Source organism: Sphingomonas sp. CFBP 13720 (assembly GCF_014842075.1).
Lineage (GTDB): Bacteria > Pseudomonadota > Alphaproteobacteria > Sphingomonadales > Sphingomonadaceae > Sphingomonas.
Map to the genome: position 1 here is coordinate 170992 of NZ_JACYVA010000006.1, position 57671 is coordinate 228662.

Annotated in this window: 51 protein-coding genes, 1 tRNA gene and 1 pseudogene (2 of these 53 only partly in view); 16 read left to right on the top strand and 37 right to left on the bottom strand. The window is 66.6% G+C overall.

The window, feature by feature from the left end:
* Positions 1–1304, top strand: partial view of a GGDEF domain-containing protein gene (locus IFT55_RS13350; RefSeq protein ID WP_192092835.1) — the 3' portion only. The gene continues 136 nt to the left of window position 1, outside the view; the window shows 1304 of its 1440 coding nt (coding positions 137–1440); the start codon falls outside the window, past its left edge; its stop codon occupies positions 1302–1304.
* Positions 1305–1308: 4 nt separating this feature from the next.
* Here IFT55_RS13350 and IFT55_RS13355 read toward each other — a convergent pair whose 3' ends face one another.
* The 4 genes from IFT55_RS13355 to IFT55_RS13370 form a co-directional block, all read right to left on the bottom strand.
* Positions 1309–2559, bottom strand: coding sequence for a D-amino acid dehydrogenase (locus IFT55_RS13355; protein WP_192092836.1), 1251 nt, complete (start codon positions 2557–2559; stop codon positions 1309–1311).
* Positions 2547–3659 (bottom strand): alanine racemase, encoded by a 1113-nt coding sequence (gene alr / locus IFT55_RS13360; RefSeq protein WP_192092837.1) that lies wholly within the window; start codon positions 3657–3659, stop codon positions 2547–2549. Before alr ends, IFT55_RS13355 begins: the two co-directional genes overlap by 13 nt.
* Before the next feature lie 643 nt (positions 3660–4302).
* Entirely contained in the window at positions 4303–4848 is a 546-nt protein-coding gene (locus IFT55_RS13365) for an alpha/beta hydrolase (RefSeq protein WP_192092838.1), read from the bottom strand.
* A gap of 97 nt (positions 4849–4945) precedes the next feature.
* Positions 4946–5398: an Lrp/AsnC ligand binding domain-containing protein gene (locus IFT55_RS13370; RefSeq protein ID WP_192092839.1), complete on the bottom strand. Its 453-nt coding sequence runs from the start codon at positions 5396–5398 to the stop codon at positions 4946–4948.
* Positions 5399–5568: 170 nt separating this feature from the next.
* Between IFT55_RS13370 and putA the strand changes: the two genes are divergently transcribed.
* Entirely contained in the window at positions 5569–8664 is a 3096-nt protein-coding gene (putA, locus tag IFT55_RS13375) for a bifunctional proline dehydrogenase/L-glutamate gamma-semialdehyde dehydrogenase PutA (RefSeq protein ID WP_192092840.1), read from the top strand.
* A gap of 615 nt (positions 8665–9279) precedes the next feature.
* Here the strand turns inward: putA and rplA are convergent.
* Complete coding sequence (gene rplA, locus IFT55_RS13380) at positions 9280–9978, bottom strand: 50S ribosomal protein L1 (protein ID WP_192092841.1); 699 nt, start codon at positions 9976–9978, stop codon at positions 9280–9282.
* 4 nt (positions 9979–9982) lie between these two features.
* Positions 9983–10420: a 50S ribosomal protein L11 gene (gene rplK / locus IFT55_RS13385; RefSeq protein WP_192092842.1), complete on the bottom strand. Its 438-nt coding sequence runs from the start codon at positions 10418–10420 to the stop codon at positions 9983–9985.
* Between the two features lie 184 nt (positions 10421–10604).
* On the opposite strand from rplK, the gene IFT55_RS13390 reads away from it, so the two are divergent.
* The gene (locus IFT55_RS13390; protein ID WP_192092843.1) at positions 10605–11477 is read left to right on the top strand and encodes a hypothetical protein; all 873 of its coding nucleotides are present in this window, start codon (positions 10605–10607) and stop codon (positions 11475–11477) included.
* A 386-nt stretch (positions 11478–11863) separates the two neighbouring features.
* Here IFT55_RS13390 and IFT55_RS13395 read toward each other — a convergent pair whose 3' ends face one another.
* The 7 genes from IFT55_RS13395 to IFT55_RS13425 all read right to left on the bottom strand — a co-directional run bounded on the left by IFT55_RS13395 (position 11864) and on the right by IFT55_RS13425 (position 17161).
* Positions 11864–12361 carry a hypothetical protein gene (locus IFT55_RS13395; protein WP_192092844.1) on the bottom strand — a complete coding sequence of 166 codons (498 nt, stop codon included), beginning with the start codon at positions 12359–12361 and terminating at the stop codon, positions 11864–11866.
* Positions 12362–12787: 426 nt separating this feature from the next.
* The gene (gene nusG, locus IFT55_RS13400) at positions 12788–13327 is read right to left on the bottom strand and encodes a transcription termination/antitermination protein NusG (RefSeq protein WP_192092845.1); all 540 of its coding nucleotides are present in this window, start codon (positions 13325–13327) and stop codon (positions 12788–12790) included.
* Between the two features lie 21 nt (positions 13328–13348).
* Complete coding sequence (secE, locus tag IFT55_RS13405; protein WP_192092846.1) at positions 13349–13546, bottom strand: preprotein translocase subunit SecE; 198 nt, start codon at positions 13544–13546, stop codon at positions 13349–13351.
* Positions 13547–13825: 279 nt separating this feature from the next.
* The gene (locus IFT55_RS13410) at positions 13826–14524 is read right to left on the bottom strand and encodes an outer membrane beta-barrel protein (protein ID WP_192092847.1); all 699 of its coding nucleotides are present in this window, start codon (positions 14522–14524) and stop codon (positions 13826–13828) included.
* A gap of 97 nt (positions 14525–14621) precedes the next feature.
* Entirely contained in the window at positions 14622–15200 is a 579-nt protein-coding gene (locus IFT55_RS13415) for a YqaA family protein (protein ID WP_192092848.1), read from the bottom strand.
* A 42-nt stretch (positions 15201–15242) separates the two neighbouring features.
* A tRNA-Trp gene (locus IFT55_RS13420) sits at positions 15243–15318 on the bottom strand.
* 88 nt (positions 15319–15406) lie between these two features.
* The gene (locus tag IFT55_RS13425; RefSeq protein ID WP_192092849.1) at positions 15407–17161 is read right to left on the bottom strand and encodes a fatty acyl-AMP ligase; all 1755 of its coding nucleotides are present in this window, start codon (positions 17159–17161) and stop codon (positions 15407–15409) included.
* Between the two features lie 123 nt (positions 17162–17284).
* On the opposite strand from IFT55_RS13425, the gene IFT55_RS13430 reads away from it, so the two are divergent.
* From IFT55_RS13430 to IFT55_RS17470, 5 genes and pseudogenes are all read left to right on the top strand, one after another.
* Complete coding sequence (locus tag IFT55_RS13430) at positions 17285–17818, top strand: regulatory protein RecX (protein WP_192092850.1); 534 nt, start codon at positions 17285–17287, stop codon at positions 17816–17818.
* 98 nt (positions 17819–17916) lie between these two features.
* Positions 17917–18462 (top strand): cold shock domain-containing protein, encoded by a 546-nt coding sequence (locus tag IFT55_RS13435; protein ID WP_249403817.1) that lies wholly within the window; start codon positions 17917–17919, stop codon positions 18460–18462.
* Between the two features lie 10 nt (positions 18463–18472).
* A complete protein-coding gene (locus IFT55_RS13440; RefSeq protein ID WP_192092892.1) occupies positions 18473–18952 on the top strand; it encodes a DUF192 domain-containing protein in 480 nt (159 codons plus the stop codon).
* Positions 18953–19029: 77 nt separating this feature from the next.
* Complete coding sequence (locus IFT55_RS13445; protein ID WP_192092852.1) at positions 19030–19422, top strand: NADH:ubiquinone oxidoreductase subunit NDUFA12; 393 nt, start codon at positions 19030–19032, stop codon at positions 19420–19422.
* Positions 19423–19640: 218 nt separating this feature from the next.
* Positions 19641–19874: pseudogene (locus tag IFT55_RS17470) on the top strand (DUF2155 domain-containing protein); the annotation flags it as partial.
* Between the two features lie 35 nt (positions 19875–19909).
* Here the strand turns inward: IFT55_RS17470 and aat are convergent.
* From aat to IFT55_RS13500, 10 genes are all read right to left on the bottom strand, one after another.
* The gene (gene aat / locus IFT55_RS13455) at positions 19910–20656 is read right to left on the bottom strand and encodes a leucyl/phenylalanyl-tRNA--protein transferase (RefSeq protein ID WP_192092853.1); all 747 of its coding nucleotides are present in this window, start codon (positions 20654–20656) and stop codon (positions 19910–19912) included.
* A 44-nt stretch (positions 20657–20700) separates the two neighbouring features.
* Complete coding sequence (locus IFT55_RS13460; RefSeq protein WP_192092854.1) at positions 20701–21750, bottom strand: c-type cytochrome; 1050 nt, start codon at positions 21748–21750, stop codon at positions 20701–20703.
* On the bottom strand, positions 21747–22331 hold the full coding sequence (locus IFT55_RS13465; RefSeq protein ID WP_192092855.1) for a cytochrome c oxidase assembly protein: 585 nt from the start codon (positions 22329–22331) through the stop codon (positions 21747–21749). The genes IFT55_RS13460 and IFT55_RS13465 overlap by 4 nt, the downstream gene beginning before the upstream one ends.
* Positions 22328–22708 carry a hypothetical protein gene (locus tag IFT55_RS13470; protein ID WP_192092856.1) on the bottom strand — a complete coding sequence of 127 codons (381 nt, stop codon included), beginning with the start codon at positions 22706–22708 and terminating at the stop codon, positions 22328–22330. Before IFT55_RS13470 ends, IFT55_RS13465 begins: the two co-directional genes overlap by 4 nt.
* Complete coding sequence (gene ctaD, locus IFT55_RS13475) at positions 22705–25230, bottom strand: cytochrome c oxidase subunit I (protein ID WP_192092857.1); 2526 nt, start codon at positions 25228–25230, stop codon at positions 22705–22707. Before ctaD ends, IFT55_RS13470 begins: the two co-directional genes overlap by 4 nt.
* Entirely contained in the window at positions 25227–26195 is a 969-nt protein-coding gene (gene coxB / locus IFT55_RS13480) for a cytochrome c oxidase subunit II (protein ID WP_192092858.1), read from the bottom strand. The genes ctaD and coxB overlap by 4 nt, the downstream gene beginning before the upstream one ends.
* Before the next feature lie 56 nt (positions 26196–26251).
* Positions 26252–29311: a galactose-binding domain-containing protein gene (locus IFT55_RS13485; protein ID WP_192092859.1), complete on the bottom strand. Its 3060-nt coding sequence runs from the start codon at positions 29309–29311 to the stop codon at positions 26252–26254.
* Positions 29308–30708, bottom strand: a complete 1401-nt coding sequence (locus tag IFT55_RS13490; RefSeq protein WP_446740729.1) for a glucoamylase family protein — start codon at positions 30706–30708, stop codon at positions 29308–29310. Before IFT55_RS13490 ends, IFT55_RS13485 begins: the two co-directional genes overlap by 4 nt.
* 62 nt (positions 30709–30770) lie before the next feature.
* Complete coding sequence (locus IFT55_RS13495) at positions 30771–33734, bottom strand: TonB-dependent receptor (protein WP_192092860.1); 2964 nt, start codon at positions 33732–33734, stop codon at positions 30771–30773.
* The gene (locus tag IFT55_RS13500) at positions 33731–34771 is read right to left on the bottom strand and encodes a LacI family DNA-binding transcriptional regulator (RefSeq protein WP_249403818.1); all 1041 of its coding nucleotides are present in this window, start codon (positions 34769–34771) and stop codon (positions 33731–33733) included. The genes IFT55_RS13495 and IFT55_RS13500 overlap by 4 nt, the downstream gene beginning before the upstream one ends.
* 154 nt (positions 34772–34925) lie before the next feature.
* Between IFT55_RS13500 and IFT55_RS13505 the strand changes: the two genes are divergently transcribed.
* Together IFT55_RS13505 and IFT55_RS13510 are read left to right on the top strand one after the other, a co-directional pair.
* A complete protein-coding gene (locus IFT55_RS13505; protein ID WP_192092861.1) occupies positions 34926–37211 on the top strand; it encodes a glycoside hydrolase family 3 N-terminal domain-containing protein in 2286 nt (761 codons plus the stop codon).
* Positions 37212–37270: 59 nt separating this feature from the next.
* Positions 37271–37513, top strand: a complete 243-nt coding sequence (locus IFT55_RS13510; RefSeq protein WP_192092900.1) for a hypothetical protein — start codon at positions 37271–37273, stop codon at positions 37511–37513.
* Between the two features lie 10 nt (positions 37514–37523).
* On the opposite strand, the gene IFT55_RS13515 is transcribed toward IFT55_RS13510, so the two are convergent.
* Complete coding sequence (locus IFT55_RS13515) at positions 37524–38324, bottom strand: IclR family transcriptional regulator (RefSeq protein WP_249403819.1); 801 nt, start codon at positions 38322–38324, stop codon at positions 37524–37526.
* On the bottom strand, positions 38321–39217 hold the full coding sequence (locus IFT55_RS13520) for an ROK family protein (RefSeq protein WP_192092862.1): 897 nt from the start codon (positions 39215–39217) through the stop codon (positions 38321–38323). Before IFT55_RS13520 ends, IFT55_RS13515 begins: the two co-directional genes overlap by 4 nt.
* A gap of 156 nt (positions 39218–39373) precedes the next feature.
* On the opposite strand from IFT55_RS13520, the gene IFT55_RS13525 reads away from it, so the two are divergent.
* Positions 39374–40402, top strand: coding sequence for a LacI family DNA-binding transcriptional regulator (locus IFT55_RS13525; protein ID WP_192092863.1), 1029 nt, complete (start codon positions 39374–39376; stop codon positions 40400–40402).
* Positions 40403–40415: 13 nt separating this feature from the next.
* Here the strand turns inward: IFT55_RS13525 and IFT55_RS13530 are convergent, their stop codons facing one another.
* Positions 40416–42212, bottom strand: a complete 1797-nt coding sequence (locus IFT55_RS13530; RefSeq protein WP_192092864.1) for an aminopeptidase P family protein — start codon at positions 42210–42212, stop codon at positions 40416–40418.
* Positions 42213–42539: 327 nt separating this feature from the next.
* Here IFT55_RS13530 and IFT55_RS13535 point away from each other — a divergent pair, with 327 nt between their 5' ends.
* A complete protein-coding gene (locus IFT55_RS13535; RefSeq protein WP_192092865.1) occupies positions 42540–44597 on the top strand; it encodes a S9 family peptidase in 2058 nt (685 codons plus the stop codon).
* A 9-nt stretch (positions 44598–44606) separates the two neighbouring features.
* On the opposite strand, the gene IFT55_RS13540 is transcribed toward IFT55_RS13535, so the two are convergent.
* From IFT55_RS13540 to IFT55_RS13565, 6 genes are all read right to left on the bottom strand, one after another.
* The gene (locus IFT55_RS13540; RefSeq protein WP_192092866.1) at positions 44607–45665 is read right to left on the bottom strand and encodes a 5-(carboxyamino)imidazole ribonucleotide synthase; all 1059 of its coding nucleotides are present in this window, start codon (positions 45663–45665) and stop codon (positions 44607–44609) included.
* Entirely contained in the window at positions 45662–46147 is a 486-nt protein-coding gene (gene purE, locus IFT55_RS13545) for a 5-(carboxyamino)imidazole ribonucleotide mutase (protein ID WP_192092867.1), read from the bottom strand. Before purE ends, IFT55_RS13540 begins: the two co-directional genes overlap by 4 nt.
* Positions 46148–46366: 219 nt before the next feature.
* Entirely contained in the window at positions 46367–47053 is a 687-nt protein-coding gene (gene gpmA, locus IFT55_RS13550) for a 2,3-diphosphoglycerate-dependent phosphoglycerate mutase (protein WP_192092868.1), read from the bottom strand.
* Between the two features lie 8 nt (positions 47054–47061).
* Positions 47062–47529 (bottom strand): GNAT family N-acetyltransferase, encoded by a 468-nt coding sequence (locus IFT55_RS13555; protein WP_342029315.1) that lies wholly within the window; start codon positions 47527–47529, stop codon positions 47062–47064.
* Positions 47526–48638: a M14 family metallopeptidase gene (locus IFT55_RS13560; protein WP_192092869.1), complete on the bottom strand. Its 1113-nt coding sequence runs from the start codon at positions 48636–48638 to the stop codon at positions 47526–47528. The genes IFT55_RS13555 and IFT55_RS13560 overlap by 4 nt, the downstream gene beginning before the upstream one ends.
* A complete protein-coding gene (locus tag IFT55_RS13565) occupies positions 48635–49240 on the bottom strand; it encodes a DUF4136 domain-containing protein (protein ID WP_192092870.1) in 606 nt (201 codons plus the stop codon). Before IFT55_RS13565 ends, IFT55_RS13560 begins: the two co-directional genes overlap by 4 nt.
* A gap of 185 nt (positions 49241–49425) precedes the next feature.
* Here IFT55_RS13565 and ykgO point away from each other — a divergent pair, with 185 nt between their 5' ends.
* The gene (gene ykgO, locus IFT55_RS13570) at positions 49426–49551 is read left to right on the top strand and encodes a type B 50S ribosomal protein L36 (protein WP_055755695.1); all 126 of its coding nucleotides are present in this window, start codon (positions 49426–49428) and stop codon (positions 49549–49551) included.
* A gap of 124 nt (positions 49552–49675) precedes the next feature.
* Here ykgO and IFT55_RS13575 read toward each other — a convergent pair whose 3' ends face one another.
* The 3 genes from IFT55_RS13575 to IFT55_RS13585 form a co-directional block, all read right to left on the bottom strand.
* Positions 49676–50104 carry a hypothetical protein gene (locus tag IFT55_RS13575; protein WP_192092871.1) on the bottom strand — a complete coding sequence of 143 codons (429 nt, stop codon included), beginning with the start codon at positions 50102–50104 and terminating at the stop codon, positions 49676–49678.
* Positions 50101–50862 carry an arginyltransferase gene (locus IFT55_RS13580; RefSeq protein ID WP_192092872.1) on the bottom strand — a complete coding sequence of 254 codons (762 nt, stop codon included), beginning with the start codon at positions 50860–50862 and terminating at the stop codon, positions 50101–50103. The genes IFT55_RS13575 and IFT55_RS13580 overlap by 4 nt, the downstream gene beginning before the upstream one ends.
* 167 nt (positions 50863–51029) lie before the next feature.
* Positions 51030–52271, bottom strand: coding sequence for a threonine ammonia-lyase (locus tag IFT55_RS13585; RefSeq protein ID WP_192092873.1), 1242 nt, complete (start codon positions 52269–52271; stop codon positions 51030–51032).
* Between the two features lie 210 nt (positions 52272–52481).
* Between IFT55_RS13585 and IFT55_RS13590 the strand changes: the two genes are divergently transcribed.
* From IFT55_RS13590 to IFT55_RS13600, 3 genes are all read left to right on the top strand, one after another.
* Entirely contained in the window at positions 52482–53348 is an 867-nt protein-coding gene (locus tag IFT55_RS13590) for an NAD(P)-dependent oxidoreductase (RefSeq protein ID WP_192092874.1), read from the top strand.
* Between the two features lie 29 nt (positions 53349–53377).
* Positions 53378–54994 (top strand): amidohydrolase, encoded by a 1617-nt coding sequence (locus IFT55_RS13595; protein ID WP_192092897.1) that lies wholly within the window; start codon positions 53378–53380, stop codon positions 54992–54994.
* 162 nt (positions 54995–55156) lie between these two features.
* Positions 55157–55807, top strand: coding sequence for a L,D-transpeptidase family protein (locus tag IFT55_RS13600; RefSeq protein WP_192092898.1), 651 nt, complete (start codon positions 55157–55159; stop codon positions 55805–55807).
* 205 nt (positions 55808–56012) lie between these two features.
* Here the strand turns inward: IFT55_RS13600 and ctrA are convergent, their stop codons facing one another.
* Entirely contained in the window at positions 56013–56714 is a 702-nt protein-coding gene (gene ctrA, locus IFT55_RS13605) for a response regulator transcription factor CtrA (RefSeq protein WP_192092875.1), read from the bottom strand.
* 96 nt (positions 56715–56810) lie between these two features.
* Positions 56811–57671, bottom strand: the 3' portion of a protein-coding gene (locus IFT55_RS13610; RefSeq protein WP_192092876.1) for a LysR family transcriptional regulator. It continues 66 nt past the right edge of the window; 861 of the gene's 927 nt are visible here — the last part of the coding sequence; its start codon lies off the right edge, out of view; it ends in the stop codon at positions 56811–56813.

Genomic DNA, 57671 nt, shown 5'->3' on the forward strand with positions numbered 1-57671 from the left:
CGTTTTCGGTGTCGTTCTGGCCCGCCAACGCGGTGCTGGCCGGACTGCTGGTGCGATGTCCGGCGCTGCATCGTCCGGCGGGCTGGACCGGTGCCGCGCTGGGCTTCGTGGCGGCCGACATCATGTTCGGGCGCACCGCGTCGCTCGCGTTCGCGTTCGCCGCCACCAACATGATCGGCGTGTTGCCGACGATGCTGTTGCTGCGCCGGCTCGATGCGATCGACCTGCTGTTGGGGCGCGTCCATTCGGTCGTGCGGATTCTCGCCTGCATCCTGCCCGGCTGCTTCACCGCCGCGCTGGCTGGTGCCGTGCTGGTGAAGTGGCAGTTCGACGGTTCGATGCTTCAGGCGCTGGCGACATGGCCTGCCAGCGAGCTGGTCAACTATCTGACGACGCTGCCCGCCGTTCTCGCATGGTCGTCGGCCGTATCGGCGGTGCCCACCGAACGCTCGATCCGGGTGACGGCATGGCCGGTGGTCGGGCTGGTCGCGTCCTGCGCCGCTGCGCTGTGGCTCGACGGGCCGGGCAGCATCATGTTCCCGATGCCCGCGCTGTTGCTATGTGCGCTGACCTATTCGGTGCGTACCACCAGCGTGTTGACGATGGCGATCGGGGCCGGGAGCCTGACCGCGATCGGCCTTGGCGCGGTACATATCGGACAGGATATGGCGATCCCGGCGCATGTCGTGTCGATCCGGGTCGCGGTCGCGTTCCTCGTGCTGGTGCCGCTGACGATCAGCAGCGCGATGGCGGTGCACGACTCGCTGTCGCACCGGTTGCGCGAGGCGGCGGACCATGACGGGCTGACCGGCCTGCTCAACCGGCGCGCGTTCGACCAAAGGATGCGCGCGATGCTCGCCGCGATGCCGCCATCGGGCGGGCTGGCGGTGCTGTGGCTGGATATCGACCATTTCAAATCGATCAACGACCGGTTCGGCCATCTGGCGGGCGACGCCGTGTTGCAGTCGTTCGGCGCGCTGGCCGCCGATGTCAGCGGTCCGACGGGTCTGGCGGGACGCATGGGGGGTGAGGAATTCGCGCTGGTACTGGCCATACCGGATCGGGCCGCCGCCATCGTCGCGACGAACCGGCTCCGTCGGGTGTTCGCGGCCACGTCAACCGGATGGTCGGGCGTGTCGGTGCGTGCCACCGTCAGCATCGGCGCCTGCTATCTCGACGCGCCACCCGCCGACGTGACGCATCTGGTCCACCGGCTCGACGAAATGCTTTATCGCGCGAAGCGGGCAGGGCGCGACCGCGTCGAATGGCTGGACGATCGCGAAGCCGCCCGCGACGTGGCCTGATCCGTCAGTAGCGCGAAATCGCCAGATCCGCCGTTTCGATCGCCGGGGTGACGCCCGACATCAGGTCGGCGATCACCTGCGCCGATCCGCACGCCATCGTCCACCCCAGCGTCCCGTGTCCGGTATTCAGGAACAGATTGCGATACCGCGTCGGCCCGATCACCGGCGTGCTGTCGGGCGTCATCGGCCGCAGCCCGCTCCAGAAACTCGCCTGCGCCACATCGCCCGCGCCGGGGAACAGGCTGCCCAGCGAATATTCCAGCGTCGCGCGCCGCGCATCGGGCAGGTCGTTGTTGAACCCCGATATCTCCGCCATCCCGCCGACACGGATGCGGTCGCCCAGCCGGGTGATCGCCACCTTGTAACTCTCGTCCAGCAACGTCGATACCGGCGCGCGGTTCGCGTCGACGATCGGCACCGTGATCGAATATCCCTTCACCGGATATACCGGCAGCCGGATGCCGAGCGGTGCCACGATCCGCGTCGAAAAACTGCCCAGCGCGACCAGATAGGCATCGCCGGTCACGATGCCGCGATCGGTCCGTACCCCGGTGATCCGGTCGCCGTCGCGCACCAGTCCGCGGATCGGTTCGCCCAGCCGGAACTCGACCCCCGCCGCCTGCGCCATCGCCGCCAGCGCGTTGGTGAACTTGAAGCAATCGCCCGTCTCGTCGCCCGGCAACCGCAATCCGCCCGCCAGCGGCTGGTTGCTGCCCGCCAGCCCCGGTTCGGCGGCAATGCACCCGGCGCGGTCGAGCACCTCGAACGCCACGCCGTCGGCGCGCAGCACTGCGATATCCTTCTCGATCCCCGCCAGCTGCTTTTCCTCGCGGAACAGCTGCAACGTCCCTTGCGACCGTTCGTCATAGGCGATGCCGGTCGCGCCGCGCAGCTCGACCAGCCGGTCGCGGCTATATTCCGCCAGCCGCACCATCCGCCCCTTGTTCACGGCATAGTCGCGCGCGTTGCAATTCCCCAGCATCGCGATCAGCCAGCGCAGCATCGCCATGTCGAACTGCGGGCGCAGGATCAGCGGCGCATGCTGCATGAACAGCCATTTGACCGCCTTCGCCGGAATCCCCGGTGCCGCCCATGGCGATGCGTAGCCCGGCGAAATCTCGCCCGCATTGGCGAAGCTCGTTTCCAGCGCCGGGCCGTCCTGTCGGTCGATCACGACCACCTCGTGCCCCGCCTGTGCCAGATACCATGCGGAGGTGACGCCGATCACCCCCGCGCCCGCGATCACGATACGCATGCGCCATTCCTTTCGCCGGTGACCGGCAGGATGCGCCGCGCATAGCGTCGCCCCAGCTGCGTCAATATCTCGTACGCGATCGTCCCCGCCTGTGCGGCGACAGTGTCGATCGTCTGGTGCGGGCCGATCAGCTCGGCATGTGTCGCCGTCGCCAACAATTCGGCGGGCACGTCGCTGACGTCGATGCACAGGCTGTCCATCGACACGCGCCCGGCAATGGGTGCGCGAACGCCGCCGATATAGGCCGCGCCGACATTGCTCAGCGCGCGCGGCCAGCCATCGGCATAGCCGATCGACAGCGTCGCGATCCGCCGGTCATGGTCCGCCACCGAGGTCAGGCCATATCCGACCCCGGTTCCCGCCGGCACCGTCCGCCACTGCACGATCCGCGCGTCCAGTGCGATCACCGGCCGCATCGGATTGTCGCGCCCTTCCTGCGGCGCGGCGCCGTACAGCGCAATCCCCGGCCGGACCAGATCGCCGTGAAAGTCCGGCCCTAGAAAGACCCCGCCCGAATTGCCCAGCGATCGCGGCGCGGGCGGCAACCGGTCGGCCAGTGCGGCAAAGCGCGCCCGCTGTGCCGAATTGGCCGGATCGTCAGGCGCATCGCCGCACGCCAGATGGCTCATCACCAATACGACCTCGATTCCCGCCAGCGCGTTCGGATCGTCCGCCAGCGCCGCGACCTCGCCGTCCGACAGGCCCAGCCGTGACATGCCGCTATCGACCTGCACCGCCGCCTTCAGCGTCCGGCCGACCTCCGCCGCCGCCGTCCGCCACCGCGCCACGTCGCCGGTCGAGTTGAGCACCGGTATCGCATCCGCCGCGATCAACGCATGCTCGTCGCCCGGCGCGACGCCGTTCAGCACGAACAGTCGCGCCTCCGCCGCGAGCAACGGCCGCAACGCCACCGCCTCACTGGTCACCGCCACGAAGAACGTGTCGCATCCCACCTGTGCCAGCGTCTGCGCGACGATCGCCGCGCCCAGCCCGTATCCGTCGGCCTTCACGACGCCCGCGACCGGCACCGGTGCCGCGCGCGCCGCCACGATCCGGTAATTCCCGGCCAGCGCGTCCAGATCGATCGTCAGCACCGTCATGCCCGTTCCCGTGGTCCGCCCCGGCCGGACGGCGCGTTGTAAGATTGTTGCGCATGGTCTGCCACACTTCCCGAAGAACGCAACGACTCCGTGCCGGGATGCACGGCGGGGAACGATGGCACGCGACGGACGACGCGGCACGATCGCGCTGGCCGGCATTCGCACGGTTCCGACCCGTTCGGAGGGGGCGCCGGTGCCCGGGCGATGCTGAACGCACCCCGCCGGACCTTGCAACAGGTCAGCGTCGACGGGCTACGACATGATGGCGGATCTACTTTCTCGCTGGTCGAAATTCAGCGAAAAACTGACCGTATATCGTCACCCCGGACCTGTTCCGGGGTCCACCTGACCGCGAGCAAAGCGGAAGGAGGCTCAACCACCAACGCGTGCCGCGCGGTGGACCCCGGAACAGGTCCGGGGTGACGGTCATGCAGGCGGCAAGGGCACCATCGCGGTAGATGTCGATCCTGCCCGGCACCCTGTTTGAACGTCGAAAATCGATCCGGCCTGCGAGTCCATCGTCAACCGCACCAGCGCCGTCGACCTGTCGCCACCAAGCTGGCAATCCCACCGAATTCGCAGCCGGTATCGCGTAGCGGCAACGCCAGCCCCGATCCACCAACCCCAAACATCAGCCGTTCGCTTAGCCCCGCCGCAACCGCGCCAGCTTTTCCGCCGTCAGCACGTCGTGCGCCACGACCATTCCGGTCAACCGGTCGATCAGTTTCAACAACCGCCCGCCACGCGCCGCTTCCTCTGCGCCGTCCGTCACCAACTCGCTCCCCCATTCGCGCGCCAGCGATGCGATGGCTGCGGGATGCGAATGGTCGACCGTCACCGACCGAAAGGGCAGTGCGACACCGGGCGATGCGAACCGGCCCGCTTCGGCCGACGGATCGACGAGGATCGCGCCCGCGACCCGCGCGACGTAATGCGTCGGTGACAGCCGCGCCCACCACGCCGCCGCGCGGCATCCGGCGCCGTGCGCCAGCAGGATCACCGACCGGTCGGCATCGCCGACGAACCGGTCGATCCGCGCCCCCAACAGATTACGATCCGCGTCGTTCGCCCGCCCCAGCGGCAACAAGGTCGCGCGCAGCCGGTCGATCATATCGGCCAGCGCGGGCGGCGGCGGTCCGTCGACCAGCGCCAGCACCGAATAGGCGTCTCCTGTGGCGATTGCGACCATCGAACCGACTCCAGCAATATAGCCGGGACAGGCTATCACAGCGCGTAGCAAGCGCAACGCCCGGCCACCGCATGCCCGGCACGCAGCGGCGCGATCGTTACAGCGGCAGCACCGTCGTCGCCTTCACCTCCTCCAGCACGGCATAGGTCCGCGTCTCGCGCACGCCCGGCACGGTGGTCAGCGTGCGGCCCAGAAAGGCGCGATACGCCGCCATGTCGGCCATCCGCACCTTCAACAAATAATCGAACCCGCCTGCGACCATATGGCATTCCAGCACTTCGGGCAGGTCGCGGACATGATAGCCGAACGCCGTGAACACATCGTCGGTGGTTCGGTCCAGCAGCACTTCGATGAACACCAGCAGCGACCGGTCCAGCTTGTCGGGATCGAGCAGCGCGGCATAGCCCCGGATCACCCCGCTTTCCCGCAACCGCCGCACCCGTTCGAAACACGCTGCGGGCGACAGCCCGCACTGCGCCGCCAGCGCCTGATTGGTGATCCGCCCGTCGGACTGCAACACGCGCAACAGCTTGCGATCGGTCTGGTCCATGACACTACTCCGTTGCCCCCGCCCGGCCGTCACCCCGGAACAAGCCCGGGGTGACGAAAATCGTGGGAAAACTCTTATCTGGCACGACATCGTCGGACAACCCGCCCAACATCCGAAGCACCTTCACCCCAAGCCGCGATATACCATCGATCCGACACGGAGAAAAACGAATGCGCACGATCGACTGGGACGCTCTCGACGCCGACAAGTTCACCGACGAATCGGTGCTGCTGCCCCAGTTGCTGGCACAGGTGCCGCTGACTACCGCCGATCGGACCGCCATCGTCGCACAGGCTGCCGCACTGGTCGACCGTACCCGCGCCGCATCGGCCAAACCCGGCGTGGTCGAAGGCTTTCTCCAGCAATTCTCGCTGGGTACGCAGGAAGGGCTGGCGCTGATGTGCCTTGCCGAAGCATTGCTGCGCACCCCCGATGCCGCGACGCGCGACCGGCTGATCGCCGAAAAGGTCGGGGCCGCCGACTGGGCGGCGCATCTGGGCGCGTCGTCCAGCCTGTTCGTCAATGCCTCGACCATCGGTCTGACGCTGACCGGGAAGCTGGTCGGCGAAGAGGGTACGGCTGGAATCGGCGAGACGATCCGCCGCCTTGCCGGGCGGCTGGGCGAACCGGTGATCCGGCGCGCGCTGTCCGCCGCCGTCGGCATCATGGGTGACCAGTTCGTGCTGGGTGCGACGATCGACGCCGCGCTGAAGCGCGCGGCGAAGGACGGTTATCTCTGTTCGTTCGACATGCTGGGCGAAGGCGCACGTACGCGTGCCGATGCCGACCGCTACGAATCGATCTATGCCGCCGCGATCGACGCGGTCGGCCGCGCCCGTGCGCCGGGCAGCACGCCCGAACAGGGGCATGGCGTGTCGGTCAAGCTCTCGGCGCTGTGCCCTCGCTACGAAGCCGTGCACGAAGCCGACGTCGTGACCGATCTCTATCCCCGCATCCACCGCCTTGCCGGGATCGCCGCCGGCCACAACCTCAACCTCGCGATCGATGCGGAGGAAGCCGACCGGCTGGCGCTCTCGCTCAAGCTGGTCGACCGGTTGGCCCGCGAAGCCGATCTGGGCGACTGGACCGGCCTCGGCGTCGTCGTACAGGCGTATAGCAAGCGCGCGCGCGGCGTGATCGACGGCCTTGAAACGCTGGCCCGCGACACTGGCCGCCGGATCATGGTCCGGCTGGTCAAGGGCGCCTATTGGGACAGCGAGGTCAAGCGCGCACAGGTCGCCGGGCACCCCGGCTATCCGGTGTTCACCGCCAAGCCCGCCACCGATCTCAGCTACCTCGTCTGCGCGGGCAAGCTGATCGCCGCCGCGCCCGCACTTTATCCTCAATTCGCCACGCACAACGCCCATACCCTTGTCGCAGTGCGTCACATGGCGGCGGCGCGGGGCGTCGCGATCGAACATCAGCGCCTGCACGGCATGGGCGAGGCGCTGTACCGCGCGGCCGGTGCGGGCAGCGACAACAGCCTGACGCTGCGCGCCTATGCCCCCGTCGGCGGGCATGAGGAATTGCTGCCCTATCTGGTCCGGCGGCTGCTGGAAAACGGTGCCAATTCCAGCTTCGTCAACGCGTTGCTCGACGAAGCCGTGCCGTCGGTCGATCTGGTCGCCGATCCGGTCGCGGCGGTCGCCGCTGCCCCGCACCAGCATCCCCGGCTGCCGTCGCCTGCCGCCATCTATGCCTCGCGCGCCAATCCGGCGGGACGCGACTATTCGATCCGCAGCGTCCGCGACACCGCCGCCCGCGCCGCCGCCGCCTACGCGCCGATCACCGCCGGCCCGATCGTCGGCGGGCGCATGCTGGCCGGGGCAGGGGAGGTGCCGCTTTCCAGTCCCGCCGACCACGCCCGCGCGATCGGCAGCGTCACCGCCGCCGACCCGGCGGATATCGACCGGGCCGCTTCCCTCGCCGCCGCCGCGCAGCCGGCATGGGACGCGCGCGGCGGCATCGCCCGTGGCCGCGTCCTGCGCGCGATGGGCGACGCGCTGGCGGCACAGACCGACCGCTTCGTCGCGATCCTGTCCGCCGAAGCGGGCAAGACGCTGAACGACGCCGTCGCCGAAGTGCGCGAGGCGGTCGACTTCTGCCGCTATTACGCCGTCCTCGCCGAAACGCAGTTCGCCGCGCCGACCATCCTGCAAGGCCCGGTCGGCGAAGTGAACCAGATCGAGCTGCACGGGCGCGGCGTGTTCGTCTGCATCTCGCCATGGAATTTCCCGCTGGCGATCTTTACCGGCCAGGTCGCGGCCGCGCTTGCCGCCGGTAACGCGGTGCTGGCCAAGCCCGCCGAACAGACGCCGCTGGTCGCCGCCGAAGCCGTCCGCCTGTTCCACGCCGCCGGGCTGAACCCCGATCTGCTTGCCCTGCTCCCCGGCGACGGTGCCAGCGTCGGCGCGGCGCTCGTCGGGCATCCCGCCATCGCCGGGGTCGCCTTCACCGGCGGCACCGAGACCGCGTGGACGATCAACCGCCAGTTGGCCGCACGCAACGGCCCGATCCTGCCGTTCATCGCAGAAACCGGCGGCCTGAACGGCCTGTTCGTCGATACCAGCGCGCTGCGCGAACAGGTGGTCGACGACGTGCTGCTGTCCGCCTTCGGCTCGGCCGGACAGCGTTGCTCGGCATTGCGGCTGCTCTACCTCCCGCGCGACACCGCCGATGCGGTAATCGAAACGCTGGTCGGCGCGGCGAAGTGTCTCGTGTTCGGCGACCCCGCCGATCCGGCGACCGATATCGGTCCGGTGATCGATGTCGATGCCCGCGCGGCGCTGGACGCGCATGTCGACCGGCTGGCGCGCGAAGCGACGATCCTGTTCCGCGCCGATCTGAACGGCACCGCCGATCGCGGCCACTTCTTCGCCCCGGTCATCGCCGAAGTCCCCACGCCCGACTTTCTGGAACGCGAGGTGTTCGGCCCGGTCCTGCACGTCTATCGCTATGACCCCGCCGATCTGCCCACCGTCGCTCGCCGCCTCGCCGCACGGGGATACGGCCTGACGCTGGGCGTCCACAGCCGCATCGACCGCTTCGCCGACGAAGTCGCCGCGCTGGTCCCCGCCGGCAACGTCTACGTCAATCGCTCGATCATCGGCGCGGTCGTCGGCGTCCAGCCGTTCGGCGGCGAAGGCCTGTCGGGCACCGGACCCAAGGCCGGCGGCCCGAACGCCCTGCTGCGCTATGCCAGCGAACGGACGACGTCGATCAACATCATGGCAAAGGGCGGCGATCCGGCGTTGTTGAACCTGTAGCCGTACGGGCCGGCGGTACTCCGGGTATCGGTCGCAGCGTTACCACGGACGGGAATAGCCCCGTCTGCCTGCGGCCGGTCGTGCGGCGTCGTCCGGGCATACCTGTCACCCCGGCGAAGGCCGGGGTCTCGTCCGGCTCTAGAGGTGCGGCTGCCACGGGGAGATGCCAGCCTGCGCTGGCATGACGCGTAAGGGGAGGCGTCGATCCCCGCTCCGGGCGATCGCCCCGCCTGCCGTGGCGGCCTGTCGATCGGAGGCAGTCGTACCGATCGCCGCCCTCGTCATACCAGCGAAGGTCATCGTGGGCCGGTGGAGCTTGCCCGGCATCACCGGCGACCCCCTTCGTTATTCCGGCAAAGGCGGGAATCCATCGTGTCGCGACATCGCGGACGGAACGCGGCCGCGCAACGCCACAGGATACGCACAATCGTCCGGCGACTTGCCGTAGGTTCGGGGCCGAACGCCGTCGCGAACAAAAACGGGGCCGGAAGCGTGATGCTTCCGGCCCCGAATGTCGTTCCGGTCGGCCGACGCGGGAGTTAATCCCGCGTCGTCGGTCGGGGCCTGCGCCCCGCCGGCCGGCCTCGGGCCGTGCCCTGCGGCACGGCGCAGCGCTTACGCGCCTGCAACCTCGGCGGTATCCACCTTGATGCCCGGGCCCATCGACGAGCTGACCGCGACCTTGCGGACATACTTGCCCTTGGCGCCGGTCGGCTTGGCCTTGACCACCGCGTCGACCAGCGCGTCGAAGTTCGCGCGCAGGTCTTCGGCGGGGAACGATGCCTTGCCGATGCCCGAATGGATGATACCGGCCTTTTCGACGCGATATTCCACCTGACCGCCCTTGGCGGCTTCGACGGCGGCGGCGACGTTCATCGTCACGGTGCCCAGCTTCGGGTTCGGCATCAGGCCCTTCGGACCCAGGATCTTGCCCAGACGTCCGACCAGACCCATCATGTCCGGCGTCGCGATGCAGCGATCGAAATCGATCTTGCCGCCCTGGATCGCGTCCATCAGGTCTTCGGCACCGACCACGTCGGCACCCGCCGCCGTGGCTTCGTCGGCCTTGGCGCCGCGGGCGAACACGCCGACGCGCACGGTCTTGCCGGTGCCCTTGGGCAGCGTCACCACGCCGCGGACCATCTGGTCGGCGTGACGCGGATCGACGCCGAGGTTCAGCGCGACCTCGATCGTCTCGTCGAACTTCGACGTGGCGTGGGTCTTGGCCAGCGCGATCGCTTCATCGATGCCGTGCAGCTTGAGCACGTCGACGGCGGTGGCGAGGGTCTTCGCCTTCTTGGTCAGCTTTGCCATGATATCAGCCCTCCGTCACTTCGAGGCCCATCGCGCGGGCCGAACCTTCGATGATCTTCGTCGCCGCGTCGATGTCGTTCGCGTTCAGATCCTTCATCTTGATCGTCGCGATTTCGGACAGCTGCGAACGGCTGATCTTGCCCGCGACCGTCTTGCCCGGCTCCTTCGAACCCGACTTCAGGTTGATCGCCTGCTTGATCAGGTACGTCGCCGGCGGCGTCTTCGTTTCGAAGCTGAACGAACGGTCGGCATAGACGGTGATGATCGTCGGCAGGGGCGTGCCCTTGGCGATGTCGCCGCTGGACGTCTGCGCGTTGAACGTCTTGCAGAATTCCATGATGTTCACGCCGCGCTGACCCAGCGCGGGCCCGATCGGCGGCGACGGCTTGGCTTCGCCCGCCGGCACCTGCAGCTTGATATAGCCGGTAATCTTCTTGGCCATGTGTCACTCTCTTTCAAGTTTAGCGGTACGCACGGCAGCCTTCCCGAAAGAACGCCGCCTCCCGCCATGGTTTCGCAAACTGTCGTCTGGAAGCGCGGGCGCATAGCGCAACCGGGCCGCACAGGCAAGCGCGCCGCCATCGCCCGGCTTGCAATGTAGGATTTCGCCTGCTTCGACCATGGCCATGCCGCGACCCTATTCCCGCAAACAAGCGCTACAGAACGCCGCCTTCCTGCGCGTCCTTGCGCAGACCGGTAACGCCCGCGACGCCGCGCGCTCGCTCGGGCTCAACCGGTCGATGCTGACCAAGCGGCGCAACGCCGATCCCGACTTCGCCCAGCGCTGGGAAGCGGCGCAGGTCGTCGCCGCCAATCGCATCGCCGACCCCGATCTGCCGCCGGGCGAAGCGCGCGTCGTCCGCAGCGCCGGTCGCCTGCAACTGCGCATGCCGGGCAAGGGTCGCCATATCGACCTTGCCGCCGAACAGATATTCCTGTCTGCATTGTCCGCGACCGCCAATGTCCGCCTCGCCGCGAAGGCCGCCGGGTTCGCGCACAGCAGCTTCTATGCCCGCGCCCGCACGCATCCCGGCTTCGCCCGCGAAATGCGCCTCGCGCTTGCGCAAGGGTGTGAACGGCTCGAAATGGCATTGCTGGAAGACAGCACGCCCGAAGCCAACACGCACGACCATTGGCGGCACAACGATCCGCCGCCGATTCCCCGCATGACCGCCGCCGAAGCGTTGCAGGCAATGGCGATGCACCGCCGTCCGCAGCATTCGTCCGTCGATCCCGACATCTGGCGCAAACGCGGCGAAAGCAGCGACGCATGGTCCGAACGCCGACGCAGGGAACATGCCATCGAACGCGCAAGGGAGGCGGAAGACGCCCGCCTGATCGATTACGCCCGGTCGCAGGCCGGTGCGAAACGTTCCGAATTCGAGCCGCCGGCGCCGTTGGTCCCGCCGCTGGAGCAGGTAGCGTGGCGGGACAAGGAACGGACGGTGACGGAGGAAGGGAAGGGGCTGTTCGGTGGAAAGGGGTTCGGCTCCGGGTAGGTCCACCGCTCGCCGACGCGCGTCGTCAAACGACCGATGACGGCTTGCCGACCAACAATGCATCAGGCGGGCAGGTAAAGGGCCGCGCCTTTCCCTGTTTCCGCTGGACCCGGCCATATTCACTACGATGGCAGTTCTGCACCCTGCACGACCGTCGTTCCTGACCTGTTTCAGAGTCCATCTAGCCACCAGCGTTGCGCAAAAGGTTTGGCCACCGACGATGGGCGCACGGTGAACCGGGGAAAGGCCGGGGTGAGGATCGTCGGATCGATATGCCGACGAATATCGTTCCGCCCATCCCCGCTTCCGCACAAATTGCGCAACAAGTGTCTGCCGGGGATGATCGGATCACCCACTGTTCGTACAGTTGCGAACCTCATTGAGCGTCAGCGACTCCGCTTGCCCGCGTTTCCGAACGTTTCCGTAATCAACGTCGCCCTGCAGTCGTTCTCGCCTGCGGTGCCGACCCAGATGTCATAGAGACCTTCGGCAGCGTTCTCGAAATCGATCTTCGCGTTCAGACCCTGACTGCCATCGTCGTCGAAGGTCCACTCCCCGGACGGAGCGTTGATGAGCAGCACCGTGTCGCAGCCCGCTTCGGTACGGAACACCAGCTTTCGGCGTTGCGCGGCATTGCCGGTCAGGCGGAACGTATAGTCGGGTTCCCGCGTCACCCACCCCGAACCCGGCTCGTCGCATCGCGCCAGATTATAGTCGCCACCGGCGGTAAGTGTGTGACGGACAGCACTGTACAGTTCGTTGCTGCTGTACGTGGCCTGCTCGCCGGTAAGGGTATAGTCGGGACAGGCGAGCGCACTCTGCGCAAGACTTGATCCGACGGTTACGACGGCAGCCGACAACATCATCCGTACGATCTGGCGCATTTGAACTACCCTTTCCCAACCGGTTCCCAGCACGGAGTCAGGCGCTCCCACGTCCCGATGAACCGCATCCGCATTGGCGTTGCGTCTCCTCGGCACCGGCACCACTTGCCGCGCTAAAATCCTAAGATAGTTGAGATTTTTGCGCATACCCCATTTGGGGTAGATGCCTGCGATACGCAGGATTTACGCTGGACGTTTTACAGAAATTTCGTCCCATGCCGACGAATGCGCCGGACGATGTTGGGGGGGGCGTCCCATGAGCCGGCCCGTGGGACGGCCACCGATGCAACGGCATGCAACCAAAAACGGCGCAGGGCCTTCGCCCTACGCCGCTAACGTCGGTCGGGTTGTACCCGCCGGCCGGTGTCCGCCGTCTCGGCGATAGCTCGCGCTATCGCCGTGCGGACAGCAAGTTTCGGCTTTGCCTTACTTGCTTCGTTCCACCTGCTCGAAATCGAGTTCCACCGGCGTCGCGCGCCCGAAGATCGACACCGACACCTTCACCTTCGACTTGTCGAAGTCGAGTTCCTCGACCAGCCCGTTGAAGCTGGCGAACGGGCCGTCCAGCACCTTGACCGAATCGCCGATCTCGAAATCGACCTTGATCTTTTGCTTGACGGGAGAGGCGGCGGCCTCTTCCTTGCTGTTCAGCATCCGCGTGGCTTCCGCCTCGCTGATCGCCTGCGGCTTGCCCGACGAACCGAGGAAACCGGTCACCTTCGGCGTGTTCTTGACGAGGTGATACACCTGATCGCTCAGGTCCAGCTTCGCCAGCACATATCCGGGCATGAACTTGCGCTCGGACTGGATCTTCTTGCCGCGGCGGACCTCGGTGATGTTCTCGGTCGGCACCTCGATCGCCTCGACCGCATGGTCGAGGCCGAGGCGCGTCGCCTCCGTCATGATCGAATCGCGGACCTTGCCCTCGAAACCCGAATAGGCGTGAATGATGTACCAGCGCGACATGTAAGACCCTTGTATTCGCAGTTACTGGGCGAGCTTGAGCAGCGCCTTGACGATCGCGTCGAACGCCGAATCCACGCCGAGGAAAAAGATCGCCAGCAACGTCGTCATGATGACGACCATCACCGCGGTCATCACCGTTTCCTTGCGGGTCGGCCATGTCACCTTGGCGGTTTCGGCCCGGACCTGCCGCATGAATTCGACTGGAGTAACCTTGGCCACGCGCGCACCTTCGCCCTTGCTATGGACCGACTTCGGGGCAAGGGGCCTCGTCCGGGCCCCCAAGGGAACCGGCGCTGCCCATCCACGCTGTCGGATTGGGCATGGTATCTAGCGACGATCCGCGCGCGTGGCAAGCGCGCGGGGCCGGGGCGGCGACCGTGTGCCGCCGCCCCTCATGGATCGATGCCGATCCGCGTCGTATCGCGGCCCCGCCACCCCGCCGTGAAGCGGTCGCCCCCCCCGGGCGGTAACCGCGGCGTAATCCGCCGGGAACCGCCTTTAGAAGCGGAAGCCGACGCCGAACGTTGCCTGCGTCCGCTGGAACGTCAGGTCTTCGTACAGGCTGTCGCTGGTGTCGTACCCGGTAACCGACACGTCGCCCTTCAGATACGCGCCGTCGTGCAGCGTGTGCTCGAAGCCTACGCCGGCGTGGAAGCCGTTATATTTCTCGGTGAGCGTGAAATTGTTCAAACCACCGTCTTCATAGGCCAGTTCGAGCTTCAGGTTCGAATATCCGCCGCGCAGATACAGTTGCGAAGCCTGGCCGATCCGGAAACCAACCCGGACGCCGCCCGAGAATTCGACGCCGGGCTTCTGACACAGCGAATCGCCGCCGAAGACTTCGTCGCACCGGTCGACCGACGTTCCGGTCACGCCGGCGTAGGCACCCAGCAGCGTGCTGCCGCTCACCGGCAGGTCATAGCCGATCTCACCGCCATAGCGGACGCCGTTGGCGCCGGCATAATATTTGGTGTCGTCTTCGATATAGCTGAGTTCCAGCCGGTCGAATCCCGCGCCGATTTCGACCCGCAGACCGCTCAGCGATACCTCGGCAGGCGCTTCCGGCTCGGCCTCGGGCGCGGTCTCTTGTCCGTAATAGGGCTGGGGCGGATAGGCGGGCAACGTCGTCTGGGCAAAGGCCGGCAGCGCGACGAACAGAGACGACGCCAGCGCGGCGGCCGCAACATATTTCTTCATAAGGATCCCCCGATGCCGAACGAAATCGTACGGCGGCAGAGCCTGTACAGGAAGATTGTGACTGTGGCGTAAAATTGAATCCGTTACGGACGCAGTTTCACAGCAGGCTGACCGCCGCGAACCCGCCAACCACCGCGACCACTACCGCGATGCCGATGATCGTCAGCCGCTTTTCGATGAAGTCCTGCACCGGCTGGCCATAGCGCTTGAGCAGGAATGCGATCAGGAAGAAGCGGAACGCGCGTGTGATCGTGGCGGTGATGACGAACAGCGCGAAGTTGAACTTGGCGAGGCCCGATGCGATCGTCACCAGCTTGAACGGGATCGGGGTCAGACCCTTCAGCAGGATGATGACCGCGCCGTACTCGGCAAATTTTTTCTGAAAATCGGCAGCGCTCTTTTGCAACCCGTACAGGTCGATCACCCATTTGCCGACCGTGTCGAACAGGAAATACCCGATGGCATAGCCCAGCATGCCGCCCAGCACCGATGCGATCGTACAGATCGCGGCGATGCGATAGGCGCGGGTGCGGTGTTGTAGGATGACCGGCACCAGCACCACGTCGGGCGGAACCGGAAAGAACGAACTTTCGCAGAATGACACGATCGCCAGGCTGCGCACCGCATGACGATGATTGGCGAGGCGGAGCGTCCAGTCGTACAGCGCACGGAACATCGTCGTCGGCGTCCTGATTGGCGGGCGGCGCGCGGGGTGCGCTGGCACGAGTGGAGGGATTCGAACCCCCGGCCCTCGGTTTTGGAGACCGATGCTCTACCAGCTGAGCTACACTCGTGTGCGGTCGTGGCCACTACCCTCCCGATTTCGGAAGGGCAAGGGCTATGATGAAACTAGGGCGCGGATCGCGTGTAGGAAAGCAGAAATCACGCTGCGATGGCGTAGGGTTTGATCTCGCCGTCGAGGTACAGCTTGCGCGCCTTGGCCCGGCTCAGCTTGCCCGACGACGTGCGCGGCAGGGTGCGTGGCGGGACCAGTTCAATGACGCAGTTCATGCCGGTAACCGCCCGCACGCGCTCGCGAATTTCCTCGCGCAGCCGCTGCCGCTCGCCCTCGTCCGATGCGCGGCACTGCACCAGCACCGCCGGGGTTTCCTCGCCGCCGGGGGTCGTGATCGCGAAGGCGGCGATATCGCCCGATTTGAAGCCGGGCAGCTGCTCGACCGCCCATTCGATGTCCTGCGGCCAGTGATTCTTGCCGTTGACGATGATCATGTCCTTGGCCCGACCGACGATATAGACATATCCGTCAGACAGATAGCCCATGTCGCCGGTGTCCAGCCAGCCATCGGACATGCAGGCTGCGGTCGCTTCGGGATCGCGGAAATATCCGGTCATCAGCGACGGTCCCTTGCACCACAGCTTGCCGATCGCACGCTCGGGCAGGGGGGTGCCGTCCTCCTCGCGGATCTCGACCGCCATGTCGCGCACCGGCTTGCCGCAATTGACGATCGCGCGATATCGCTGCGGCCGGTCGCTGCGACCGGCATGGCCGGACAGCTCGGTCTCCTCGACCAGTTCGACCGTAATCCCTTCGTTCGGCGGCATAATCGACACCGCCAGCGTCGCCTCGGCAAGGCCGTAGGACGGCAGGAACGCCGATGCGCGGAACCCGGCATCGGCAAAGGCGTCGACGAACGACTGCATCACGTCGGGCCGGATCATGTCCGCACCATTGCCCGCCAGCCGCCACCGCGACAGGTCGAACCGGTCCGCCGCCTTGGTCTGGCTCGACATGCGCCGTGCGCAGATGTCGTAGCCGAAGGTCGGCGAGTAGGAAATCGACGTCCCCGGATTGCGGCTGATCAGATCGAGCCACGCCAGCGGACGCCGCGCAAAATCCTCTGTTTTCAGATAGTCGGTCGACACCTGGTTGGCGACGACCGACAGGAAGCAGCCCACCAGCCCCATGTCGTGATACCATGGCAGCCACGATACGCAGCGGTCGCTGTCGACCACCTGCATCCCATGGCTGTGCGCGGCCAGATTGTTCAGCAATGCGGCATGCGTGATCTCGGTCCCGTGCGGAAACCGCGTCGACCCGCTGGAATATTGCAGATAGCAGATTTCGTTCGTGTCGGCGCGGGGCAGGTCGCACGGCGTCGCGTCCCCGGCGGAAAAACGCTCCCAATCAATGCCTTCGATCCCGGCTACGCGGGCAGCCTCACCAGCCATCGCTTCCAGTTCGACCGGATAGAACAGCGTGCGCGGATCGCAGCTGGCCAGTTGCACCCGCAACTGTTCGACATAGGCTTCGCGCCCGCCGAACGAGGTCGGCAACGGCAACGGCACCGGCCACGCGCCGGCATAGACCACCCCGAAGAACAGCGCCGCGAATTCCGGTCCCGTTTCGGCGATCAGCGCGATCCGGTCGCGTGGCCGTACGCCATGCGCGATCAGCCGTCGTGCCTGTGCCAGCGCGTCCTCGCGCATCTCCCGAAAGGGATAGGCGCGGCGCAACGTGCCGCGCGCGTCGTGGAAGTTCAGTCCGCGCGACCCCTGCGCGGCATAGTCCATCGCGTCGCCCAGCGTCGCGAAATCCGCAAAGCGGCGTGGCAGGCTGTCTGCGGTAGGCGTGGCCACCGGCGACACTGCAACAATTTCTTCAGAATTCGTCGTCATTCTTGTCCAACTCACGGCCACGATCGCGCACTACGCGGCTTCGGGCCGGTTGCCATAGCGACAACCGGCCTCCCGGCACAGTTCATTTCAAAATTGCCCGTCACTGTGGCACAAACATGGCGCATGTCCCGTGATGTCCGCCGCCCGCTCCCCCCGATCGACCAGAGCGCACTCGAACGCATGGCGCTGCGCTATGTCGAACGATACGCCACGACCCGTGCGAAACTAGTGCAATATCTGACGCGTAAGCTGCGCGAACGGGGCGCGGACGGGACGATCGACGTCGCGGGGCTGGCCGATCGCATGGCCGAACTACGCTATGTCGACGATCGCGCCTTTGCCGAGGCACGCGCGACGGCGATGGCCCGGCGGGGGCTGGGTCCCCGCCGGGTGCGCGACGCGCTGCGCCATGCGGGGGTTGGGGAGGACGATGCCGGCGCGGTCGCCGACACGATCGACGAAGGCGCGCTGGCCGCCGCGATCGCCTTCGCCCGCCGACGCCGGATCGGCCCCTTCGCGCCGCAACAGGCGGAACGCGATCTGCGCGAGAAACAGGTGGGGGCGATGGTCCGCGCCGGCCATTCTCCCGGTCTTTCCCGCGTCATCGCCTCGCTCGGCCCCGACGATGACATCGAAACCTTATCGGATCGCTACTAAACGCAAAGAAATCGTCGCCTTTGCGAAAGTACGTGTTAAAAAGCAGTCAGGGGGACGATCAAAAGATGCATGTCGAGGCACGACAGGGCGGGGACGAAATGTCCGTTGCGACGGCCGGACAATTCGTCGTCATCGACGGCGAAGACGTGCTGACCATGCAGGGCGGCGTGAAGTGGTTCGACGTCACCCGCGGCTTCGGCTTCATCGTTGCGGACGAACCGGGTCTCGGCGATGTCCTGATCCATTTTTCGGTATTGCAGCCGCACGGACGGCGTACCTTGCCCGAAGGGACACGGATCACCTGTACCGCCGTGCGCCGGTCGCGCGGGCTGCAGGCGCTGGAAATTCTCGACATCGACCTGTCGACGGCGATCGAGCCGGTCCGCCGGGTGGCCGACCGCGCCGACCGCGTGGTGCTAGTCGATCAGGCGGGACCGTTCGAACCGGTCTCCGTAAAATGGTTCAACCGGCTGAAAGGCTATGGTTTCCTGATCCGAGATGCCGTTCCCGGGGATGTGTTCGTCCATATGGAGACGCTGCGACGCGGCGGTATCGAGGAAGTGGATCCCGAACAGCGGCTTGTCGCCCGCATCGTCGAAGGGCAGAAGGGGCCGTTGGCCGTGATGGTCGAAAAGGGCGAATGACCGGGTGAAGATGCACGTAAGGGCGGGACTGGCGGCGCTGTTGCTGACGCTGGGCGGCTGTCAGGGCGGAAATGCCGGCAACGAATCGGCGTCGGCAAGCTCGACCGGTCGTGCGCAGGTAACGGTCGTCACCGCAGCGGGCGCGTCGCACCGGTTCGACGTCGATCTGGCCGCCACCTCCGCGCAGCAGGAACAGGGGCTGATGTACCGTCCATCGATCCCCGCCGACGGCGGCATGTTGTTCGCGCCCTATCCCCCCGACGGCGGACCGCCGCGTGCCGCGCGCTTCTGGATGAAGAACACACCCAGCGCGCTCGACATATTGTTCATCCGCCCTGACGGCACGGTCGCGACGATCGCCGAGAATACCGTACCCTTCTCCGAAGCCGGTGTGGAATCGGGTGAGCCTGTGGCGGCGGTGCTGGAACTGGCCGGCGGGCGGGCGGCGGAACTGGGCATTTCGCCGGGCGACAAGGTCAGCTGGAAATAGCGTGGCGGATCGCCGAACCCTTCCCGGAAATCATCCGCCCCATTGTCGCGCGGGCGCGGCGACGCTAAGCGATGCGCATGGCAATCCTGGCAAACATCTTCACCTGGTGGAACGGTGCCACCTTTGGCACGTGGCTCGGCCTGCGCGGCAAGAAACAGGTGGGGTCCGATTCGCTGGGCAACGCCTATTATGTCGGCGGTAGCGACACCAACGGCGTGCCGCGCCGCTGGGTGATCTATTCCGGTTCGAATGATGCCAGCCGGGTGCCGCCCGAATGGTTCAGCTGGCTGCATCACCAGATCGAGGGCACGCCCGACGAATCGCTCCCGCCAGTCCGCCAGTGGCAAAAGCCGCCGCTGGCCAACCAGACCGGCACGCCGCTCGCCTATCAACCGCCGGGCATGCTCGACAAGGGCGGTGCCCGCGTCCGCGCCACGGGTGATTACGAGGCGTGGAGCCCCGAGGCGTGAATTTGCGTCGCTGGCTGGCAGGGCTGGCGATCGTGATATTGCTGGCGGCGGGTGGCTGGACGGCATGGCGGGTCTGGTCGAACCGGTCCGATCCTGATCCGGCAGCCGAAGTGGCGGTGCCGGACGCGGTGCGCATGCCGGTTCCGGGTGCGTCCGGTCCCGAAGTCGTCAGCGTCGACAACGGCGTCGATACCAACTTACTGGCAGGTGCCACGCCGATGGCGCAGCGCGTCGCCGTCGTGGGGTTGCTGAACAAGCGCAACGGCCAGACACGCGATCTGACGCTTCGTCCGGGCCAAGCCGTGCGGGTGGGTGACGTGGTCGTCCGCCTGCGGGCATGCGAACGGACCGCACCGTGGGAGCCGGAGCAATATACCGGGGCCTTCGTTCAGCTTGACGTGCGCGGCGCTGATACGAAATGGCGACGTGCCTTTGCAGGGTGGCTGTTCAAGGAAAGGCCATCGCTGAACGTCGTGCTGCACCCGATCTACGACGTATGGCCCAAAAGCTGCACGATGTCCTTTCCCGACAGTGGGCCGGATACCGTCCCTGCCGGTGCGCCGTCGGCGGCGGGGGTCAGGCGGTCCAGCGCGCCGAAATCCGCGCCCACCGCTGCGGTCGATGCCGCCAGTGCAGGCGAAGCATCGCCCAGCCCCAGTGCGTTGGCCAACAGCACCGAATAACGCGCACGCGGTATTTCCACCGCGCCCATCGACGCCAGATGATCGGTCTGGAACTGGCAATCCAGTAGCCGGTATCCCCCGACGCGCAGCCGCGCGACCAGCCATGCCAGTGCGACTCGCGATGCGCTGGGTGCGCGACTGACCATGCTTTCGCCGAAGAACGCGCCGCCCAGCGCCAGCCCGTACAGGCCACCTGCAAGGTGCTCGCCATCCCAGACCTCGATCGAATGGGCGAAGCCCAGTTCGTGGAGCCGGACGAAGGCGCGCTCGATCGATCCGTTGATCCAGGTGTCCGGGCGATCGGCCGCGCTTTCGGCGCACAGCGCGAGGATGTCGGCGAACGCAGTGTCGGCAGTAACGCGATAGCGGTCCCGGGCGATCAGCTTTCTCAGCGATCGCGACACATGCAATCCGTCCAGCGGCATCACGCCGCGCTGCTTGGGCTCTACCCAGTAGATTCCGTCCGCATCCCGATGATCCGCCATGGGAAAGATGCCGAGCGCATAGGCCTGCAACAGCGTTTCGGGTTCGAGTTCCTGCACCTGCACCATTGCGCAAAAGCCTAACGCGGTTCGGGGCGGGCCACCAGTCGCCGTTATCGCCCGGCCAGATAGCGTGCGACGGGTTCGACCATATCTTCTGGTATCCGGCGTGCAATGACCGGCATCGTCGCCTGGCTCTTGCGTGCGTCGACGACTTCCTTCTCGCCGCGCCACTGGCGCAAACGCTGGGCGATGTAGGTCGCCTTCTGTCCGTCGATCACGGGAAAGGGTTTGGCGCCGGCGGCGTCATGACAACTGCGGCACGACGGCAATTGCTGATCGGGCAGCCCCCGTTCGACGATTCGCGCCGCCGCTGCATCGGTGGTGCCGGTGGTCCCCCCGCCGATGCCGGGCATCGCCGCGAATCGTCCGGCCAGCGCCACGCGTTCCTGCGGGGTGAGCTGCGCGGCGGCGTTGGCCATCACCGCGCTCTGTCGCTTCCCCGTCGCATAGGATTCGAGCGCGGCGGCGAGATAGGCGGGGTTCTGGCCGGCAAGCACCGGGATATCGCGCTGGCCCCGGCCAAGGCCGTCGTTGCCATGGCACCCGGCACAGCTGTCGAACCGTCCGCCCGCCGCGCCGAAGCCCTGTGCGTTGCCGCCGGCCAGGACGCGATATTGGGCGGGCGTCATGGTCGGCAGGCGACGGACGAACGCGACCATCCGCCGGATTTCGTCCGGTCGTTCCTGTGCCGCCCATGCGGGCATGCCGCTGAATTTCACGCCATGCTGCAGGATCCAGAATAGCTGTTTGTCGGTCCATTCCCGGGCGTTGGCCGACAGGTCGGGAGCGGGCGGCGTGGCGGCCTGCATCAGCGGAAGCGGGCGCACGCCCGGCGCGCCGTGACACGATGCGCAGGAGGATGCGTAATAGCCGGCCGCGCTGACCAGTCCTGCGGGATCGGCGGCGTCGTCGGGGGAGGACAGGGCGGACCGGGTCTGGACCGAGTTGCGCATCACCCAGTGCAGGAACCAGTCCGTCACCGCCCAGTGGCCCGACGACGCCGCCACGTTGAAAAGGCCGGACCACGCATAGGCCATGCCCAGCGCGAACAGCCCGATCAGCGTCACGATCACGCGTTTCCATGTGAGGCGGATCGTCATGCGGCGTGCTCCGGTTCGCGTAGCAGGGTGGCGAGCAGCGCCAGTCCGCCGAGGAAATAACTGGCCGCGCCCACCATCAGCATGACGACGCCGCCAAGCTGCTGATCCGCCAGCGCATCGCCGCCGTGATGCATCATCGTCGGATAGAGCGGGCGGGGGGCAAGGCCGATCAGCGCCCCCAGCAGCGTCATGTGCATCGACGTCAGCAGCATCGCACCGACGCCCGCCGCGCGTTGTCCGTTCGCGAGCACTGCCGACCACAACAGCCAGCCGGCCAGCAGGAACGACGCCTGTTCGATCACCATGGCGAACGGAACCGCGTCGGCCAGCGCGCGCAGTGCCGGCAGATGCCAGCCCCATACCACCGCCAGTTCGATCAGCGACATGGCGAGCGGCGTCACGATCCGGTGCCAGCGCCGTGCCGGGTCGAAGCGGGTGGCGCGCAGTGCGAAGGTCGCCAGCGGTGCCGCGATCGCCACCGCTACCATGTGGCCGGTCATATGCCCGACGAACCCGCGACCCGCCGCCCACCATGCGAGCGGCAGTAGCACGATCGCGGCGATCAGGCAGACGCGCCTCACCGGCAGTCTGTCAGGAACAGAACCGGCGCGGCGGTGAACAGGACGCCGACGAAGCTCAGCGCCGACAGCAGCACGGTCGAGAAGGCGAGAAACCGGGTGCGATCGATGTCCGTGCCTTCTTCGTGCGGGGGATCGTCACCGGGGACGTGCGATTGAAGGTGGGCGATCACGCCCGCCGCCAGAATCACCAGCAGCGCGATGCCGGTTCCGATCGCATAGAGCGTCGGAAACGTCGCGAAGCCGCCAAGCTTCGCACAACGGATCGCTGCCCAGAGGTAGGAGAACAGGAAATGCGCCGCCCACACCGATGGCGGGACGATCAGCGTCCACAACGTGACCTTCAGTTCGCGGACGCGATGGCCGAACCCCCGTTTCATGCGACCCCCGGGAACAGACCGATCGTGGCATAGGTCACGATCGCGGTCAGCAGCATGAAGTGTTGATAGACGGTGATGTTCCGCAGATCGGCGTCGTGGGTCGGCGTCATCCGCCCGGCGATGCTGCGCGCGAGCGTATAGGACTGCATGATCGCCCCGATCCCGGCATGAGCGGTGGTCCAGATGACCAGCACCCACACGATCGCCGGATAGCTGTGCAGTTTCGGATCGAGGCCGGTGGTCAGCGGTCCCTGCAACCCCGCCCAGATGCCGGCAAGGCTGGCGACTATGCCGAGCGCGAGCAGCCCCTGTGCGGCCGGAACCAGCCCGCGCCGGTTGACGCCGCGCGCAGCGACGGTGGCGATCCAGCCTATGACCGCAAGCGCCAGTGCGACCATCGGCCAGAATACGCCGGGTCCGTCGAGCCCCGGCCCCGACGGTGGAAATTCGGGGTGGACCGTCCAGAAGAAGTAATAGCCGAACACGAGTCCCGAAAACGCCGTCGCATCGGCCATCATCGTGATGAACATCGCCCACCATCCCGGTGCGGACGAACCGGAGACATAGAGCGGCAGTTCGATGCCATGCCCGATCGACTTGGACGGCTTTTCAGGGATTTGCGCGGTGCCGGTCCACAACCAGTAGAGGATGCAGCCCAGCGTCACGACCGCCCCGGCCAGCGACCACCAATAGAGGTGATAGGTCGTCAGGATGAACACGCTGCCCAGTGCGATCGCGGTCATCATCGGCACCCAGCCGGGCGTGCCGAGGCGCACGACGTACAGCGGACGCGCGTCGAGGACGCTGGTCACGATCGTCTCACGCCGTCCTTCCTCCGCATCGGGCAGGAAGAAGCGGCCTTCGTCGACCTTCTTCACGAAATCGCGCTGGTCCCAGATCGGATAGCGGGTTTCGATCAGCGGGATCGACCGGATGCCCCAATTCTCGTCCTTCGGGTGGGCAAGCCATTCGAGCGTGCCGGCATTCCACGGATTGCGCGGCGATTTGGTGCGCCATGGCGACCGGAACAGGTCGATGCACACGATCAGCGTGCCCAGCGCGAACAGGTACGACCCGGCGGTCGAGGCGAAGTTCAATCCGCCGATGCCTAGTTCGGCCGGATAGGTGAACACCCGGCGCGGCATCCCGAACAGCCCGGAGAAATGCATTGGAAAGAAGGTCAGGTTCGCCCCGACGAACAGCAACCAGAACGCGGTGCGCCCCATGCGGTCCGACAGTTTCTTGCCGGTGATCAACGGCCAGTAATAATATAACCCGCCGAACAGCGGCAGGAGCGTACCGCCGATCAGGACATAATGGAGATGCGCTACGACGAAATAGGTGTCGTGCGCCTGCCAGTCGAACGGCGCGATAGCGACCATCACCCCGGTCAGCCCGCCGATCACGAAGATCGCGAGGCTGCCGGTCGCATAGAGCAGCGGCGTCGACCATTTGACCTTGCCCGCCCACAACGTCGCGATGAACGCGAAGATCTGGATACCCGTGGGGATGGCGACCGCTTCGGACGCGGCCGAGAAGAAGGCGAGACTGATCTTGGGCAGGCCGGTCGCGAACATGTGATGGACCCACAGGCCGAACGACAGGAACGCGGTGCCCACCGCCGCCAGCACGATCCACGGATAGCCGAGCAGATGCCGCTGGGCGAAGGTCGGGATCATCATCGCGAACAGCGCGATCGACGGCAGAAAGACGATATAGACTTCCGGGTGGCCGAAGATCCAGAACAGGTGCTGCCACAACAACGGATCGCCACCCCGCGTCGCGTCGAAGAACGGCCAGTCGAGCAGCCGTTCCATTTCGAACAGTACGTCACCCGCGATCAACGGCGGAAACGCGAACAGGATCATCACCGCGACGACGAGGATGTACCACGCATACAGCGGCATCAGGTTGAGGCGCATGCCCGGCGGGCGGCATTTGAGCACGCCGACGATCAGTTCGACGGCGGCGGCGACCGACGACACCTCGATGAAGCTGAGGCCCAGCATCCAGATATCGGCACCCAACCCCGACAGGTCGGTGCGCGTGGTCAGCGGGGGATACATGAACCAGCCGCCATCGGGTGCCGCGTTGAAGAAGATCGATCCGCCGACGAACACCCCGCCCAGCAGGAACGACCAGTATCCAAAGGCGGACAGGCGGGGGAACGGCAAGTCGCGCGCACCCAGAAGCTGCGGCAACAGGATGATCGACACTGCTTCGAACATCGGCACGGCGAACAGGAACATCATCATCGAGCCGTGCAGCGTGAACAGCTGGTTGAACGTGTTCGCCGACACCAGATCGTTTTCGGGCACCGCCAGCTGCGTGCGCATGATCAGCGCCAGCACGCCGGCGAACAGCATGAATGCGAATGCCGTCAGCGTGTACCACGCACCGACCTGGTTGTTGTTGCAATCGGTCCAACGCAGGAAAATGCCCTTGGGCGGCGCCCATACCGCGCGCAGCCGGGCCTCCTGCGCAGCGCGCAGTTCGGGATCGTCCTGGGCGTGGAGACTCATTGCAGGCTTTCCAGATAGGCGGCGATCGCGTCCGCATCGGCGGGCGACAGATGGGGGTAGGCGGGCATGCGCGAACCGGGTTTGACGGCGGGCGCGTTCACGATGAAACGCGTCAGCGCCGCACGGGTCATCGGCACCGTTCCGGCACCCAGCGCCGCGCGACTGCCGACATGGGTCAGGTCGGGGCCGATCACGCCTTGCGCATCGGTGCCGACAATGGCGTGACAGCCGGCGCACCCCTGCGCCGCGAAGACACGCGCGCCAGGGTTGGCGGCGGCGGTGGCAGGGGCAGCCGGGCGGCGCTGGCCGGCCAGCCACGCGTCGAATGCCGCAGGCGGCATCGCGACGACCTCGAACGCCATCAATGCGTGGCTCAGGCCACAAAATTCGGTGCAGACGCCACGAAACCGTCCGGCTTTGGTGGCCTTCACCACCAGGCGGTTGGTGCGCCCGGGGATCATGTCCATCTTGCCCGCAAGGCCCGGAATCCAGAAGCTGTGGATCACGTCACCCGCAGTAAGATCGAACTGGACCACGCGGCCGACGGGCACGCGGATCTCGTTGGCGGTGACGACCGGCGGTGCGCCGGACGGCTGATAGCGGACCCGCCACCAGAATTGTTCGCCTTGCACCGCGATCCGCAGATCGGTGTTCGCGACCGGCAGCGGGCGCATGGCGGGCAGGCTGTAGAGCAGCAGCGAGAGCAGGACGATCGTCGGGATCACGCCGCCCAGCCAGCCGATCAACCGCATGCCCTTAGGCAGGGTCAGCTTACCTTCGGGCGCGCGCACCGCGATCACCATCAGGACGGCGACCCCGGCGGCGATGACGATCGCGCCGATCAGCATGACGATCGTCAGATGCCGGACGGTGGAGGCTTCTTCTCCAAATACCGTGAGAGCGGACTGGTGGCGGTTACAGCTAGAAAGCGCCAACGCGCCGATCAAGGCCGTGGCCCACCGCATATGTCTTCTCGCCCCCTGCGCGGCCGAATTCATCGGTCCGCATCGCAGCATTAACTTCAGCGATTGGAATTTCGTTCCACGACAACCGTTAACGGGGCGCCCGTAGCGGCGATCCGCAGCCCGTCCGGGCCGAACCGCACGCGCCGGCCATCGATGGTTGCGACGCCCGGTCTGCCATCCAGCGGCCATCGCAGGACGAACCCGCCGGGCGGGGTCGCGCCGCCGCCGATCGTAACGTACAGGCGGCGTTCGTCGACGCGCATTGTCAGGTCGACGGCGCCATAGGGCGTGCGCAGCCCCCGGATCGCCGCGCCCTCGCCGTTCAGCCAGCCAGCATCGAGACCCGCGCCCAGCACGATGGCCTGCGCGTCCTGCTCGACATACGCGAACAGGTCGAGCGCGGCGCGAATGAAGTCCGACGCGACCCACGCGTGCGGCACGTCGCCCAGGAACCGGGTTTCGCGCGGCACGCGGCCGACGACTTCGGCCCAGCCGTTCCATTCGGGCGGGCGGCGATCTTTCATGTAGAAATCGAGCATTGCATTGGCGCGGTCGCGCCGGCCCAGCCGAACCATCGCCGACACGTTGCGCAGTTCGTATGGCGTGTAATCGGCCCAGTCGGTGGTGGTCGGACGCGCCATCACCCGCCGCCATTGCCGGTCGAAGGTATTGGCCAGCAGCGTCGGATCGATCCGCGCCTGCTCGCCCGCCGGGTCCAGCGCCATCGTGGTCGAGGTCGCATCGAAATCGCCCATGCTGGTCGCACCGGGGATGTAATCGATCTTCCAGTACGCGACCGACGCGGCGATAGCGGCGTGCAGATCGGCCTGGAACCGGTCGCGCTGCGCCTCGATCGCCGCCGCTTCGGGGCGGCCAAGGACGCGTGCGGCAAAGGCCGCGTCCTTGTACCCGGTCAGCGCCCAGAAATCGTCCCACAGGCTGTATTGCGCCTTGGCCGAATAGCCTTCGTGGCTGATCGACGGCGGCATCAGGCCATAGAGCATGCGACGTTCCGGGGTTTGGTTCGCGGCGGTGCGTTCGGATTGCGCCAGCGTTTCCATATGCCGCCGGGCAGCGTCGAGTTTCGGCCAGTCGCGTTCGAGCGCCGCCTTGTCGCCGGTGTAGCGATACAGGTCGGTGACGAGATGGATGTACTGGCCGTGGCTGTCATTCTCGGGCACCGGATCGGGACCGCGCGCGTCGACGCAGCACGGCACCTTGCCGTTGGCGAAGATTTTCGGCCCGTACCAGTCGGCGAACGCCCGGCCGGGCGCGACGACGCCCATGCGCAGCATCGTTTCGCTCATCATCGCGCCATCGCGAATCCAGCTTCGGTCGTAGGAGCGGGTCCCCGGCTTCAGTGCGGGACCGTCGCGGCTCATCAACACCTGCGCCAGTGCGGATTTGACGGTGTCGGCAACCGCCTGCTTGCCGGACGGGACGCGCAGGTCGATGCCGCCCAGCGTCGTCGTCCATTTGGCGCGAGTGGCGGCGTGGGCGACGGCGATCTGCTGCGCCGTCATCGGCGCGTCGCCACCGATGGCCATCGCGGTCGACCAGCTTGCACCGGGCGCCAACGTGACGTCGTACGCTATACCGCCCGACGCAAGATCGGTGGGATCGGTGACCCGTGTCGCTGATGCGCCGTTCAGGCGGGCGGCGGGACGAACCGCCAGTGCGCCCCGATCGAACGGTACTGCCCATTCCGCATCGGGCTGCGTCACCGGGAACAGCGCGCGCGTCACCCCAGGATCGCCAGCGATCACCGGCGGCGTCGAAACCGCTATCCGCGATCCGTTCCATGCGATCGACCCGATCCGGCTGACCCCGCCGCGCTGCGACAGGAACTGTGCGGGCGGGTTTACCTGAAACGGGCGCACGGCCAGCAGCAGGCGCAGCGTGCGTGGGGTGGAGCCGGTGTTGGTCAGCGTCCATCGGCCGACCAGCCGCTTTGTGTCCCCATCGGCGAACAGGCTGGTGTCGAGGCTCCAGCCGTCGGCTGCCCACTCGACATGCGGCATCGGCAGATAGCCGTCCTCCAGCCGATGCTTTGCGACGATGTCGGCCCAGCCGGTGGTGCGCCGATCGGCGACGACGAAGGGTTCGATCGAAAAGCCGCCTTTGGCGACTTCGATCGCGCCGTCCTCGCCGATCAGGCCGCTGACCGCGCCGCCGTCGCTGGCGACCAGCGTCCAGTACGATTGTTCGGTGAAGCCACGCGGATAGGTGCCGCGCGGCGCATCCTTCGCCAGTGCGGCGATGAAGGCGTTGGGATCGGCCGCCCAGTCGCGGTCCTTGATCTCGGCCTCGGCGAGCCCGGTGGCACCGGCGATCCGCAAATATCGCGTTTCGGTGTCGGGCAGCGCGATCGGATCGCTGCCGCCGTCGCCCTGCGTGACCGCGCGCAGCACGCGCCATTCGCGGCGATCGTCGGATGCTTCGATCCGGTAGGCAGGAGCGGCACCGGACCAGTGAAGAACGACACCGCCCAATTCCCTGGAGCCGCCGAAGTCGATCGTGACCGGACCCCGTGCTGCGGTGCGCCGGTCGCGGTCGATCGCGCGCATGTCGTTTGCGACCGGGGTGGGGAGGGGGCGGGGTGGGGGTAGTGTTTCGAATGTCCAGTCGTCGATCTCGATCGTGCCCGCGCCACCGTCGCGGCCGCGCACGACGACGATCTCCGCCGCCTGCGTCGATCGCAGCGTCTTGTCGGTGGTCGGTCCCCATGCGAACTGCACGTCGCGGGGGCGGATGCGGACCTCCTGCCAGTCGGCGGAAGGCCGGAAATTCGGTTTCGTCACCCACCACACATTGGTGCCGTCGGCGTCGGTGAACTTGATCTGGAGATCGTTGACGCCACCAGTGCCGCGCAGCTTCAACCGCATTTCCCAGTGTGGCGGGAAGGTGAGCGGCAAGGCACGCCGGACGAAGGCGTAGCCGGACACCTGTGCGAAATCATAGGTTAGGCGCAGCGCCTTTCCGTCCGCGCCAGCCACGGTGGATGCGGTCGCGGCGACGCCGTCCGACGATGCGGCGGTCCATGGCGCGACCTGTTCGAACCGGTCGACCGGCTGCGTCTGTGCCGCCGCCGCCATCACCAGCAACGCGATGCTCATGCCAGCCAGCCGCCGGTGAACCCCGCACGTTCCAGCCCGCGACGGATATGCGGATTACGCCGCATCACTTCCCAGATCATGCCGCTGCGCCGGTTCTCGATCATCGCCACGATCGGTCCCTGATCGATGCCCAGATAATCCCGGTCGACCCAGCCGATGCCGGGGACGATCCGGCCGTGCTTCAACGGCGCATCGGCGCGGGTCAGCGTCGGGTTGAACGAATCCAGAAAGCCGTATTTTTCATAGATGCCGGGGCCGTAGCGGGCATGCACCTTTGCGATCATCGGTTCGACGATCTCCGGCGCGAAGGCGATCGAACCCAGCGCCGCCGTCGGCGCGATCGTGCCGTCGTCGCGTTCGCCGGGGCCACGGGCAGAATAGCTGAAGAACTCACGCTGCCGACTGTCGATCGTGACCGTGAAGTCACCCGGCCCGTCGCATGCGGTCAACCCCCAGCAATCGTCGCCATAGCCGACCTTGCCGCCCGGATTGTCGTTGGCATAGGCGCGCTGCGCATAGGTCGCGCGGCGGCTGTTCTCGAAATAATCGATGCCCTTCGATGCGATGTACGGATCGCGGATGCCGCGGAAATCGATCCACACATGGCTGTACTGATGACCGAACATCGGCGCGAACTGCAGATGCGGTTCGCCGCCGTGCGCGTTGCCCCAGCTCTTGTCGAACGCCTGCGTCAGCGCAGTCCAGGTTTCCGGCGGCAACGGATGCGTCGGGCTGGCCAGCGCCAGCACGTACAGGGTCATGCCTTCGTTATAGATGTTCCAGTCGGAGCGGATGAAGCCGCTTTCGGGATGCCAGCCCATCGACACGAACGGCGGGCGCGGCACGATCCAGTCCCATTCGACCGCGCGGTAGATGCGTTCGGCAAGATCACGGATGCGCGCCTCGGCCGGATCGGCGCGGTCGAACCAGCTTTGCGCGAACAGCACGCCGCCCAGCAGGAGCGCGGTGTCGATCGTCGACAATTCGCAACGTGCGAACCGCAATCCCTTCGTCACGCCGAGGAAGTGGTAGAAGAAGCCCCTGTGGCCGCTGAATCCGGTTTCCGCGTCGCCCTGCGGCGCGTCCGCGAAGAATTGCAGCGTGGCGAGCGTACGGTCGCGCGCCTGTTCGCGGGTGATCCAGCCATGTTTCTCGCCCACGCCGTACGCGGTGAGCGCGAAGCCGACGGCCGCGATCGACGCGAAGCTGGGCGTCGGCCAGCGATCCATTGCAAGCCCCGTCGCCGGATCGGTCGTGTCCCAGAAGAAGCGGAACGCTCGTTCCTGTATGTCGGAAATCAGGTCGGGCACCGCCATCGTCGGAAGGCCGCTCCGCGCGGCGCACCCCCCGATCAGGCTGGCGGAAGCGGTAGCGAGGAAACGGCGACGGTCGATCACGCGGACATACTCATATGGCAGGGACCGGGGCGGGCGATGCCCGCCTCGGTCCTTGGGAAGGATCAGAAGCGATAGCCGACGCGGAACTGGATGCGCCGCGGCAGGGTGAGCAGGTCGCGGCCGATGCGCGCTGCTTCGAGCGGATCGCGCGCCTGACCGGTCGCAGGATCGATCTGATTGTTGAAGTTGTCGTCGAACCCGGAGAAGTTGTTGTTATTGAACGCGTTGAGCACGTCGATCGCAATCTCCGTCTCGCCGCCGAGGATCTTCAGCTTGTTCGCCAGCGTCAGATTGACTTCGCAATAGGCGAAGACACCGCCGATGCAGTTCTTGTCCGGATAGCTCGCGGTGAACTTGCGCTGTCCGGGATCCGAGCCGAGCGTGACGTCGGTCACGCGGAACGCCTGACCTGAGCCGAAGGTGCTGAGGGTCGAGAACTGGAAGCCGAGCGGCAGATCGACGATGCCCGAGAACACCAGCCGGTGGCGTTCGTCGCCGTTGCGCGGACGCCAGCCATAATCGTCCGGCGTCACCTCATCGAGGCTGAACAGGTCGCCGCCATTCTGTTCGCCCTTGGACAGGGTATAGGCGATGTTGACGCCATAGCCCGACGTACGACTGTAGGGCTTGTCGACGGTGACGTAGAGCGCCTTGTACCGCGTATCGAGACCGTCATAGCCGATCAGCGCGTTCGAGAAGCCGAACGGCGTCAGCGGCGACGTGTCGCAGCAAGGGCCGGTGCCCCCGTTGCGCCGCGTGGCGAACAGGTTGGTATATCCGTTGCGCCCACGCTGATACGATCCGGTCACCGCGACCTGCAACGGGCCGACCTGCTGACGGATGCCGAGGCTGACCTGATCGTTGACCGGCGGTTTCGTGTCGTTCTTCACCGCGAACAGTTCGGGCAGGCCGCTGGTCGACGTGGCGCGCAGCGCCAGCAGGCCTTCGCGCGTCAGATAGTTCGGATTCCACGCCACGGTCGGCAGGCCGTTGCGCGGCGCGCCGTCACGCGAGAAACGGAACACGCCGATCGGATTGATCGTGCGCGACTGTTCGTCGACGGTGTTGTTGAAGTTGTTGCGATCGTAATAGCGTCCGAAGCCGCCGAAGAACACCGTCGTGCCGTCGTCCTTGACGTCGTACGAGAAGCCGAAGCGCGGCGCGAAGGCACCGGCGAACGCCTTACGGTTGTTGCGCGTGCTGATGTAGTTTTCGGGATCGAAATAGCTGGTCGCGGGCAAGGCGCGCAGCGCTGCGGCCGCTGCCGGCGACGTGACGAAATTGTTATTGTTACCGTTGGTTTCGTAATCCCAGCGCAGGCCGACGTTCAGCTGCAACCGGTCGGTCACGTCCCAGTCGTCCTGCAGATAGAAACCGAGCTGGGTATTCGAGCCGCGCACCGTGCCGTTGCCCAGACCGAGCCGTGCTTCGGCCGGGAAGGTGAAGTCGGTGTTGTTCACCGCATCGACCCGGAAGATATAGCCCGGTTGCAGGAAGGCGAGGTTCGAGAATTCGATGTCGGTGATCTCGACCCGCGCGCCAGCCTTGATCGCATGGCCTTCGAGCGCGGTGTAGGTGAAATCGTCGCGGATCGTATAGCCCTGCTGCACTTCGCGCCGCGTCGAATCGCGGCCGCCGAACAGGATGACGCTGTCATAGTTGAAGCTGGGGCTGCCGGGGTTCAGCGACGTCGGGTTGAAGACATAATTCAGGTAGTTGAGATTGACTTCGTTGATGAAGCTATCGCCCCGATACGTCCATTTCAGCAGATAGGTATCGACGGTGTTAAGCTTGTTCTCGGCAAATTCATACGACGTGTTGCCGCCGAACCCCTGAATATCGGTTTCCTCGCGGCGGCTGTACGACAGATCGAACGTCTGCGCATCGTCGGGGGTGAAGGTCAGCTTGCCGAAATAGAAGTCGCCGCGGAACGGGCTGACGTAATTTCCTTCGAAGTCGGCGAGCGTACGGCCGGTCGCGGCCTGGAACGCGGCGATGTTCGCCGCCGACCCGGTGGAATCGACGATGAACGCGCGGTCCTGATCGTTGCCTTCATAGGCACCGAAGAAGAACAGCTTGTCCTTGATGATCGGGCCGCCCAGCGAGATGCCGTATTGCTTGCGCTCGAATGCGGGCTTGTCGCGATCGTTGCGGCGGTCGAGGAAGCTGCGCTCGGTCAGGCTGCGGTCGGTATATTGCCCGAACACCTCGCCATGGAATTCGTTGGTGCCCGATTTGGTGACGGCGGTGATGATCGCCGATCCGGCCTGTTCGTATTCCGCCTTGTAGTTCTGCGTCAGGACGCGGAATTCTTGCACCGCCAGCTGGCCGAACGGGTTGCCGCGGCTGTTCTGCTGGCCCGCCACGCCGCCTTCGCGCAGCTTGTTCTTCAGGCTGACGCCGTCGATGAACACGTTGACCTGCGACGCGGTCGAGGCACCGGCCTGGAACCCCTTGTCGGTTTCGCTGTCGTTGTAGCGGACGCCGGGGGCGAGTGCTGCGAACGACAGGAAGTTGCGATCGGTCTGCGGCAGCGTGCGCAGCTGCTGCTGGCTAACGTTGGTCGCGATTTCGCTGGTCCGCGTTTCGGCAAGGCGCGTGCCGGTGACGACGATTTCGCCGTCGCTGCCGCCATCGCCGCTATCCGGGGCCGCTGCCGTATCGCCGGTCGCAGGTGCCGCCGCGCCCAGCGTCGCGTCAAGGCTGGCCGACTGCGCGATGCCGACGGTGACGTCGCGGGTAAAGACCTCGCCGCTCGGACCGGTGATCGTGACCGCATAGGCGCCAGCGCGGATACCGTTCAGCGTATAGCGGCCCGACGCATCGGTCGTTGCGCGATAGGTCTGGTTGGTGCCCGACGATACGGCAACGACGGTCGCGCCGCTCACGACGGCACCGGCGGCGTCGCGCACGGTGCCACGCACCGACGCGGTGGTGGTCTGCGCCGACGCCGGGGCGATGGCGATCGCGCCGGTCGCCAGCGTCGTCGCGGCGACGAGCGCGGTGCGGAAGATGGTGTGCTTCATGATGATTTTCCCCTGCATGCCCGGTTTTCCGGGTTTTGTTGTGAAACGGTGGTTTCGCGGACGATCAGGACCGGCGCGAGGTGTTCGATGGCACGATCGTCCGCGCCGCCGACCAGATCGACCAGCCGCGCGACGGCGCGTTCGCCGATCCCGGCAATGTCGATCCGCAGCGTGGTGAGCGATGGCGAGATGAGCCGGGCGAGCGGTACGTCGTCGAACCCGGCGACGGCGACGGCATCGGGCACGGCGATCCCGGCACGACGCAGCGTCATCAGCACGCCGATCGCCATCATGTCGTTGCCGCAGAACACCGCATCGACCGGGCGTCCGTCGGCCAGCACCCGCTCGGCGGTCGCTACACCTGACTCCTCAAGGAAGGTGCCGCGTTCGACCCATGGCGTCCGCCCGGCGGCCTGCATCGCGGCACAATAGCCTTCGACCCGCTCGTCGGCATCGATATTGCCTTCGGGACCGCCCAGATGAAGGATGTGGCGGCGTCCGCTGCTGACGAGGTGCTCGACCATCGCCGCCGCCCCCGCCGCATTGTCGATGCGCAGTTCGGGACGCGGCTGATGATGCGGCGCGCAATTGACCAGCACGGCCGGAATGCCGGGGGGCAGATGCGTGAACAGCCGGTCGGGATCGATATGCGGTGCCATCACCACCAGCCCGTCGACGCGGCCTCGCATCGTGTGCAGCGCCTCGATCCCGCGTGCCGGATCGTCGTGCATGTTGGACAGCAGCAATTGCAGCCCGCGCGCCGACGCTTCTCGGTCCATGCCGCGCAGCAGTTCGGAGAAGAATTCGCCGTGCAGGTCGGGCAGGACGATGCCGATCGCGTTCGAGCGTGACAGGCTGAGCGAGCGTGCGCCGGCATGGGGGACATAGCCCAACTGGCGGGCAGCGGCCTCTACCTTCTGGCGAAGTGCGGGGCGGACGTTGTCGTGACGGTTGAGAACGCGCGAGACCGATGCGACGGACACGTCCGCCGCACGTGCGACATCGCGGATCGTGGCATGTGCCATCGCTTTCGTCATCCGCTCCCTCTTCACCGCACCCATTGCGACTTTATCGTCGGCTGGTGGCCGATCGCTCTTGATGTAACCGGTTACATCAACTTAAAACGGTCGACAACCGGGATTCGTCGGCGATCGTTCGATCGGCTGATACGAGCATGGAAGAGGGGATCGCATGGAAGACATCCGCATTTCGCGGCGCGCGCTGATGATGGGCGCCGGTGCCGTGGCGGCGTGGAGCGCGTCGCCGGCCCGTGCCCTGCTGGCGCAGGCAACCGCCGCGCTGCCGGCATCGGTCGAGGCGCTGATCGCGCAGATGACGGTCGAGGAAAAGGCGGGGCAGCTGACGCTGATGGCCGCCGCATGGGCGGGCGGCGCGGCCAATGCGCTGAACCCGATCAGCGCGACCGCGACGTTCGACGAACAGCTGGCACAGGTCCGGTCGGGTCGTATCACCGGCGTGTTCAACGGCAACGGTGCCGACATGGCGCGGCGGATGCAGACGGCGGCGATGCGCGAACAGCGGCTGAAGATCCCGTTGCTGTTCGCCGCAGATATCATTCACGGCTTCCGCACCGTATTCCCGATGCCGCTGGCCGAGGCGGGCAGTTTCGATCCCGATCTGGCCGAACGCACCGCGCGGGTCGCGGCGGTCGAGGCATCCGCCGCCGGGATCGACTGGACCTTCGCGCCGATGGTCGACATCGCCCGCGACCAACGCTGGGGCCGCGGCATCGAGGGCGCGGGCGAGGATATCATGCTGGGCAAGGCGATGGCCGACGCACGCGTCCGTGGGTTCCAGGGGCGGCGCGGGCTGGGGGCCGACGATGCCGTCGCCGCCTGTGCCAAGCATTTCGCGGCCTATGGCGCGGGAGAAGCAGGGCTGGATTACAACACGGTCGATGTGTCCGAACGGACGCTGCGCGAGGTATATTTCCCTGCGTTCCAGACCGCGTTCGCGGCTGGTGCGCCGACGACGATGGCATCGTTCAACGAATTGTCGGGCGTGCCCGCCACCGCCAATCCGTGGCTGCTCGATACGGTGCTGCGCAAGGAATGGGGGTTCGGCGGCGTCGTGGTGTCCGATTACACCGGCGACGAAGAACTGATCGCGCACGGGTTCGCGGCCGACGCACGCGAAGCGACGAAGCTGGCGTTCCTTGCCGGCGTCGACATGTCGATGCAGTCGGGATTCTACATCAAGCATCTGCCCGATCTGGTCGCGAAGGGCGAAGTGCCGATGGCGCGGCTGGATCAGGCGGTGCGGCGCGTGCTGGCGATGAAGGTGCTGCTGGGCCTGTTCGACGATCCGTTCCGGCGGATCGATCCGCGCCGGGAAAAGACGCGGGTGCGGACGCCCGCCAACCTGAAGCTGGCCCGTGAGGCCGGTGCGCGGTCGATCGTGATGCTCAAGAACGACGGCGATCTGTTGCCGCTGCCCAAGGCGGGCAAGAGGATCGCGCTGATCGGACCGTTCGTGCAGGGGCAGCGCGAATTGATCGGAACGTGGAACGTCTATGGATCGGATGCGGAAGCGGTCGACCTGTTGACCGGGGTGCGCGGCGCCGTCGCCGATCCGGCGCTGGTCACCGCCGTTGACGGATCCGGCATCACCGACGCGCTGCCCGGTGGGATCGATGCGGCGGTGCTGGCCGCTGCCGCTGCCGATATCGTGGTACTGGCGATCGGTGAAAGCCAGAAGATGTCAGGCGAGGCGCAGTCTCGCGTCGATATCGGCATTCCCCAACCGCAGATCGATCTGGCGCAGGCGGTATTGGCGGTCGGCAAGCCGACGGTGGTGCTGTTGCGCAATGGGCGCGCGCTGGTGCTGGAAAAGCCGGTGCTGGATGCGCCTGCAATTCTCGTCACTTGGTTCCTCGGATCGCAGAGCGGCCCGGCGACCGCCGACGTTCTGTTCGGTGATGTCGGTCCTTCGGCGCGGTTGCCGGTCAGCTTTCCCTATTCGACCGGGCAGGAGCCGTATCACTATGCCCACAAGAATACCGGGCGGCCCAATCCGCCCGGGCCGCTGCTGGAATACAAGGCGCGGTATCGCGAGGGGCCGAACGCTGCGCTGTTCGCGTTCGGGCACGGGCTGACCTATGGCCGGATCGGCTATGCGGATCTCGATACCGGCGGCGGACGGCTGGCGATGGACGGCAGCCTGATGGTTCGCGCGCGCGTGACGAACAGCGGGACACGGGCGGCGACCGAGGTGGTGCAGTTGTACGTGCAGGACGTCACCGCCAGCATTACCCGGCCGGTGCGCGAGTTGAAGGGGTTCCGGCGCGTCGCCCTCAAACCGGGGGAGTCGCAGGTGGTCGAGTTCACGCTGCGCGCCGCCGATCTGCGCTTCGTCGGCATCGACGACAAGCTGACGGTCGAGCCGGGCGAGTTCCGGGTTTGGATCGCACCGTCGGCACAGGCGGAGGGGGTGAACGGACGGTTCGTACTGGCCTGACGCATCCTTCGACGGTCGCCACGCGTTGTTTTTCCAACAGGTTAGCGAAGGATGATGCGATGGCGGACGACGGCAAGGTTCCGATGCAGGCGATGGGCACCAAGTCGGATGCGGCGACGCCCGACGGCACCAACCTGACCGACAAGGACAATGGTCGGGAAGGCGGCGGCGAATCGAACGGTGGCGCCTATCCCAACCCGCATACCGGGTCCGACGATGGCGGTTTCGAAGGCGGACAGAGCCTGCGTGACTATCATGGCGGGCCGGGCGGCGCGGACAACGAAGGGGCCGGAACCGACTGAACGACCGCCGCTATGCCGGGGCGGCAAAACCGACATCGCGGCTGATCGCCAACGCGGTCGCCGCTACTTCCGGACCGATCGCCGCGACCTTGTCGTCGGTCAGATACTGCGCGGCGGTGGCGATGCCGATTGCGGCGACGATCCCGCCCGATACGTCGCGGATCGGCGCTGCGACCGAACGAATGCCGTCATTGCCGGCGCTGTCGTGGATGACATGTCCGCGTGCGGCGTTGGCGCGCATATCGGCGATCCAATACGCGGTCGATGCATCGGTAACCGGCGCACGCGCGGCGAGGCCGTGCAACCGGGCCAGCGCGTCGTCCTTCTCATCGAACAGCAGCGCCTTGCCGATGCCGGTCTGCGCCACCGGGCGTCGGTCGCCGGGCCGCGTCGAGACTTCGAGCCGCTGACGACCCGCCGCGCGGTCGAGATGCAGCGAATGGTCGCCATCGCGGCGGCCGAGGAATACGCACAGACCGGTGTCGGCCGACAATGCTTCCATCCGTGCCCTTGCGACGCGGACGATGTCGATTCGGCGATGCGCGCTGAACCCCAGTTGGAGCAGGGTCGGTCCGAGCGTCAGCAAACCGCGTTCGTGCTGCGCGACATAGCCACGTTCCACCAGCGCCGCCGCCAGCCGATGGGTCGTCGTCCGGCTCAGTCCCAGCGTCCGGGCCAGTTCCGCCACACGCTGCGGTTCGTCGCGCAATGCTTCGACCAGATCGAGACCGCGCATCAGCGTCTGCGTACCGCGCGATGCAGGCGACGGATCGGGTGCCTCTTCGACGTCGGGTTCGACGGGCATGTTCATGCCGCCACGCCGCCGGGCAGCAGCGCGCGTGCCATGACCAGTGTGCCGAGCGGCCCGGCCTGTTCGCCCAGCGCCGCCGGGACGATCTGTTCCCCGATCGTCCCCGCATCGACATAGCGAAGATACCCGCCCAGCGCCGCGACCGTGCGTTCGCGCACCATGTCCAGCACATGCGGTTGCCCCAGACCGACCCCGCCGCCGACGATGATTCGCGCGGGCGACAGCGTCAGGAACAGGGTCGCGAATGCCTCGCCCAGCGCATCGGCCACGTCGCGCCACGCCGGGTCGCCCGCGCCCAGCAGATGCGCCGGACCGCCGCTGCGTGCCGCGATCGCCGGACCGCTCACCAGCCCTTCGAGACAGTCGCCGTGGAAGGGGCATGCCCCCGCAAAGGCGTCATCCGCACGGCGACGCACGCGGATATGCCCCGCTTCGGGATGCATCCGGCCGGTGACGGGGCGACCGCCCGCGATGATTCCCATGCCGACACCCGTGCCGACGGTGACATAGATATAGTCCGACAGCCCCTGTGCCGCGCCCCAGCGCCCTTCGCCCAGCGCCGCGCCGGTCACGTCGGTGTGGAACGCGACCGCGTCGAAGCCGGGCGACAGCGCGCCGACGATGTCCGCGCCGGCCCAGTGCGGCTTGGGCGTGGGCAGCATCGTGCCGTCGTTCACCGCGATCGGCCCGAAGCTGGCAATGCCGATCGCCTGCGGTGCGAACTCGCTGTGCCAAGCCGATAGCTGCCGCGCCAATTCGCCCAGCGTCTCGTCCGGCGTCGTGGTGGGTACGCGATGGCTGGCGAGGATGTCGCGGCCACGCCCGATTACCGCGATCGATTTGGTCCCGCCCAGTTCGACACCCGCGACGATCGGATCCGGCTCCATAAACATCGTACCTCTTCCCCGTTTATCGACTGCATGTGCCGCATATTGGAACATTGCTGCAAGCAGTAGCGCGTATTCGAAGCCACAAAGGTTTGCAAAGCCAACCTGCGGCAATGGATTGGCACTAGGCGGCGGGTAGTTTTGTCAATTACAACCGTATTCATGGAACAGAATGGATATGACGCACCGCGCGTGCGGACGATCGCCGACCTTGCCCGGCTGGCCGGCGTATCGCCTGGCACGGTATCGCGTGCGCTGGCTGGCAAAACGCTGGTGAATCCCGAAACACGCGACCGGATTCAGGCGCTGGCGACCGAACACAGTTTTCGCCCCAACCAGATGGCCAGCCGGCTGCGCACGCAACGTACCGGCGTGATCGGCGTCGTGGTCCCGCTGGGTCATGAACGACGACAGCATTTGTCCGACCCGTTCTTCATGACGATGCTGGGGTTCCTTGCCGACCGGCTGACCGAGGACGGATACGACCTGATGCTGTCGCGGGTCATTCCCGACGCCGCCGACTGGCTGGAGCGGATCGTCGATTCGGGCATGATGGACGGCGTGTTGCTGATCGGGCAATCGGACCAGATCGGGACGATCGAACGGGTCGCACGACGCTATCGCCCGCTGGTCGCATGGGGTAGCAGCAACCTTCCCGGACAGGTGCATGGTGCGGTCGGGTCCGACAATGTCGCCGGCGGACGGCTGGCGGGCGAACGGCTGGTGGCGCGCGGCGCGCGGCGGGTCGCATTCCTCGGCGACGTGCGTGCACCAGAGATCCGCGACCGGTTCGACGGGGTGGCACAGGCGATGGCAGCGGCGGGGCTGTCGCAAACGCCGATCCAGCTCGATACGCCGCTGGCGTCGGACCTGATGGAACGGCAGATCGCGGCGCATCTCGATCAGGTGGCGGGACAGATCGACGGCATCGCCGCCGCATCCGATGTGATCGCGATGACGACGTTGCGCGTTCTCGCCGATCGGGGCATCCGCGTGCCGGACCAGATGGCGGTGGTCGGGTATGACGACCTGCCGATCGCGCTGAGCGCCGTGCCGCGCATCACCACGGTGCGACAGGACATCCGGCGCGGGGCGAACGAGATGGTATCCGCCCTGTTCCGCCGGATTGCGGGAGAGGATGCGCCATCGGTGACGATGGCGCCGACGCTGGTCGAACGGGATTCGGGATAAGGCGCGGGAGCGCTTACCCCAGCGGTGCGCATTTCGCCGCGACCCACGCCGCCGTCTCGATATCGAGCAGCGGCGCCAGCAGCGCGGCGACCTTCGCATGATAGCCGTCGACCCATGCCCGTTCGGTGTCCGTGAGCAGGTCGGCGACGATCAGCGACCGTTCGATCGGGACGAACGTCAGCGTTTCGAACCCCAGCATCGCACGATCGGCTCCGGCAATCGCGCGATCGATCACCAGCACCAGATTTTCGATGCGGATGCCGTACTCCCCCGCCTTGTAATAGCCCGGCTCGTTCGACAGCATCATGCCCGCGCGCAGCGGCTCCAGCGGCCCGCCGCCCGGATAGTCGGGCGCGCCGATCCGCTGTGGCCCTTCGTGCACCGACAGGTACGAACCGATGCCGTGACCGGTGCCGTGCGCGTAATCGAGGCCTGCTTCCCATAGCGGGCGGCGCGCGAAGCCGTCGATATGGCCGCCCAGCGTGCCGTCGGGAAAGACTGCGCTGTCGATCGCGATATGACCTTTCAGCACGCGGGTGAAGCGGTCGCGCATCTCCGGCGTGACGGTGCCGACCGGCATTACGCGGGTGATGTCGGTGGTGCCGTCGCGATACTGTCCGCCCGAATCGATCAGGTAGAGTTGGCCGGGGCGGATCGCCGCGTCGCTGTCGACCGTCGCCTTGTAATGCGGGCTGGCGGCATGCGCGCCGGTCGCCGAAATCGTGTCGAACGACAGGTCGAGCAGCAGTCCGGTTTCCTCGCGGAACGCCGCCAGCCGGTCGGATGCCGACAATTCGGTCAGCGTGCCCGACGGTGCGGTTTCCTCGAACCATTTGAGGAAGCGGACCATCGCCACGCCGTCGCGCGCCTGCGCGGCCCGGTGGCCGGCGATCTCGGCGGGATTCTTCAGCGCCTTTGCCAATATGGTCGGGTCGCGTTCCGCCACGATCGTCGCGCCGCCCGCCGCCAGCGCGGCGTGGATCGCGGCGACGGCACGGTCGGGATCGGCGGCGACGCGCCGGCCCGCGAATCGCCCGAGCGCGGGGGCGAATTCCTCCATCGCGCGGACGGTCACCGCGTTGCCCAGATGGCGGCGAACGCCCTTGCCAATCTTGCCCGGCGCGGCGAACAGCTCGGCTGTGCCGTCGGCATGGACGATCGCATAGCCCAGTCCGACCGGGGTATGCGCGACGTCGGTGCCACGGATGTTGAACGTCCACGCGACCGAATCGAGCGCCGACAGGACGACCGCGTCGGCGCGGCGTCCTGTCAGCCATTCGCCGATCACCGCCCGCTTTTCGGCCGACGAACGCCCGGCCAGTGCATCGTGCTGCGCGATCATCGGCGCAGGCGACGGGGCGGGGCGATCGGCCCACAGCGCATCGATCGGGTTGGCATCGACTGCGACCAGCGATGCGCCGGTCGCCGTCAGTGCGGCCTGCGTCGCCGCGACCCAGCCAGTGGTGGCCAGCCACGGGTCGTATCCGATGCGGTCGCCGGCCGTCGCATGGTCGGCCAGCCACTCGTGTATCGCGGTGTCAGGCACCTGGACGAACTGCCAGTCGGCGGCATCGACCTGTTCGCGCACCTGCAACGTGTATCGCCCGTCGGTGAACATCGCGGCGACATCGCGCAGCACCACCGCGTTGCCCGCCGAACCGACGAACCCGGTCAGCCATTCGAGCCGCCGGGCATAGGCCCCGACATATTCGCTCATATGCTCGTCGGTCAGCGGCACGACGAAGCCGGTCAGGTCCAGCGTGGACAGATGGGCACGAAGGGCGGCGAGGCGGTCGGTGTGGATCGTCATGCAGGGTCGTTATCAGGTGGGGCGGGGTGGTAGAAGATCGGTTTTCACTTGCGGGCGATCGCCGGGTGGCGCGGCGGGCCGAAGTGAGAAGGATGCGAAACGCCGGTTCACGCAGAGGCGCGAAAGCGCGGAGGCGTTGGGTTCGACGTTCTGTTTCGCGTTGCGGAAACCCTATTTGCAGTGACAGGCAGGTGTGAGCGGCCGCTCGCGCAGCGGGACGTGCCCGACGGTTTGCTCTCTCCGCGCCGTCGCGCCTTCGCCTGAACCTGTTTTCTTCCGGGCCCGACGGCTCGACTTCCGCCACCGGCCGTCCCACATGGGCGGCCTATGACGCATCCCATCCCGCCGATCGCCGAGCAGCGCCCCTTCACCTACGAACGCCACGGGGTCGCGATCGACGATCCATGGGCCTGGTTGCGCGATCCGGGATATCCGACCGTCGAGGATGCGGACGTGCTCGCCTATCTCGAAGCGGAGAATGCGTATTTCGAGGCGGTGATGGCGCCGCATCAGCCATTGATCGATACGCTGTTCGCGGAGATGCGCGGACGGATCAAGGAAGACGATGCGACCGTGCCGCAACGCGACGGCGACTGGTGGTACTGGTCCGATCACGAAACCGGCGGCGAATATCGTCGCTGGTGGCGCCGGCCGGTCGCGGGCGGCGCGGACGAACTGATCCTCGACGAACCCGCTCTGGCGGAGGGCAAGGAATATTTCCGGCTGGGCGCGTTGTCGGTCAGCCCCGACGGGCGGCTGCTGGCCTACGCGATCGACGACGATGGCGGTGAGCGGTTCGAGGCGCGGGTCAAGGATCTGACGACCGGCGAACTGCTGGCCGACGTCATCCCCGGCACGCTGTCCGAACTGGTGTGGACCGCTGATTCGGGCGCGTTCCTCTATGGTCTCGCGAACGAGCAGTGGCGGACCGACAATGCGCGGCTGCACCGCATCGGCACCCCGGTCGATCAGGATATCGAACTCTACCATGAGGCCGACGAGGGCTGGCGCGTATCGGTGGCCGAAACCCAGTCGCGCCGTTTCCTCGTCATCGCGGCGGGCGATCACGTCACCAGCGAGGTGCGGCTGATCCCCGCCGACGACCCCACCGCCGAACCGATCCTCGTTCGCGCGCGGCAGGAACATGTCGAATATGATGTGGAGGAGCATGACGGTACGCTGTTCATCCACACCAACGACACGCACCCGAATTTCCGGCTGGCGACCGCATCGCTCGACGCGCCGGGCGAATGGCACGAACATATCGCCGCCGATCCGCATTTCTACATGACCGGCGTCGCGACCTTCGCCGGGTTCTTCGTGGTCGAGGGGCGACTGAACGGTCTCGATCAGGTCCGGCTGCACGACTATGCGGGCGGGGAGGGGCGGACGATCGCGTTTCCCGAAGGCAGCTATGTCGTCGGGCTGGGCGACAATCCCGAATATGACGTCGATACGCTGCGGCTCGGCTATGAATCGATGGTCACGCCCGGCACCGTCTATGATTACGACGTGGCCGGCGGCGGGCTGACGGTGCGCAAGGTGCAGACGATCCCGTCGGGCTACGATCCTGCGAAATATGCGACCGAGCGGCTGGAGATCACCGCACGCGACGGGACGGCGATCCCGTGTTCGGTGGTGTATCCGAACGACTTTCCGCGCGACGGGACCGGCAAGCTGTACCTCTATTCCTATGGTGCCTACGGCTATGCCGTGCCGCCGGGCTTTTCGACCAGCCGCATGTCGTTCCTCGACCGGGGCATGGCGTTCGCGATCGCGCATATCCGGGGCGGCGACGATCTGGGCCAGCAATGGTATCTGGACGGAAAGCTCGAAAAGCGGACCAATACGTTCAACGACTTCGTCGACGTGGCGAAGGGGCTGATCGACCTCGGCTTCACCGATCGCGGTCGCATCGCCATTGCCGGCGGATCGGCGGGCGGCGAACTGATGGGCGCCGTGATGAACTCCGATCCCGACCTGTGGGGCGCGGTGGTGGCCAGCGTGCCGTTCGTCGACGTTCTCAATACGATGCTGGACGACACCCTGCCGCTGACCCCCGGCGAATGGCCCGAATGGGGCAATCCGATCGAGGACAAGGCGGCGTTCGACCTGATCCGGTCCTATTCCCCCTATGACAACGTCACTGCACAGGACTATCCGCCGGTCTTCATCTCAGGCGGCCTGAACGATCCCCGCGTAACCTATTGGGAACCGGCGAAATGGGCGGCGCGGTTGCGCGCGACGAAGACGGATCGCAACATGCTGCTGCTCAAGACCAATATGGGCGCGGGTCATGGCGGCAAATCGGGGCGGTGGGAAAGCCTGAAGGAAGCCGCCGAGGAGATGGCGTTCGTCCTGTGGCAACTGGGTGTCGAGGGATAGGCGGCGGCGCTACCGCTTCACCCGCGTGACATGGCCCATCTTGCGACCGGGCCGCGCTTCTCGCTTGCCATAGAGGTGCAGGTGGGCGTGCGGTTCGGCGATCAGCGTCGGCCAATGGTCGACATCGTCGCCGATCAGGTTGGTCATCGTGACCCCGCCGGCCGTCAGCGCGATGCTGCCCAGCGGCAGGCCGGCGATGGCGCGGACATGATTCTCGAACTGCGAAGTTTCCGCGCCTTCGATCGTCCAGTGTCCCGAATTATGGACGCGCGGGGCCATTTCGTTGAACACCGCGCCGTCCGGGCCGCAGAAGAATTCCAGCGTCAGCACGCCGACATGGTCGAGCGCATCGGCGACCTTGGCCGCCAACGCCTCCGCCTCCGCGCGCCACGGTTCGAGCTGCGTGGCGGGAACGGTGGACGTGTCGAGGATACCGTCCTTGTGCACATTGGCGGGCGGGGGATAGCGGACCTGCGCCCCGTCGACGCCGCGCGCGAGGACGATCGAGAACTCGGCCTCGAAATCGACGAACGCTTCGAGGATCGCCGGGCCGCCGCCGATCGCGTCCCATGCAGCGTCGGCATCGGCCGCCGACATCAGCCGCGCCTGTCCCTTGCCGTCATAGCCGAAGCGCGTGGTCTTGAGCACCGCAGGACAGCCGACGGTGGCGATGGCGGCATCGAGCGCGGCACGGTCGGCGACTTCCGCCCAGCGCGCGGGGCGCCCGCCCAGCGCCTCGACGAAGCGCTTTTCGTTCACGCGGTCCTGCGCGATCTCCAGCGAACGGGGCGAGGGGCGCACCTTGTCGCCCAGCGCCGCGATCGGCGCGGCGGCGATATTCTCGAATTCATAGGTTACGATATCGACCTGTGCCGCGAACGCGGTCAGCGCGGCGATATCGTCATACGCGCCACGGCTGTGGGTGAAGGCGACGTCGTTCGCCGGCCCGGTCTCGGGCGCGTAGACATGGATGCGATAGCCGAGTTGCGCCGCCGCCATCCCGATCATCCGGCCGAGCTGACCCGACCCGATGATGCCGATGGTCGATCCGGGCGGCAGCGCGGTCATCGCGGATCGACCGCAACGGCATCGGTCTGCGCAGTGCGCCACGCATCCAACCGCGCGGCCAACGCATCGTCGGTCAGCGCAAGGATCGAGGCGGACAACAGAGCGGCGTTGATCGCGCCGGCCTTGCCGATCGCCAGCGTGCCGACAGGGACGCCGCCGGGCATCTGCACGATCGAGAGCAGGCTATCCATGCCCTTGAGCGCATGCGATTCGACCGGCACGCCCAGCACCGGCAGGCGGGTCATCGACGCCACCATGCCCGGCAGATGCGCCGCGCCGCCCGCGCCCGCGATCACGACCTTCAGCCCGCGCCCGACCGCACCGGTGGCATATTCGACCAGCCGTGCAGGGGTGCGATGTGCCGAAACGACTTTCGTTTCATGCGGAACGTCCAGCGCGGCGAGCGTGTCGGCGGCGTGGCGCATCGTCTCCCAGTCCGAAGTGCTGCCCATGATGATGCCGACCAGCGGTGCGTCGTCCATGATACGTCCGGTTCGCGAAGGGAAGCGCGCTGCTTAGGGATGGCAGGGGGCAGCGTCCAGCGTGAAGTTCCTCCCCGGAAAGGAGGAACTTCAGCATGTCGAATGACGACGAACGGCTCGTGCCGAGTACGGACTGAACGTAGCCGAAGATCCGTATCGAAGCATCGATGGCTACTTGGGAGAGACGGCCGTACGGTTGATGTTCCGATGAATTACGGCTTACCGCTCGCTCAGATAATAACGGTCGAGCGGCGTCAGATCGTCGTTCAGTTCGTAGACGATCGGTTGGCCGGTGGGGATTTCCAGCCCCGTGATCTCGTCGTCGGGAATGTTCGACAGATGCTTTACCAGCGCGCGAAGCGAATTGCCGTGGGCGGAGATCAGGACGCGCTTGCCGGCCTTCAGTTCGGGGACGATGCGCGTTTCCCAATAGGGCAGGACGCGGTCGATCGTGTCCTTCAGGCTTTCGGTCTGCGGGATGGCGATGCCGGCATAGCGGCGGTCGGCGGACAGGTCCCACACGCTGTCGGCGGCGGGAAGCGGCGGCGGCACGTCGAAGCTGCGGCGCCAGATCTTGACCTGCGCATCGCCGTGCAGCGCCGCCGTCTCCGCCTTGTCGAGACCGGTCAGCCCGCCATAATGCCGCTCGTTCAGCCGCCAGTCCTTTTCGACCGGCAGCCACAGCCGCCCCATCGCTTCCAGCGCGAGATTGAGCGTCTTGATCGCGCGGGTCTGGAAGCTGGTGAAACAGATGTCGAAGTCGTGGCCCTTGGTCGCGAGCAGTTCACCTGCCGCCTGCGCTTCCGCGATCCCCTTGTCGGTCAGTTCGACGTCCCACCAGCCGGTGAAACGGTTTTCGAGATTCCACGCCGACTGGCCGTGGCGGATGAGGACGAGCGTGGGCATGGAATCTCCTAGAGCGGCAGGGTCAGGAAGCGGTTGTGCGGGCTAGGTCGATACTCGGCAAACGGGCCGCGATCGACGAACCCGGCGCTGCGATAGAGCGATACTGCCGGTGCATGCAACGCGGCCGTGCCGGTTTCGAGATCGATCCGGTTCAGACCCAGACGCCGTCCTTCCGCCAGGACATGCGCCAGCAGCGCGCGACCGACTCCGGTGTTGCCGGCAGCGGACGTGGCGCGCATCGATTTCAGTTCGCCCGATCCATCGGCGTGCCGTTTCAGCGCCACGAACCCGACCAGTTCTTCGCCACGCCACGCGGTCCAGAAGGTGACGTCGGGCTGCGACAGCCCGGTGGCGTCCAGAGCGAACGCAAATGCCGCCATATGTCCGCGCAGTTCGGTAAGGTGATGGGCGAGCAGATCCGCGACGTGCGGCGCGGACGGATCGTCGACGCGGATCGTGATCGCCGCGTGGCTCACAGGTCGAACCCGGCCAGCACCTCCAGCCAGCTATGCGCCAGCCGCTTCGACCGTTCGGGCGACCAGCCATATTCGGCGTCGGGATTGGGATCGTGATCCTTGAACGGCATTTCCAGCGTCATCGCCACCGCGCCGAAGCGGTTCGCGACCTGATTGGTCGACATCGACAGGTTGGCCTGTCCGGGGGCCGATACCGGGTAGCCGAGCTTCGTCTGGAATTCGGGCGTCGCTTCCTCCCACCGGCGGGCGAAGTCGGCAAAGCGCGCGCCCTGTTCGTCGGTCCAGTTGGGGATGCCTTCGTATCCGGCGATGAAGTTGGCCGGAATCGCTTCGTCGCCATGCACGTCGATCGCGATGGTCACGCCGGTTTGGTCCATCCGGTCGCGCACGCACAGCACTTCGGGGCTGCGCTCCGGCGTCGGGGCGTGCCATTCGCGATTGAGGTTCACCCCCGCCGCGTTGGTGCGCAGGTGCCCGCGAAACGACCCGTCGGGGTTCATGTTGGGGATGCAGTGAAAGGTGCAGCGTTCGCGCAGGCCGGCGACGACGGGATCGGATGCGTCGGTCAGCCGCTCCAGCAACCCTTCCATGAACCATTCGCACATCGATTCGCCGGGATGCTGGCGGGCATAGGCCCACACCTGCACCGGCCCGGTGCCGAGCGTCAGATAGTCGATCGCACGCCCGTCGAGGCTTTGCCCCAGTTCGCGGTGCGCGACGCCCGGCGCGGCGGCGATGCGCGCCACCATCGCGTCATGGCGGTCTAGCGTGTAGGGCGCGAAATAGGCGAACCATGCCATGTCGGTGTCGAACGTCGCGACGAAGGTCAGAACGCCGTCTTCATACGAGGTGTCGACCTGTCGCCATGCCTGCCGGTCCGTGCTCATCCGCGCGCGATAGCCGGGCCAGCCGAACGCATAGGCCGCGCCGCCCGCATTGACGATGCGCAGCGTCAGCGTCCGCCCCCGCGCCCCGGCGACGCGGAAGTGGAACCATTGATAGAAGTCGGACTCGCGATCCTTGACGATTTCGAGGTCGACCACGTCGCCTTGGATGGCGACGACCCGGATGTTGCCGCTGTCGAACGCGGCGTTGATGACGATGCTCATCGCACCGTCGTAGTGATTCCCGACTCGCCTGGGAAGTTGCGGAACATCGCATTGGCCAGACGATCGGCCTGAAACACCGGTTGCGCGCCCGGCGTGTTCTCCAGCGAATCGGTGATGGCGCGGCCTTCCCAGATGGTGGTGCCATCGCTGCGCCGGCGGATCTGCACCGCCAGTTCCGATCCGACGACCTCGCGCTGGCCACCGCCCAGGCCGAAGCCGAGCCCGCCGCCGAGGCCCAGTCCACCGCGATAGCCGCCACCGCCACCCGCACCGATGCCGATCGATACCGGCGGACGCTTTTCAACGAAGCCGCGCGACGCACGGGTGAAGGCGACGGCGACGATCAGGTCGGACGGTGTGGCGGAGCGGCGGAAGCCGATCTTTTCCAGTTCGCGCGCGACCGCGCTGCCATAGGTCTGGAATTCCGGGCTGACGGTGACGTTCGTCGACAGCGGCTCGATCGAGAAGCTGGCGGGGGCGATCGGTTCGCCCAGATGAAAGCGCGTCACATCGACCGGGCGGATGCGCGTGCCCGTCGTTGCGCAGCCCGAAGTCGCGACCGTCGTGAAAGCGGCCAGAGCGATGCCGATCGTCTTGTTCATACCATTCGTCCCGTTCGTACCACGTGTCATGGTCTTCAACGTCCGTAACCGCCCGACGGGTTCATTGCGATGGCGTTTCGGTCGCGAATCGGTGTCGGACCTTGACGGCGCGGTCGGGCGGGGATAGGCGGGCGCCTCTTTTCCGGCCGTGCGAGCGGCCCTTTTGCCGTTTGAGAGCCTTTCCCATGAAGATCGTCAATTCGCTGAAGTCGCTCAAGGATCGTCACCGGGACAATCGCGTGATCCGTCGTCGTGGGCGCATTTACGTCATCAACAAGACCAACCGCCGCTTCAAGGCCCGCCAGGGCTGAAGGCGGCCTGTCCTGCCGCTGGTAATGGCGCGCAGGGCATTTTGGTAGTCACAGGGCGTCCGGTCATCGCGATCGGGCGCTTTTTGGCGTTTGGACGGCGTGGACTGCTCACGCTGCGTCCGCGTCAGATAGACCGGTCGGGCGCGGCTTTCGGCAAGGTCGGTGCGGTGCAGGCGATGACGACGCGCAGCCGGTCCGCGTCGACGATGAGTTTGCTCGCCCGACCGATCGGGCGACCGAGCAGATCGGCCTGTAGCACGGGCGGCAGCGACCGGACCGGCACGTTGGGGCGCGAGACGATCTGGCCGACGAATCGCTTCTCGGCCTTGTAACGCTGCGCGAGGCGGAGCGCGTCGCCACATGTGCGGAACTTGCGGGTGTCGGTCGTGAAGATGTTGGCAGCCGCCTTGCGTTCGAGCGGAGACAGGCGCGGCGGCAACTGGACCGACATCTGTAACAGCGTACATCGCCGGGTATCCGGGCCGAGCGGGCGGGGATCGGCCTGGGTCTGAACCACGGCCAGCAGCAGCGCGACGGAAACCGCCAGCATCATGCCGGTTCGACCACCGGCGCCACAGTATCGGCGAACAGCGACCAGCCGGAGGGCCCGAGGACTTCGAGCGGCTGGAAGCGTGTCTTGTACAGCATGCGCGGCGACCCCTGTACCCAATAGCCGAGATAGACGTGCGGCAGCCCGGCGGCGCGGGCGCGGCGGATATGGTCGAGAATGATGAAGGTGCCCAACCCGTCGCGGGCGTCGGCATCGGTCGCGAAGAAGCTGTAGACCATCGACAGTCCGTCGGCCTGTTCGTCGGTGATGCACGCGCCGACCAGCCGGCCCGGATTACCGTCGATGGAGGGTTCGCGATATTCCACTATCCACGAGGTGACGGGCGAATGTTCGACCATGTCGGCGAAGTCGCTTTCGTCCATCCGCGTCATGCCGCCGCCCGGATGACGCGCCGCCAGATAGCCGCGCAGCAGACGGAATTGTTCGTCGGTCGCCCATGGCTTGCACATCCGGATTTCCAGATCGCCATGGCGACGCAACAGCTTTCGCTGGGTCGCATTGGGGGAGAAGCCGCCTGCGACGACCCGGACCGACACGCAGGCGCTGCACCCGACGCAACTGGGGCGATAGGCGACCGACTGGCTGCGGCGGAAACCGATCCGGCCCAGCGCGTCGTTCAGTTCATCGGCGTTCGGACCGTTCAGTTCGGTGAACACCTTCCGCTCCTGCCGCCCCGGCAGATAGGGGCAGGGGGCGGGAGAGGTGACGAAGAAACGGGGGAAACGGAACGGCGCGGTCACCGGGTGCTCCTTCGGTCGGGCGGCCCCGTTTCGGGGTAGCCTGCCGCGTTATGCCGCCGCCGTACGCCTGTGAAAAGGCGGTTAACCACGAATGTCGTCCGCCCGCCGCGACCGATCCCGAACGGGACGGTTCGCGGTGGCGTTCACCATCATTTGCAGATCGCGCTTCAGGCCAGTTCGACCGGGCTGACCTCGTACCCGCCGCCGCGCAGACCATCGATCAACCGGTCGAGATGCGCCCGGTCGCGGGTTTCGCATTCGATGTCGGTGATGAGGCCCTTGGCCGGCAGCGTCGTGAAGACACGCTGATGATACACTTCGATGATGTTGACGCCATGTTCGTGAAAGATCTTGGCGACGTGGAACAGCGCACCCGGACGGTCCTGCAACCGGATGCGCAGCCGCGCCAGCCGGCCTGATCGGGCAAGGTCGCGCAACAGCACGTTGGCCAGCAGCCGCGTGTCGATATTGCCGCCGCACAGCACGATGCCGACGGTCCGCCCCTTGAACCGTGTGCCATGTCCCAGCAGCGCGGCAAGGCCGGCGGCACCGGCACCTTCGACTACGGTCTTTTCGATCTGGACCAGCAGGCTGACCGCTTCCTCAAGCTGGCGTTCGCTGACCAGCACGATGTCGTCGACCAGCGCGGCCACGACCTGTGCCGTCAGGCCGCCGGGCTGCTTGACCGCGATTCCCTCCGCCAGCGTATCGCCCGCGCAGTCGAGGTCGGTGCCGTGCAGCCGGTTGTACATCGACGGGAACAGTTCGGCCTGTACCCCGACCACCTCGATCTCGCGGCCCGACGCACGCGCGACGGTCGCCATGCCGCTGATGAGGCCGCCGCCGCCGATCGGCACGACCAGCGTATCGATGTCCGGCACGTCCTCCAGCATTTCCAGTGCGACGGTGCCCTGACCGGCCATGATCCGTGCGTCGTCGAACGGATGGACGAACGTCAGCCCCTGTTCGGCCTCCAGCAGGCGCGCATGGGCATAGGCGGCGTCGAACGTCTCTCCCTCCAATACCACGGTCGCGCCATGGCTCTGCGTCTGCATCACCTTCACGGTCGGAGTCGGACGCGGCATCACGATCGTGACCGGTACGCCCAGCCGGTTGCCGTGATAGGCCAGCCCCTGTGCGTGATTGCCCGCCGACGCCGCGATCACGCCCTTGGCACGCGTCGCTTCATCCAGTTGCAGCAGCGTGTTGAGCGCGCCGCGTTCCTTGTAGGCGGCGGTGAACTGGAGATTTTCGAATTTGAGATAGACGGTCGCGCCGGTCAGCTCGGACAGCGTGCGGCTAATCAGCGTCGGCGTACGGACGATCGATCCGCCGATCCGCATCGCCGCCTGACGCACATCGTCGACGGAAACGGGCAGGGCGGGCGGAGCGATCGGGTTGGTAGCCATCGCGGGCGACTAGCGGATTTGCGCGGACAGTGAAAGGCGACGCTGGAAGCAGGACCGGGCGCGCTCGCGCTACCGACGTTCCATTCCGACGCGCGGCTGGCGGGCAGGCGGTCGCGAACGTCCCGTACGCGCCGGGTAGCGTTGGACAAGCATCGCGACAGTCCCGTAAAGGCCCTTCCGCACGACGGTGTCGTTCCCTACACCCCCCGCATGGCACATATCGCATTCATCGGCACCGGCGTCATGGGCGCGCCCATGGCCGGACATCTGGTCGCCGCCGGCCATTCGGTCGTCGTGTTCAATCGTACGCGCGCCAAGGCGCAGGCGTGGGCGGAGCGGTGCGGCGGCAGCGTCGCCGACACCCCGGCACAGGCGGCGCAGGGGGCCGACGCGGTGCTGGCATGCGTGGGCAACGACGACGACCTGCGGCAGGTGACGTTGGGCAACGACGGCGCGTTCGCGGCGATGCGCGAGGGCGCGGTGTTCGCCGATCACACGACGGTATCGGCGGCGATCGCGCGCGAACTGGCGGAGGCCGGTGCAGCGCGCGGGCTGCTGGTGGTCGATGCCCCGGTTTCGGGTGGACAGGCGGGCGCGGAAAAGGGCGCGCTGTCGATCATGTGCGGCGGGACCGACGCGGCGTTCGCCGCCGCCGAACCGGTGATGCAGGCCTATGCCGCCCGGATCGTGCATGTCGGCGCGGCGGGCGCGGGACAGACGACTAAGATGGTCAACCAGATCTGTATCGCCGGGGTGCTGGGGGGGCTGTCCGAAGCGTTGCGGTTCGCGCAGGCCGCCGATCTCGATCTCGACAAGGTGCTGGACGCGGTGTCGGGCGGCGCGGCGCAAAGCTGGCAGATGGTCAATCGCTGGCCCAGCATGGCGCAGGACAGCTTCGATTTCGGCTTCGCGGTCGATTGGATGCGCAAGGATCTGGGGCTGGCGCTGGACGAGGCGCGACGCAACGGATCGACGCTGGCGGTGACGGCGCTGGTCGATCAATTCTATGCGCAGGTGCAGGCGATGGGCGGCGGGCGACAGGATACCAGCGCGCTGGTGCGGAGGATCGCGAAGTGAGGCGGTGGTGGCTGGCGGGCGTCGCGCTGATGGCGGCGCAGGCCGCGCATGCCGACGGTCTGGTCGACAATGTCGCGGGCGTCGCGCTGGACGCACAAGGGCGCGTGGTGCGGTTCACCGGTATCCTGATCGATGGCGAGGGCAAGGTCGTCCGGTTGCTGGCGAAGGGGGACAAGCCGCCGCGCAAGCTGGACTGGCGCACCGACATGGCCGGACGCGTGGTGATGCCCGGAATGGTCGATGCGCACGGGCATGTCATGGCGCTGGGCTTTCGCGGGCTGGAACTGAACCTTGCGAAGACGCGCTCGCTGGCCGACGCGCAGGAGGCGATCCGCGCCTATGCCCGCGCCAACGCCAATCGCCAGTGGATCACCGGCGGCGGATGGAATCAGGAGGCGTGGGCGCTGGGCCGCTTCCCGACGAGTGCAGAACTGGATGCGGCAGTCGGCGACAAGCCGGTGCTGCTGGAACGCGCCGACGGCCATGCCGTATGGGCCAATAGTGCCGCGATGAAGGCGGCGGGCATTACGGCGAAGAGCGTGTCGCCTGCCGGCGGGCGGATCGAATTGCTGCCGAACGGTCAGCCGAGCGGCGTGTTCGTCGATTCGGCGGCATCGCTGTTCGAAAAGGGGGTGCCCAAACCATCGCCGCGCGAACGCAATGCCGCGTTCCTGAAGGCGCAGGATACGCTGCTGTCGAACGGCATCACCGCGACCGCCGATATGGGCGTGTCGGTGGACGACTGGCTGGTCTATCGCCGGATGGGCGATATCGGGCAGTTGCGCGTACGGATCATGGGCTATGCCGCCGGGTTGGAACCCGCGCTGGCGATCGCCGGCAACGGTCCTACCGGGTGGCTGTATGGCGACCGGCTGCGGCTGGGCGGGGTGAAGCTGTATGCCGACGGCGCGCTGGGATCGCGCGGCGCGTGGCTGAAGGAGCCCTATGCCGACGCCGCCGGACAGCGCGGATTGTCGTTCATCGGCGACACGACGCTGCTGAACCTGATGAGCCGGGGCACGATGGACGGGTTCCAGTTCGCGATCCACGCGATCGGCGACCGCGCCAACCGTCAGGTGCTGGACGCGATCGACGAGATGGCGTCGTCGTTCAAGGGCGGCGACCGGCGTTGGCGGATCGAACATGCGCAGGTGATCGACCCCGCCGATCTGCCACGGCTGGGCCGCAACGGTATCGTCGCATCGATGCAGCCGACGCACGCGACGGGCGACCGGACGATGGCGGAGGCACGGCTGGGGCCGGCGCGGCTGACCGGTGCCTATGCATGGGCGACCGTGTTGAAGGACGGCGGGCGGCTGGCGTTCGGTTCGGACTATCCGGTCGAGGACCCCAATCCGTTCGTCGGCTGGGCAGCGGCATTCACGCGTGAGGATGGGCAGGGTCAGCCACCGGGCGGATGGCGGCCCGAGGAGCGGGTGACGCGCGAACAGGCGTGGAAGGCGTTCACCGCCGATGCGGCCTATGCCGGGTTCGCAGACGACCGGTTCGGTGCGCTGTTGCCGGGCAAGCGCGCGGATTTCATCGTGGTCGATCGCGATCCGGTGACCGCCACCCCTGCCGAGTTGCGTACGACGCGGGTGATCGAGACGTGGGTCGGCGGGTACAAGGCGTGGCCGCAGAAGTGACGTGGCCGCCGAAGTAACAGGGTCGTCGAAGTAACAGGGCCGCAGACGTGACAATGTTGCCGTCCCGGCATGGCACGTGCCGAAACGGCCGCGTGTAGCGCGCGGTTTCCTGCGCTATGGCCTGCGCCCATGCGAAGCCGATGGCGAACCGGGTTGGGAATTATGTTGTTGCTCGGCGTGGTCGGGGCGACGGGGGCCGGGGCGATGCTGTTGGTCGGCGCGGGGCCGGTCGACGCTCCCGCCGCGCCGCCGAACCGTGCGGCGGCGACGGCCTTGCCGGTCATCCGCGTCACGCCCGTGCCGGTTTCCAGCACCCGCGCCGCGCCCGTGCCCGTCCCGGAACCGGCGGGAATGGTCGTACGCCGCGTGCTGCCGATCGAGGGGCCGTTCACGCATGGCCGCTGGGTCTGGGACGAACAGGGCGCGCCGGCATCGGGACCACTGGTCATCACCATCGATCTGGATGCGCAGGTGCTGTCGGTATTCCGCGACGGTTACGAGATCGGCGCGGCGGTGGTGCTGTACGGGGCGGACTGGAAACCGACGCCGCTGGGGGTGTTGACGATTACCGAGAAGGACGCTGACCACGTCAGCAACCTGTACGACGCACCGATGCCGTACATGCTGCGGCTGACCGACGACGGTATCTCGATCCATGGCAGCGACGTGCAGCCGGGGGCGGCGACGCATGGCTGTATCGGCGTACCGGTCGCGTTCGCGCGAAAGCTGTTCGCGGTGACGAAGCGCGGCGATCGCGTCGTCGTCACCAACGGCGAACGGTTGAAGCTCGGCGGTCGCATCACCGCCGGTTAGGACGGGTCGACATTCAGTGCGATGGCGCACCTGCCGCCTGCACGACGGTCACCCCGGGCATGTTGCGGGGAATACCGTGCGGCAATCGTTGGCGGTCGAGCCTTGTTCGGCATCGTTGGCGGTCAGGTGGACCCCGGAACAGGTCCGGGGTGACGAGAGAAGGCCGGTTTTCGCTGATGTCGACCGGCCCTGAAACGGTCCGCGATCAGGCGACCGCTGCGTCGACCATTTCGTCCGCTTCGCGCAGCACATAGCCGCGGCCCCAGACGGTTTCGATGTAGTTTTCGCCCTCGCATGCGAGGCTGAGCTTCTTGCGCAGCTTGCAGATGAAGACGTCGATGATCTTCAGTTCGGGTTCGTCCATGCCGCCATACAGGTGGTTGAGGAACATTTCCTTGGTCAGCGTGGTGCCCTTGCGCAGCGAGAGCAGCTCCAGCATCGCATATTCCTTGCCGGTCAGGTGGACACGGCTGCCGCCGACCTCGACCGTCTTGGCATCGAGGTTCACCGCCAGCTTGCCGGTGCGGATGACCGATTGCGAATGCCCCTTCGACCGGCGGACCACGGCGTGGATGCGCGCGACCAATTCTTCGCGGTGGAACGGTTTGGTCACGTAATCGTCCGCGCCGAAGCCGAACGAGCGGACCTTGGAGTCCATTTCGTTGACGCCCGACAGGATCAGCACCGGCGTCTGCACCCGTGCGACGCGCAGTTTTTTCAACACGTCATAGCCGTGCATATCGGGAAGATTGAGGTCGAGCAGGATGATGTCGTAATCGTACAGCTTACCCAGATCGAGGCCTTCCTCGCCCAGATCGGTCGTGTAGATATTAAAGCCTTCGGTCGTCAGCATCAGTTCGATCGCCTTGGCGGTCGTCGGCTCGTCTTCGATCAGCAACACGCGCATCCGCAAGTCCCCCGTTTCGCACAACGCTTCCCCGGTCCGGTGCGCTCACGAAAACATTAACCTAAACAGATTTGAAGGCGAAAGGTTAATTTTTGGTCAAGTGGAACCGGATTCATCAACCATTCGTACGGTACGGTCGTTTTTGAACCTTCGAGCGAGGAAATCGATCAACGCTTCCACCCGCGCCGGGCGCAGCGGGCTGGGCGGGGTGAGCAGGTGGAGCGCGATGTCGTCGTTGCACCAGTCGACCAGCACGGGTTCCAGCGTCCCTGCCGCGATGCCCGCGTCGACGATGAACCCGGGCAGGCGGGCGACGCCCACGCCGCGTTCCAGCGCCGGGATCATCGCTTCCCCGTTATTCGCCGTTAATGGACCGGCGGGCCGAACCGCGACCTCTTCGTTGCCCCGCCGGAAATGCCACACGCGGCTCGCGATGTTGCTGTATGCGAAACACGCGTGACCGGCGAGGTCGGCGGGATGTTGCGGCCGACCATGCGCGTCCCAATAAGCTGGGGAGGCGACGACGCGGATCGTCACCGGCGCGACCCGGCGGGCGCGCAGCGAACTGTCGGGCAGGTCGGCGACGCGCAGCGCCACGTCGATCCCGTCGGCAACGATGTCGACCTTCGCATCGGACAGGATGAAGTCGATTTCCACCCCCGGATACGCCAGCAGGAAGTCGGCGACGGCGGGGGCGACATGCGCGATGCCGAACGACATCGGCGCGGCAAGCCGGACAAGGCCGGTCGGCGCGACCGCCGCATCGCGCGCCTGTTCCTCGGCCGCCTGCGCCTCCGCAAGGATGCGTGCCGCACGTTCGGACAGGGTCCGCCCGGCATCGGTCAGCGTCAGGCGGCGCGAGGTGCGATGAAACAGCGTGGTACTTAACGACTGTTCCAGCCGCGCCACCGCCTTCGATATCGTCGCCTTCGACACGCCGATCGACGCGGCGGCCGC

Bases quoted from the DNA above. Each gene is read 5' to 3' on its own strand.
- IFT55_RS13540 (WP_192092866.1), bottom strand. From the start codon at position 45,665: ATGACCGCGCTGCCGCCCGGATCGACCATCGGCATCATCGGGTCGGGT.
- IFT55_RS13525 (WP_192092863.1), top strand. From the start codon at position 39,374: ATGGAACAGAATGGATATGACGCACCGCGCGTGCGGACGATCGCCGAC.
- nusG (WP_192092845.1), bottom strand. From the start codon at position 13,327: ATGTCGCGCTGGTACATCATTCACGCCTATTCGGGTTTCGAGGGCAAG.
- IFT55_RS13565 (WP_192092870.1), bottom strand. From the start codon at position 49,240: ATGAACAAGACGATCGGCATCGCTCTGGCCGCTTTCACGACGGTCGCG.
- IFT55_RS13520 (WP_192092862.1), bottom strand. From the start codon at position 39,217: ATGTTTATGGAGCCGGATCCGATCGTCGCGGGTGTCGAACTGGGCGGG.
- purE (WP_192092867.1), bottom strand. From the start codon at position 46,147: ATGGACGACGCACCGCTGGTCGGCATCATCATGGGCAGCACTTCGGAC.
- IFT55_RS13560 (WP_192092869.1), bottom strand. From the start codon at position 48,638: ATGAGCATCGTCATCAACGCCGCGTTCGACAGCGGCAACATCCGGGTC.
- IFT55_RS13495 (WP_192092860.1), bottom strand. From the start codon at position 33,734: ATGAAGCACACCATCTTCCGCACCGCGCTCGTCGCCGCGACGACGCTG.
- gpmA (WP_192092868.1), bottom strand. From the start codon at position 47,053: ATGCCCACGCTCGTCCTCATCCGCCACGGCCAGTCGGCGTGGAATCTC.
- IFT55_RS13445 (WP_192092852.1), top strand. From the start codon at position 19,030: ATGGCAATCCTGGCAAACATCTTCACCTGGTGGAACGGTGCCACCTTT.
- IFT55_RS13585 (WP_192092873.1), bottom strand. From the start codon at position 52,271: ATGGCTACCAACCCGATCGCTCCGCCCGCCCTGCCCGTTTCCGTCGAC.
- IFT55_RS13575 (WP_192092871.1), bottom strand. From the start codon at position 50,104: ATGATGCTGGCGGTTTCCGTCGCGCTGCTGCTGGCCGTGGTTCAGACC.
- IFT55_RS13410 (WP_192092847.1), bottom strand. From the start codon at position 14,524: ATGAAGAAATATGTTGCGGCCGCCGCGCTGGCGTCGTCTCTGTTCGTC.
- IFT55_RS13505 (WP_192092861.1), top strand. From the start codon at position 34,926: ATGGAAGACATCCGCATTTCGCGGCGCGCGCTGATGATGGGCGCCGGT.
- IFT55_RS13435 (WP_249403817.1), top strand. From the start codon at position 17,917: ATGTCCGTTGCGACGGCCGGACAATTCGTCGTCATCGACGGCGAAGAC.
- rplK (WP_192092842.1), bottom strand. From the start codon at position 10,420: ATGGCCAAGAAGATTACCGGCTATATCAAGCTGCAGGTGCCGGCGGGC.
- IFT55_RS13390 (WP_192092843.1), top strand. From the start codon at position 10,605: ATGCCGCGACCCTATTCCCGCAAACAAGCGCTACAGAACGCCGCCTTC.
- ctaD (WP_192092857.1), bottom strand. From the start codon at position 25,230: ATGAGTCTCCACGCCCAGGACGATCCCGAACTGCGCGCTGCGCAGGAG.
- IFT55_RS13510 (WP_192092900.1), top strand. From the start codon at position 37,271: ATGGCGGACGACGGCAAGGTTCCGATGCAGGCGATGGGCACCAAGTCG.
- ctrA (WP_192092875.1), bottom strand. From the start codon at position 56,714: ATGCGCGTGTTGCTGATCGAAGACGAGCCGACGACCGCCAAGGCGATC.
- ykgO (WP_055755695.1), top strand. From the start codon at position 49,426: ATGAAGATCGTCAATTCGCTGAAGTCGCTCAAGGATCGTCACCGGGAC.
- IFT55_RS13530 (WP_192092864.1), bottom strand. From the start codon at position 42,212: ATGACGATCCACACCGACCGCCTCGCCGCCCTTCGTGCCCATCTGTCC.
- IFT55_RS13590 (WP_192092874.1), top strand. From the start codon at position 52,482: ATGGCACATATCGCATTCATCGGCACCGGCGTCATGGGCGCGCCCATG.
- IFT55_RS13395 (WP_192092844.1), bottom strand. From the start codon at position 12,361: ATGCGCCAGATCGTACGGATGATGTTGTCGGCTGCCGTCGTAACCGTC.
- IFT55_RS13355 (WP_192092836.1), bottom strand. From the start codon at position 2,559: ATGCGTATCGTGATCGCGGGCGCGGGGGTGATCGGCGTCACCTCCGCA.
- aat (WP_192092853.1), bottom strand. From the start codon at position 20,656: ATGGTGCAGGTGCAGGAACTCGAACCCGAAACGCTGTTGCAGGCCTAT.
- IFT55_RS13515 (WP_249403819.1), bottom strand. From the start codon at position 38,324: ATGAACATGCCCGTCGAACCCGACGTCGAAGAGGCACCCGATCCGTCG.
- IFT55_RS13485 (WP_192092859.1), bottom strand. From the start codon at position 29,311: ATGAGCATCGCGTTGCTGGTGATGGCGGCGGCGGCACAGACGCAGCCG.
- IFT55_RS13440 (WP_192092892.1), top strand. From the start codon at position 18,473: ATGCACGTAAGGGCGGGACTGGCGGCGCTGTTGCTGACGCTGGGCGGC.
- IFT55_RS13460 (WP_192092854.1), bottom strand. From the start codon at position 21,750: ATGACGATCCGCCTCACATGGAAACGCGTGATCGTGACGCTGATCGGG.
- IFT55_RS13500 (WP_249403818.1), bottom strand. From the start codon at position 34,771: ATGACGAAAGCGATGGCACATGCCACGATCCGCGATGTCGCACGTGCG.
- IFT55_RS13415 (WP_192092848.1), bottom strand. From the start codon at position 15,200: ATGTTCCGTGCGCTGTACGACTGGACGCTCCGCCTCGCCAATCATCGT.
- IFT55_RS13430 (WP_192092850.1), top strand. From the start codon at position 17,285: ATGTCCCGTGATGTCCGCCGCCCGCTCCCCCCGATCGACCAGAGCGCA.
- IFT55_RS13535 (WP_192092865.1), top strand. From the start codon at position 42,540: ATGACGCATCCCATCCCGCCGATCGCCGAGCAGCGCCCCTTCACCTAC.
- IFT55_RS13595 (WP_192092897.1), top strand. From the start codon at position 53,378: ATGGCGGCGCAGGCCGCGCATGCCGACGGTCTGGTCGACAATGTCGCG.
- coxB (WP_192092858.1), bottom strand. From the start codon at position 26,195: ATGCGGTGGGCCACGGCCTTGATCGGCGCGTTGGCGCTTTCTAGCTGT.
- IFT55_RS13365 (WP_192092838.1), bottom strand. From the start codon at position 4,848: ATGGTCGCAATCGCCACAGGAGACGCCTATTCGGTGCTGGCGCTGGTC.
- IFT55_RS13425 (WP_192092849.1), bottom strand. From the start codon at position 17,161: ATGACGACGAATTCTGAAGAAATTGTTGCAGTGTCGCCGGTGGCCACG.
- IFT55_RS13600 (WP_192092898.1), top strand. From the start codon at position 55,157: ATGTTGTTGCTCGGCGTGGTCGGGGCGACGGGGGCCGGGGCGATGCTG.
- IFT55_RS13370 (WP_192092839.1), bottom strand. From the start codon at position 5,398: ATGGACCAGACCGATCGCAAGCTGTTGCGCGTGTTGCAGTCCGACGGG.
- IFT55_RS13470 (WP_192092856.1), bottom strand. From the start codon at position 22,708: ATGAAACGGGGGTTCGGCCATCGCGTCCGCGAACTGAAGGTCACGTTG.
- alr (WP_192092837.1), bottom strand. From the start codon at position 3,659: ATGACGGTGCTGACGATCGATCTGGACGCGCTGGCCGGGAATTACCGG.
- putA (WP_192092840.1), top strand. From the start codon at position 5,569: ATGCGCACGATCGACTGGGACGCTCTCGACGCCGACAAGTTCACCGAC.
- rplA (WP_192092841.1), bottom strand. From the start codon at position 9,978: ATGGCAAAGCTGACCAAGAAGGCGAAGACCCTCGCCACCGCCGTCGAC.